The 55,700-nt window shown below is 64.8% G+C and carries 53 protein-coding genes, 1 tRNA gene and 1 riboswitch (2 of these 55 cut by a window edge); of the genes, 21 read left to right on the top strand and 33 right to left on the bottom strand.

Features of this window, described 5'->3' with window-relative positions; translation table 11 throughout:
• The 4 genes from mnmG to AB7535_RS36120 all read left to right on the top strand — a co-directional run.
• A protein-coding gene (mnmG, locus tag AB7535_RS36135) for a tRNA uridine-5-carboxymethylaminomethyl(34) synthesis enzyme MnmG (RefSeq protein ID WP_354113557.1) crosses the window boundary here: on the top strand, positions 1–1,186 show its 3' portion. Its footprint begins 695 nt before the window's first position; the window shows 1,186 of its 1,881 coding nt (coding positions 696–1,881); its start codon lies beyond the left edge, outside the window; it ends in the stop codon at positions 1,184–1,186.
• Between the two features lie 9 nt (positions 1,187–1,195).
• Positions 1,196–1,966 (top strand): 16S rRNA (guanine(527)-N(7))-methyltransferase RsmG, encoded by a 771-nt coding sequence (gene rsmG, locus AB7535_RS36130; protein WP_354113556.1) that lies wholly within the window; start codon positions 1,196–1,198, stop codon positions 1,964–1,966.
• A gap of 30 nt (positions 1,967–1,996) precedes the next feature.
• Entirely contained in the window at positions 1,997–2,851 is an 855-nt protein-coding gene (locus AB7535_RS36125) for a ParA family protein (protein ID WP_354113555.1), read from the top strand.
• Positions 2,852–2,988: 137 nt separating this feature from the next.
• The gene (locus AB7535_RS36120; RefSeq protein WP_028150177.1) at positions 2,989–3,876 is read left to right on the top strand and encodes a ParB/RepB/Spo0J family partition protein; all 888 of its coding nucleotides are present in this window, start codon (positions 2,989–2,991) and stop codon (positions 3,874–3,876) included.
• A gap of 272 nt (positions 3,877–4,148) precedes the next feature.
• Here the strand turns inward: AB7535_RS36120 and holA are convergent, their stop codons facing one another.
• The 3 genes from holA to leuS all read right to left on the bottom strand — a co-directional run bounded on the left by holA (position 4,149) and on the right by leuS (position 8,450).
• Complete coding sequence (holA, locus tag AB7535_RS36115) at positions 4,149–5,177, bottom strand: DNA polymerase III subunit delta (protein ID WP_071908756.1); 1,029 nt, start codon at positions 5,175–5,177, stop codon at positions 4,149–4,151.
• Positions 5,178–5,287: 110 nt separating this feature from the next.
• Entirely contained in the window at positions 5,288–5,839 is a 552-nt protein-coding gene (gene lptE, locus AB7535_RS36110) for an LPS assembly lipoprotein LptE (protein ID WP_028150179.1), read from the bottom strand.
• On the bottom strand, positions 5,826–8,450 hold the full coding sequence (gene leuS, locus AB7535_RS36105; RefSeq protein WP_354113554.1) for a leucine--tRNA ligase: 2,625 nt from the start codon (positions 8,448–8,450) through the stop codon (positions 5,826–5,828). The genes lptE and leuS overlap by 14 nt, the downstream gene beginning before the upstream one ends.
• A 259-nt stretch (positions 8,451–8,709) precedes the next feature.
• On the opposite strand from leuS, the gene AB7535_RS36100 reads away from it, so the two are divergent.
• The gene (locus AB7535_RS36100) at positions 8,710–9,687 is read left to right on the top strand and encodes a GGDEF domain-containing protein (RefSeq protein ID WP_439037522.1); all 978 of its coding nucleotides are present in this window, start codon (positions 8,710–8,712) and stop codon (positions 9,685–9,687) included.
• Here the strand turns inward: AB7535_RS36100 and AB7535_RS36095 are convergent.
• Positions 9,684–11,387: a diguanylate cyclase domain-containing protein gene (locus AB7535_RS36095; RefSeq protein ID WP_354113552.1), complete on the bottom strand. Its 1,704-nt coding sequence runs from the start codon at positions 11,385–11,387 to the stop codon at positions 9,684–9,686. The two genes, AB7535_RS36100 and AB7535_RS36095, sit on opposite strands and share 4 nt — an antisense overlap.
• 109 nt (positions 11,388–11,496) lie before the next feature.
• Here AB7535_RS36095 and AB7535_RS36090 point away from each other — a divergent pair, with 109 nt between their 5' ends.
• Complete coding sequence (locus AB7535_RS36090; protein WP_028150183.1) at positions 11,497–12,186, top strand: YggS family pyridoxal phosphate-dependent enzyme; 690 nt, start codon at positions 11,497–11,499, stop codon at positions 12,184–12,186.
• 30 nt (positions 12,187–12,216) lie between these two features.
• Here AB7535_RS36090 and AB7535_RS36085 read toward each other — a convergent pair whose 3' ends face one another.
• Both AB7535_RS36085 and AB7535_RS36080 read right to left on the bottom strand, forming a co-directional pair.
• Positions 12,217–13,002, bottom strand: coding sequence for a 2-keto-4-pentenoate hydratase (locus AB7535_RS36085; protein WP_354113551.1), 786 nt, complete (start codon positions 13,000–13,002; stop codon positions 12,217–12,219).
• Between the two features lie 6 nt (positions 13,003–13,008).
• Positions 13,009–13,578: a L,D-transpeptidase family protein gene (locus AB7535_RS36080; protein WP_354113550.1), complete on the bottom strand. Its 570-nt coding sequence runs from the start codon at positions 13,576–13,578 to the stop codon at positions 13,009–13,011.
• Between the two features lie 204 nt (positions 13,579–13,782).
• Between AB7535_RS36080 and AB7535_RS36075 the strand changes: the two genes are divergently transcribed.
• Positions 13,783–14,469: a response regulator transcription factor gene (locus AB7535_RS36075; RefSeq protein WP_007598630.1), complete on the top strand. Its 687-nt coding sequence runs from the start codon at positions 13,783–13,785 to the stop codon at positions 14,467–14,469.
• A 59-nt stretch (positions 14,470–14,528) separates the two neighbouring features.
• A complete protein-coding gene (locus AB7535_RS36070) occupies positions 14,529–14,975 on the top strand; it encodes a cyclic nucleotide-binding domain-containing protein (protein ID WP_439037521.1) in 447 nt (148 codons plus the stop codon).
• Positions 14,976–14,989: 14 nt separating this feature from the next.
• Here AB7535_RS36070 and xth read toward each other — a convergent pair whose 3' ends face one another.
• From xth to AB7535_RS36005, 13 genes are all read right to left on the bottom strand, one after another.
• Complete coding sequence (xth, locus tag AB7535_RS36065) at positions 14,990–15,805, bottom strand: exodeoxyribonuclease III (RefSeq protein WP_014490778.1); 816 nt, start codon at positions 15,803–15,805, stop codon at positions 14,990–14,992.
• 201 nt (positions 15,806–16,006) lie between these two features.
• A complete protein-coding gene (locus AB7535_RS36060; RefSeq protein WP_028150187.1) occupies positions 16,007–16,750 on the bottom strand; it encodes an outer membrane lipoprotein carrier protein LolA in 744 nt (247 codons plus the stop codon).
• Positions 16,751–16,900: 150 nt separating this feature from the next.
• Positions 16,901–19,381, bottom strand: a complete 2,481-nt coding sequence (locus AB7535_RS36055; RefSeq protein WP_354113549.1) for a DNA translocase FtsK — start codon at positions 19,379–19,381, stop codon at positions 16,901–16,903.
• A gap of 9 nt (positions 19,382–19,390) precedes the next feature.
• Positions 19,391–20,605, bottom strand: coding sequence for an aminotransferase class I/II-fold pyridoxal phosphate-dependent enzyme (locus AB7535_RS36050; protein WP_063980292.1), 1,215 nt, complete (start codon positions 20,603–20,605; stop codon positions 19,391–19,393).
• A gap of 361 nt (positions 20,606–20,966) precedes the next feature.
• Positions 20,967–21,371 carry a GFA family protein gene (locus AB7535_RS36045; RefSeq protein ID WP_063980293.1) on the bottom strand — a complete coding sequence of 135 codons (405 nt, stop codon included), beginning with the start codon at positions 21,369–21,371 and terminating at the stop codon, positions 20,967–20,969.
• A 137-nt stretch (positions 21,372–21,508) separates the two neighbouring features.
• Positions 21,509–23,107, bottom strand: coding sequence for a caspase family protein (locus tag AB7535_RS36040; RefSeq protein WP_439037520.1), 1,599 nt, complete (start codon positions 23,105–23,107; stop codon positions 21,509–21,511).
• Positions 23,108–23,324: 217 nt separating this feature from the next.
• Positions 23,325–24,773: an ammonium transporter gene (locus AB7535_RS36035; RefSeq protein WP_208083835.1), complete on the bottom strand. Its 1,449-nt coding sequence runs from the start codon at positions 24,771–24,773 to the stop codon at positions 23,325–23,327.
• Between the two features lie 37 nt (positions 24,774–24,810).
• Positions 24,811–25,149, bottom strand: a complete 339-nt coding sequence (locus AB7535_RS36030; RefSeq protein ID WP_008142813.1) for a P-II family nitrogen regulator — start codon at positions 25,147–25,149, stop codon at positions 24,811–24,813.
• 392 nt (positions 25,150–25,541) lie between these two features.
• Positions 25,542–26,144, bottom strand: coding sequence for an ATP-dependent Clp protease proteolytic subunit (locus AB7535_RS36025; protein WP_038932646.1), 603 nt, complete (start codon positions 26,142–26,144; stop codon positions 25,542–25,544).
• A gap of 42 nt (positions 26,145–26,186) precedes the next feature.
• On the bottom strand, positions 26,187–26,543 hold the full coding sequence (locus AB7535_RS36020) for an SRPBCC family protein (protein WP_354113547.1): 357 nt from the start codon (positions 26,541–26,543) through the stop codon (positions 26,187–26,189).
• A 12-nt stretch (positions 26,544–26,555) separates the two neighbouring features.
• Positions 26,556–26,870, bottom strand: a complete 315-nt coding sequence (locus AB7535_RS36015) for an ArsR/SmtB family transcription factor (RefSeq protein ID WP_014490770.1) — start codon at positions 26,868–26,870, stop codon at positions 26,556–26,558.
• A gap of 42 nt (positions 26,871–26,912) precedes the next feature.
• Positions 26,913–28,214: an ammonium transporter gene (locus AB7535_RS36010; protein WP_354113546.1), complete on the bottom strand. Its 1,302-nt coding sequence runs from the start codon at positions 28,212–28,214 to the stop codon at positions 26,913–26,915.
• Between the two features lie 133 nt (positions 28,215–28,347).
• On the bottom strand, positions 28,348–28,686 hold the full coding sequence (locus tag AB7535_RS36005; RefSeq protein ID WP_008142802.1) for a P-II family nitrogen regulator: 339 nt from the start codon (positions 28,684–28,686) through the stop codon (positions 28,348–28,350).
• 239 nt (positions 28,687–28,925) lie between these two features.
• On the opposite strand from AB7535_RS36005, the gene AB7535_RS36000 reads away from it, so the two are divergent.
• Positions 28,926–29,834, top strand: a complete 909-nt coding sequence (locus tag AB7535_RS36000) for a DUF4339 domain-containing protein (protein ID WP_354113545.1) — start codon at positions 28,926–28,928, stop codon at positions 29,832–29,834.
• 37 nt (positions 29,835–29,871) lie between these two features.
• Here the strand turns inward: AB7535_RS36000 and tesB are convergent, their stop codons facing one another.
• Entirely contained in the window at positions 29,872–30,735 is an 864-nt protein-coding gene (gene tesB, locus AB7535_RS35995) for an acyl-CoA thioesterase II (protein ID WP_085403106.1), read from the bottom strand.
• A 216-nt stretch (positions 30,736–30,951) separates the two neighbouring features.
• On the opposite strand from tesB, the gene AB7535_RS35990 reads away from it, so the two are divergent.
• Positions 30,952–32,172 carry a ubiquinone biosynthesis hydroxylase gene (locus tag AB7535_RS35990; RefSeq protein ID WP_354077131.1) on the top strand — a complete coding sequence of 407 codons (1,221 nt, stop codon included), beginning with the start codon at positions 30,952–30,954 and terminating at the stop codon, positions 32,170–32,172.
• A 112-nt stretch (positions 32,173–32,284) separates the two neighbouring features.
• Here the strand turns inward: AB7535_RS35990 and AB7535_RS35985 are convergent, their stop codons facing one another.
• Complete coding sequence (locus AB7535_RS35985; RefSeq protein ID WP_011083431.1) at positions 32,285–32,482, bottom strand: Trm112 family protein; 198 nt, start codon at positions 32,480–32,482, stop codon at positions 32,285–32,287.
• A gap of 122 nt (positions 32,483–32,604) precedes the next feature.
• On the bottom strand, positions 32,605–33,135 hold the full coding sequence (locus AB7535_RS35980) for a TetR/AcrR family transcriptional regulator (protein WP_354113544.1): 531 nt from the start codon (positions 33,133–33,135) through the stop codon (positions 32,605–32,607).
• A gap of 107 nt (positions 33,136–33,242) precedes the next feature.
• On the opposite strand from AB7535_RS35980, the gene AB7535_RS35975 reads away from it, so the two are divergent.
• The 3 genes from AB7535_RS35975 (at position 33,243) to AB7535_RS35965 (ending at position 34,730) form a co-directional block, all read left to right on the top strand.
• On the top strand, positions 33,243–33,593 hold the full coding sequence (locus AB7535_RS35975; protein ID WP_354113543.1) for a hypothetical protein: 351 nt from the start codon (positions 33,243–33,245) through the stop codon (positions 33,591–33,593).
• A gap of 220 nt (positions 33,594–33,813) precedes the next feature.
• Positions 33,814–34,092 (top strand): PepSY domain-containing protein, encoded by a 279-nt coding sequence (locus AB7535_RS35970; RefSeq protein WP_135213946.1) that lies wholly within the window; start codon positions 33,814–33,816, stop codon positions 34,090–34,092.
• A gap of 44 nt (positions 34,093–34,136) precedes the next feature.
• The gene (locus AB7535_RS35965; RefSeq protein WP_085403061.1) at positions 34,137–34,730 is read left to right on the top strand and encodes a cytochrome b/b6 domain-containing protein; all 594 of its coding nucleotides are present in this window, start codon (positions 34,137–34,139) and stop codon (positions 34,728–34,730) included.
• A 168-nt stretch (positions 34,731–34,898) separates the two neighbouring features.
• Here the strand turns inward: AB7535_RS35965 and AB7535_RS35960 are convergent, their stop codons facing one another.
• Positions 34,899–35,576 carry an LON peptidase substrate-binding domain-containing protein gene (locus tag AB7535_RS35960; RefSeq protein WP_085403060.1) on the bottom strand — a complete coding sequence of 226 codons (678 nt, stop codon included), beginning with the start codon at positions 35,574–35,576 and terminating at the stop codon, positions 34,899–34,901.
• Positions 35,577–35,659: 83 nt separating this feature from the next.
• Positions 35,660–36,583 carry a thioredoxin gene (trxA, locus tag AB7535_RS35955; protein ID WP_063980302.1) on the bottom strand — a complete coding sequence of 308 codons (924 nt, stop codon included), beginning with the start codon at positions 36,581–36,583 and terminating at the stop codon, positions 35,660–35,662.
• A gap of 275 nt (positions 36,584–36,858) precedes the next feature.
• On the opposite strand from trxA, the gene AB7535_RS35950 reads away from it, so the two are divergent.
• The 4 genes from AB7535_RS35950 (at position 36,859) to AB7535_RS35935 (ending at position 40,448) form a co-directional block, all read left to right on the top strand.
• Positions 36,859–36,933 (top strand) — tRNA-Gly (locus AB7535_RS35950).
• Positions 36,934–37,009: 76 nt separating this feature from the next.
• Positions 37,010–37,996 (top strand): NAD-dependent epimerase/dehydratase family protein, encoded by a 987-nt coding sequence (locus tag AB7535_RS35945; protein ID WP_439037519.1) that lies wholly within the window; start codon positions 37,010–37,012, stop codon positions 37,994–37,996.
• Between the two features lie 381 nt (positions 37,997–38,377).
• Positions 38,378–39,652: a PQQ-dependent sugar dehydrogenase gene (locus tag AB7535_RS35940; protein ID WP_354113541.1), complete on the top strand. Its 1,275-nt coding sequence runs from the start codon at positions 38,378–38,380 to the stop codon at positions 39,650–39,652.
• Between the two features lie 202 nt (positions 39,653–39,854).
• Positions 39,855–40,448, top strand: a complete 594-nt coding sequence (locus AB7535_RS35935; protein ID WP_085403054.1) for a c-type cytochrome — start codon at positions 39,855–39,857, stop codon at positions 40,446–40,448.
• A gap of 209 nt (positions 40,449–40,657) precedes the next feature.
• Here AB7535_RS35935 and panE read toward each other — a convergent pair whose 3' ends face one another.
• The 4 genes from panE to AB7535_RS35915 form a co-directional block, all read right to left on the bottom strand.
• Positions 40,658–41,581: a 2-dehydropantoate 2-reductase gene (gene panE, locus AB7535_RS35930; RefSeq protein ID WP_166104984.1), complete on the bottom strand. Its 924-nt coding sequence runs from the start codon at positions 41,579–41,581 to the stop codon at positions 40,658–40,660.
• Positions 41,582–41,704: 123 nt separating this feature from the next.
• The gene (locus AB7535_RS35925) at positions 41,705–42,313 is read right to left on the bottom strand and encodes a 2-hydroxychromene-2-carboxylate isomerase (protein ID WP_354113540.1); all 609 of its coding nucleotides are present in this window, start codon (positions 42,311–42,313) and stop codon (positions 41,705–41,707) included.
• Between the two features lie 107 nt (positions 42,314–42,420).
• Positions 42,421–43,770 (bottom strand): MATE family efflux transporter, encoded by a 1,350-nt coding sequence (locus AB7535_RS35920; protein WP_354113539.1) that lies wholly within the window; start codon positions 43,768–43,770, stop codon positions 42,421–42,423.
• An 89-nt stretch (positions 43,771–43,859) separates the two neighbouring features.
• Positions 43,860–44,441, bottom strand: coding sequence for a DUF2239 family protein (locus AB7535_RS35915; RefSeq protein WP_085403046.1), 582 nt, complete (start codon positions 44,439–44,441; stop codon positions 43,860–43,862).
• 165 nt (positions 44,442–44,606) lie between these two features.
• Here AB7535_RS35915 and AB7535_RS35910 point away from each other — a divergent pair, with 165 nt between their 5' ends.
• On the top strand, positions 44,607–45,272 hold the full coding sequence (locus tag AB7535_RS35910; protein ID WP_354113538.1) for a glutathione S-transferase family protein: 666 nt from the start codon (positions 44,607–44,609) through the stop codon (positions 45,270–45,272).
• Between the two features lie 32 nt (positions 45,273–45,304).
• On the opposite strand, the gene AB7535_RS35905 is transcribed toward AB7535_RS35910, so the two are convergent.
• Positions 45,305–46,600 (bottom strand): MFS transporter, encoded by a 1,296-nt coding sequence (locus AB7535_RS35905; protein ID WP_063980311.1) that lies wholly within the window; start codon positions 46,598–46,600, stop codon positions 45,305–45,307.
• Between the two features lie 97 nt (positions 46,601–46,697).
• Positions 46,698–48,449, bottom strand: a complete 1,752-nt coding sequence (gene ggt, locus AB7535_RS35900; RefSeq protein WP_354113536.1) for a gamma-glutamyltransferase — start codon at positions 48,447–48,449, stop codon at positions 46,698–46,700.
• A 100-nt stretch (positions 48,450–48,549) separates the two neighbouring features.
• On the opposite strand from ggt, the gene AB7535_RS35895 reads away from it, so the two are divergent.
• Entirely contained in the window at positions 48,550–49,935 is a 1,386-nt protein-coding gene (locus AB7535_RS35895; RefSeq protein ID WP_135213935.1) for an MFS transporter, read from the top strand.
• Between the two features lie 101 nt (positions 49,936–50,036).
• On the opposite strand, the gene purH is transcribed toward AB7535_RS35895, so the two are convergent.
• The 3 genes from purH to AB7535_RS35880 all read right to left on the bottom strand — a co-directional run bounded on the left by purH (position 50,037) and on the right by AB7535_RS35880 (position 55,016).
• On the bottom strand, positions 50,037–51,629 hold the full coding sequence (purH, locus tag AB7535_RS35890) for a bifunctional phosphoribosylaminoimidazolecarboxamide formyltransferase/IMP cyclohydrolase (protein ID WP_135213934.1): 1,593 nt from the start codon (positions 51,627–51,629) through the stop codon (positions 50,037–50,039).
• A 25-nt stretch (positions 51,630–51,654) separates the two neighbouring features.
• A riboswitch (ZMP/ZTP riboswitch) is annotated at positions 51,655–51,736 on the bottom strand.
• Positions 51,737–51,795: 59 nt separating this feature from the next.
• On the bottom strand, positions 51,796–53,514 hold the full coding sequence (locus AB7535_RS35885) for a heparinase II/III family protein (protein WP_354113575.1): 1,719 nt from the start codon (positions 53,512–53,514) through the stop codon (positions 51,796–51,798).
• A 155-nt stretch (positions 53,515–53,669) separates the two neighbouring features.
• Positions 53,670–55,016, bottom strand: coding sequence for an RsmB/NOP family class I SAM-dependent RNA methyltransferase (locus AB7535_RS35880; protein WP_354113535.1), 1,347 nt, complete (start codon positions 55,014–55,016; stop codon positions 53,670–53,672).
• Positions 55,017–55,203: 187 nt separating this feature from the next.
• On the opposite strand from AB7535_RS35880, the gene AB7535_RS35875 reads away from it, so the two are divergent.
• Positions 55,204–55,401: a DUF1674 domain-containing protein gene (locus AB7535_RS35875; RefSeq protein ID WP_028151091.1), complete on the top strand. Its 198-nt coding sequence runs from the start codon at positions 55,204–55,206 to the stop codon at positions 55,399–55,401.
• A gap of 56 nt (positions 55,402–55,457) precedes the next feature.
• Positions 55,458–55,700, top strand: partial view of a thermonuclease family protein gene (locus tag AB7535_RS35870; RefSeq protein WP_354113534.1) — the 5' portion only. Its footprint extends 345 nt past the window's final position; only the first 243 of its 588 coding nucleotides appear in the window; its start codon is at positions 55,458–55,460; its stop codon lies beyond the right edge, outside the window.

Raw genomic sequence — 55,700 nt, 5'->3', positions numbered from 1 at the left:
AGAGCGGATCACGACCCCGCAGATCCAGTGCGGGATCACCCGAACGACTTCCGCGACCCATGAGGTGATCCGTGCGAATGTCCATCGCTCGCCGATGTACTCGGGCCAGATCAAGAGCTCCGGACCACGCTATTGTCCCTCGATCGAGGACAAGATCGTCCGCTTTGGCGACCGCGACGGCCATCAGATATTCCTGGAGCCCGAGGGGCTCGACGATAGCACCGTCTATCCCAATGGCATCTCGACCTCGCTGCCGGAGGAGGTCCAGCTCGCGATCCTCGCCAGCATTCCTGGCCTGGAGCAGGTGAAGATGGTCCGTCCGGGCTATGCCATCGAGTACGACCACATCGATCCCCGCGAGCTCGATCCGACCCTCCAGACCAAGCGTCTGCGTGGTCTCTTCCTGGCTGGGCAGATCAACGGCACCACCGGATACGAGGAAGCTGCCGGGCAGGGTATCGTGGCCGGCCTGAACGCGGCTTTGGCCGCGAGCGGCGCCGCGCTAACCGTGTTCGACCGCGCCGATGGCTATCTTGGTGTGATGATCGACGACCTCGTCACCCGTGGGATCAGCGAACCCTATCGGATGTTCACCTCCCGCGCCGAGTACCGGCTGACCCTGCGCGCCGACAATGCCGATCAGCGTCTCACCGAGAAGGGGATTGAGCTCGGATGCGTCGGGAGCGCCCGGACGCAGCATCACCGCGCCAAGATGGGCGCTCTGAATGCGGCCAGGGCGCTGTCGAAGTCCCTGACCATCACGCCGAACGAGGCGATCAAGCACGGCCTGTCCCTGAACCGGGACGGCCAGCGCCGTTCGGCGTTCGAGTTGATGGCCTATCCGGACATCGGCTGGAGCCAGGTCCGGGCCATCTGGCCGGAGCTGTCGGCGATCGACCCGGTCATTGCCACCCATCTGGAGATCGACGCGAAGTATGACGTCTATCTCGAGCGCCAGAGCGCGGACGTCGAAGCTTTCAGGCGAGACGAGGGGATGGTGCTGTCGGACGTCGATTACCAGCAAGTCCCCGGTCTTTCCAATGAGGTGCGGGCCAAGCTGGAGAAGGCGCGGCCGTTCACCGTCGGCCAGGCTGGCCGGATCGACGGCATGACGCCGGCGGCTCTCGGTATCCTCGCGGCCTACCTCCGGCGCGAGGCACGGAAGACCTCAAAGGCGATCGCATAGGCGTTTCACGTGAAACAGCGCGGGCCGGGCGGCAGATCGTCATCAGGGAAAACAGCGGCAGGTGAGGGCGGCGGTGGTCGAGCCGAGCCGACGCCGGTCAAACCGAAGATCGACAAGGCCAGCGCCAACGATCGGTCGCTGGACTCCACCATCGCGGCGGACAAGCTCGCGGCACTCAAGCTCGCCCCCGTTTCACGTGAAACCGAAGACCGGCTCGATCGCTACATCGCGCTGCTCCGCGAGTGGCAGGCCAAGACCAATCTGGTCGCGCCCTCGACCCTGCCGCAGCTCTGGACCCGGCACATCGCCGATTCGCTCCAGCTCGTCGATCTCGCCCCTTCGGCCAAACGCTGGGCCGACCTCGGCAGCGGCGGCGGCTTCCCCGGAATCGTCCTCGCCTGTGCCATGGCCGGGACGCCTGGCGCCAGCGTCCACCTCGTCGAGCGAATCGCCAAGAAGGCGGCCTTTCTGCGCGAAGCAGTTCGCGTCACCGCATCTCCGGGGCTCGTACATCTCGCGGAGATCGGGGATAATGTGGATAGAATCACCGGCCCCGTGGATTGCGTCACCGCGCGTGCGCTGGCTCCGCTACATCAACTCATCGGCTTTGCGGAGCCGCTGATGCGCCAGGGTGCAAAAGCGCTGTTTCCGAAGGGTCAAGATGTAGAGGCTGAATTGACCGAAGCCGCTAAATATTGGAATATTCAGCCGCAGCTTCACCAAAGCCGTACCGGCGACGGTTGGATCGTCGAGCTGACGTCCGTCGAGCGGCGCCGCTGAGGCGTTCAGGGGTCGAGTGGGGAATTTGCGATGAGCGAGATTGACGAACCGCAGCAGCAGCAGACCGGCGAAGTCCCGCAGGGCCACCCGCGCATCCTGGCGCTGGCGAATCAGAAGGGCGGCGTGGGAAAAACAACCACGGCGATCAATCTTGGCACAGCACTCGCTGCGATCGGCGAGCGCGTCCTGATCGTCGATCTCGATCCGCAGGGCAACGCCTCGACCGGCCTCGGCATCGATCGCCGCAACCGCTCCTGCTCGACCTATGACGTGCTGATCGGCGAAGCCGCTCTGCGCGAGGCGGTGGTCTCGACCGCGGTGCCGCGGCTGCATATCGCACCCTCGACCATGGATCTCTCCGGCCTCGAGCTCGAGCTCGGCACCACGCCCGGCCGCGCGTTCAAGCTGCGCGACGCCATCGGCGCGCTCAACAACAACGTCTCGCCGGACGCCGATTACACCTATGTGCTGATCGACTGCCCGCCCTCGCTCAACCTGCTCACGGTGAATGCGATGGCGGCCTCCGATGCGATCCTGGTGCCGCTCCAGTGCGAGTTCTTCGCGCTCGAGGGTCTGTCGCAATTGCTGCAGACGGTGGAGCAGGTGCGCTCGACGCTCAATCCGAACCTGTCGATCCACGGCATCGTGCTGACCATGTTCGACTCGCGCAACAACCTCTCGAACCAGGTCGTCGCCGACGTCCGTCAGTTCATGGGCGAGAAGGTCTACAAGACCATGATCCCGCGCAACGTGCGCATCTCGGAAGCGCCGTCCTACGGCAAGCCGGTCCTGGTCTACGATCTCAAATGCGTCGGCAGCGAAGCTTACTTGCGGCTCGCCACCGAAGTGATCCAGCGCGAGCGCGAGCTGCGCACCACGCATTGACGCTGCCGTAGGGTGGGCAAAGGCGTCTTCGCCGTGCCCACCATCTTCTGCACACAACTGGTGGGCACGCTTCGCTTCGCCCACCCTACGATAATTCAGTTCTGGAGTGTTGCACCGTGAATCCAAGGGAGCTGGCGATGGCCGACGAAGCGCGTTCGCGACTGGGCCGGGGTCTTGCGAGTCTGATCGGTGATGTCGGCGGCGAGGCTCAGCATGTCGATCGTCCGCGCGCGCAGCGCAAGGTGCCGATCGAATTCATCAAGCCCAATCCGCGCAACCCGCGCCGCGCCTTTTCGGAAACGGAGCTCAAGGAGCTCTCTGATTCGATCAGGCAGCACGGCGTGATCCAGCCGATCGTCGTGCGTCCGGTGAAGGGCGCGCAGGATCGCTTCGAGATCATCGCCGGCGAGCGGCGCTGGCGCGCGTCGCAGATGGCCGGCCTGCACGAAGTGCCGATCGTGCCGGTCGACATCAGCGACAGCGATGCGCTGGAGTTCGCGATCGTCGAGAACGTGCAGCGCGAAGACCTCAACCCGATGGAAGAGGCGCTCGGCTATCACGCGCTCGCCAACGAGTTCAAACGCAGCCAGGACGACATCGCAAAGGTTGTCGGCAAGAGCCGCAGCCACATCGCCAACATGATGCGGCTGACGAAACTGCCGGCCGAAGTGCAGGCCTTGATCACGAGCGGCGAGCTGACCGCCGGCCACGCCCGCGCGCTGATCGGTGTGCCCGATCCGCTCGCCTCAGCCAGGCGCATCGTCGCGGAAGGCCTCAACGTCCGCCAGGCCGAGGCGCTCGCGCATGAAGAGGGTGTGCCGGAGCGCAAGCCGCAGAAGGCGCGCAGCACCGGGGGGAAGGAAAAAGACCCCGACACAATCGATCTCGAAAAGCGCGTCAGCGATGCGCTTGGCCTCAAGGTCACGGTCAATCACCGCGACCCCGGCGGCTCCGTCCAGATCAACTACCGCAACCTCGATCAGCTCGACGAGGTGATGAAGCGGCTCGCGAAGGGCGCGCTGTAGACGTCATCGTCATTCCTACTCTCTCACCCTCACCCTGAGGAGCCGCGAAGCGGCGTCTCGAAGGGCGAGGGCCCGGGCCTTCATCCTTCGAGACGCGTGCGAGGGTGCGCTCCTCAGGATGAGGAGTTGGCGTTTCGCTCCGTCATTGCGAGCGCATCTGTTTCCACATCGTCATTGCGAGCGTAGCGAAGCAATCCAGAGTCTTTCCGCGGAGGGATTCTGGATTGCTTCGTCGCTTGCGCTCCTCGCAACGACGTGTTGAGAGCGGAGGCTTACCCCCGTCGCTTCGCATTCGCGGCGATGGCCATCAACGTGCGCTGGGCGATGGCGGCGGCTAGCGTCGATTGCTTGCGGGTGTCGAGCGCGGCGGTCGCGAGCTGCTCGATGATTGCGGCGAGCCGCGCCACGCTGAAATTGCGCAGCGCCGTTTCCACCGCGGGCTTTCGCGAAAAATGCAGGCGCGGATAGCCGCCCTCGAGCACGGCGGAGGCAGGCTGGCCGTCGGCGATCGCGAGCGCAGATTTGTGCAGCCACGCAGCCTGGCGCTGCGCGGCGGAGATGATCACGCCGGGATAGGTGCCGGCGATCATGGCCTTTGCAAATTCGGTCTCGACGATGTCGGGCCGGCCGGCGAAGGCGCCGTCGACGATGGGGTCGAGTTTCAGCTCGGACGCATCGGCAACGACGGACATCACGTCATCCAGCGTGATCTCGCCTTTGCCATGCGCATAGAGCGTCAGCTTGCGCAGCTCATTGCGCGAGGCCTGGCGGTCGCCGCCGAGGAATGACATCAGCGCCGCGCGGGCATCCTGCGCGATGCGCAGATTGGCGATGCGGAGCTCGTCGTCCATCAGCTTGGCAAGGTCGCGCTCGGTGTCGGGATAGCACCCGATCGCCACGGCCGTCTTGGCGCGCTCGCAGGCTTTGCGCAGCGGCGATTCCGGGCGCAGCTCGCCGGCCTCGATCACGATCCGGCAATCCTTCACGCCCATCTCCGCCAGCGTATCGATGCCGCTGGCGAAGCTGCGCGAGCCGGCGCGGACGCGGATGGCGCGGCGGCCGCCGAACAACGGCACCGTCATGGCTTCATCGACGAGCCGCGACGGCTCGGCGGAGAGTTCGTCGCCGTCGAGCTTGACGAGGGAGAAGGGATCGTTGGGGTCGTCGACGGCCGAGGCAATCAGTGCATCGGCGCGCTCGCGCACGAGGCCGGCATCGGGACCGTAGAGCAGGATGATCGGTCGGCCTCCGTCGGGACGGGCGAGGAAGGCGTCGATCTCTTTTCCGCGCAGCGCGACCATCGGGCCCAACTGTCATTCCGGGGCGCGCAAAGTGCGAACCCGGAAATCTCGATCAATAATTTCTGGATTCCGGATCCGCCCGGCGGGCGCTCCGGAATGACGGGGATGACTTAAGTGCCGGCGATGAAGAACGAGGCGAGGCGAGTGTTGATGTTCTCGGCGATCTCGTTGGCGGCACGATCCTCGGCATCGCGAAGGGCCCGGTTGCGGGCAAAGCGCTGGTAGGAGCCGGGCATGTCATAGGACACGCGCGCGAACGTCGTGCCGGTCATGACCGACTTGCCGCTGACGACCTCGATCAAATTGTACTGGGCGTCGATGCCGTAGTTTTCACTGTTCGGCAGGCCGGTATTGGGATCGACGATCAGCGACGTTTTGCTGCTCGCGAAGCGAATCTCCAGGCGATGGGTCGGCGGCATGCCCGTGGCCGTGCCGTAGAGCTTGAAGGCCAGGGCGTTGCGGACCTCGACGCCGACACGGGCCTCGCGGGAGGCATTGGCCTTGTTGATCGGCGGAAGGTCGACCCCCATCAGCTTCTCGCGCAGGCCGGGGGTGCCGTCACCACGCTCGGCATACATCGGCTGGAAGCAGCCAGCCGTCAGCGCCGCCAATGCGGCGACCGCCAGCAAGCGGGCAGCGATCCGGATCCTAGCCGACAACATTCACGATCCTCTTGGGGACGATGATCACCTTGCGGACGGGCTTGCCGTCCAGGGCCAGTTTTACCGCATCGAGGGCCAAAACGGCAGCCTCGATTTCCGGATTCTGGGCCACTGTTGCAACTGTGACCTCACCCCGCTTCTTGCCATTGACCTGGACCACCAGAGTCACGGCGTCTTCAACCAGCAAATCGCGTTCGATTTGGGGCCAATCGGCCTCGGAAACCAGCCCGCTATGGCCTAGAACCTGCCAACACTCCTCGGCCAGATGCGGCATCATCGGGGAGAACAGCTGAACCAGGATCTGGCTGGCCTCCCGGACCGCCCAGGCGAGGTCAGGTGTGGGCTGGCCGGGGCGCTGGAGCACCTCCGAAAACGCATTGGCGAATTCGCGGATATGGGCAAGGCAGACATTGAAGTGCAGCCGCTCGATGCCGGTGGTGACCTTGTCCAGCGCGCCATGAGCGGCCTTGCGCAAGGCGGTCGCATCCGGGCCGAACGAGCCCGGACGATCTGCCGGCGCGGCCTGGCCGAGCTCCACTGCATCGTTCACCAGCCGCCACAGCCGTTGCACGAAGCGCGAGGCGCCCTGGACGCGCTCGTCGCTCCAGATCACGTCGCGGTCGGGCGGGGAGTCCGACAGCATGAACCAGCGGGCGACATCGGCGCCGTAGGTCTCGATGATGTCGTCGGGGTCGACCGTGTTCTTCTTCGACTTCGACATCTTCTCGATCGGACCGATCTGGATGTCTTCGCCTGACGTGAGCAGCGTCGCGCGCCGGCCGTTGCCGCCGACCTCGATCTTCACCTCGGCCGGCTGCACATAGGTGCCGTCGGCCTTCTGGTAGGTCTCGTGCACCACCATGCCCTGCGTGAACATGCCGGCGAACGGCTCGTCCAGCGCAATGTGCCCGGTCGCCTTCATCGCGCGGGTGAAGAAGCGGCTGTAGAGCAGATGCAGGATCGCGTGCTCGACGCCGCCGATATACTGGTCGACCGGCAGCATCCGGTTGGCGACGGCTGGCGTGGTCGGCGCGTTCTCGTTCCAGGGATCGGTGAACCGCGCAAAATACCAGGACGAATCCACGAAGGTGTCCATGGTGTCGGTTTCGCGCTGGGCCTTGCCGCCGCATTTGGGGCAGGTGACGTGCTTCCAGGTCGGGTGATGGTCGAGCGCGTTGCCCGGTCTGTCGAAGGTCGCGTCATCAGGCAGCGTCACCGGCAGGTCGGCGTCCGGCACCGGCACCACATCGCATTTGGGGCAATGGATGACGGGAATCGGGCAGCCCCAATAGCGCTGCCGTGAAATACCCCAGTCGCGCAGGCGGAAATTAACCTGGCGCTCGCCGACCGGCGCATTGCCGCGCAGCTCGCCTTCCAGCCGCTTTGCGACCTCGTCCTTGGCCTGCTCGATGGTCATGCCGTCGAGGAAGCGCGAATTGATCATGCGGCCATCACCGTCATAGGCGGTGTCGGTGATGACGAACGTCTTCGGATCCTGTCCCTCGGGGCACACCACCGGCGTATTGCCGAGATTGTACTTGTTGACGAAGTCGAGGTCGCGCTGGTCGTGCGCGGGGCAGCCGAAGATCGCGCCCGTGCCGTATTCCATCAGCACGAAGTTCGCGACATAGACCGGCAGCTTCCAGCTCGGATCGAACGGGTGGACCGCGCGGATGCCGGTGTCAAAACCCTGCTTTTCCGCGGTGTCGATGATCTCTTGCGCGGTGCCGATCTTCTTGATGTCGGCGATGAACTGGGCAAGCTTCGGGTTCTTCGCGGCTGCTGCTTGAGCCAGCGGATGATCCGACGAAATCGCCATGAATTTGGCGCCGAACAGGGTGTCCGGGCGCGTCGTAAAGATCTTCAGCTCGCTCTCGCCGGCGGGCGTCGTCGCCTTATCCAGTGCGAAGCGGACCAGCAGGCCCTCGGAGCGGCCGATCCAGTTGCGCTGCATCAGCCGCACCTTGTCGGGCCAGCGGTCGAGCCCATCCAGCGCGGACAGCAGTTCCTGCGAGTACTTCGTGATCTTGAAGACCCACTGGCTCATTTCCCGTTGTTCGACAACGGCACCCGAGCGCCAGCCGCGGCCGTCGATCACCTGCTCGTTGGCGAGCACGGTCATGTCGACCGGATCCCAGTTGAGCTTGCGCTTCTCACGCTCGGCGAGGCCGGCGGCGAGCATGTCCAAAAACATCTTCTGCTGATGCTTGTAGTAGCTGGGGTCGCAGGTCGCGAATTCGCGCGACCAGTCAAGCGACAGCCCGATCGAGCGGAGCTGTTTCTTCATCGCGGCGATGTTGTCGTAGGTCCAGGCCTTCGGCGCGACCTTGCGCTCGATGGCGGCGTTCTCGGCCGGCAGGCCGAAGGCGTCCCAGCCCATCGGGTGCAGGACGTTGAACCCCTTGGCGCGCATGAAGCGGGCCAGCACGTCGCCGAGCGTGTAATTGCGGACATGGCCGATATGGATGCGCCCGGACGGGTAGGGGAACATCTCCAGCACGTAGTATTTCGGCCGCGAGTTGTCGTTCTTGGAGACGAAGATCGCCTGCTGGTCCCAGGCGGCTTGCCAGCGCGGTTCGGCGTCGCGGGCGTTGTAGCGTTCGGAGGTCATGGAATCGTTGGGTTTTCGTGGATTCGGCCGTCTAAAGACGGCGGACTAGGCCATAGAAGTCCTTAGGGGGTCAATGGGTTGCCGCTGGCGGCGGCCCCCCCGCAAGGCTGCTCCGCTAAAGTACGGACGGCCCATTGGGATCGGATTAAGGGGTCGGTGCGAGGTTGGCCGCCGACAGCACCCCGCCAGGCGATAATCAGGCTTCGACGATCTCGATTACGACTATGCCGCGTCCATCGCCGGACGGGCGGTGCGGAGCATGGCCGAGCAGCGGATTCCGCCGACGCCGACCAATTTTGCCGTCTGGTTCCACTATTTCGCAGGCAGCCATGACGACCTGCGCAATGCCATCGATCTCCTGATCGACCACAATCGTCCCTTCGACGCCCGGACCAACCAGGATCTGTTCGAGACCTATGTCGCGCCCCGGGCGGGCGCCGTCGCCTCCGAGACGTCCGATCGGCTGCATGCCCTCATGAGGGCGGCGAAAGAGTTTCTGGCGACGGCCATGGCCGACAATCGTTCCCAGATGCAGGCGATCAGCGAGGTCGCTGATCAGGGCAGGGCTGGGGTCGATCCGAAGGCGCTGGTCGCCCAGCTCATGAATGAGCTGGCCCGGGCCGCCACGAGGGCGACCCGGCTCGAGGCCGGCTTTGCGGAAAAGACCCGCGAGCTCGACGTGATCCGCGACTCGCTCTCCAAGTCCGAAGAGCGCGCCCGGACCGATACGCTGACGGGGCTGGCAAACCGGCGGGCGCTCGATGAATTCCTGCGCAAGGCACAGACGACCGCGGATTGGGGCGAGCCGCTTGGCGTGCTGATGCTCGACATCGACCACTTCAAGACCTTCAACGACAATTTCGGCCACGGTGTCGGCGACCAGGTGCTGCGCCTGATTGCGAAAGTGCTGCGCGAAAAAGTTCGCGAGCAGGATCTGTCGGCCCGCTATGGCGGCGAGGAGCTGATTGCCGTGCTGCCGGATGCCGATCTCGCCGCTTGCGCCGAGATCGCCGAGCGCATCAGGCGCGCGATCGCCGAATGCACGATCACGCGCCGCTCGACCGGGGAGACCCTGCCCGGCATCAGCGTGTCGATCGGCGTGGCGCAGTACCGGACCGGCGAGACGATCACCGATCTGATCGAGCGCTGCGACCGCGCGCTCTATCTCGCCAAGGGCGGCGGCCGCAATCGCGTGGTGACAGAAGTCGAGCTCGATCGCGCCGCGGCTGCGGGCTAGGCGCTCGCCGCGAGCATCATGGCGGCCGCGCCGTTCTCGATCACCTGGATGCCGTGCTCCATGACATTGTTGCGGCCGCGGTGTTTTGCGGCGTAGAGCGCGGCGTCGGCAGCTTCGATGAGATCGCCGGGGCGCAGCGTCTCGTTCGGCTTCGTTGCGGCAACGCCGATCGAGACGGTGACGATCATGTGGGCGGAGGTGATGTGCGGCAGGCACAGCTTCAGCACGGCCGCGCGCACCTGCTCGCCGATCTCGACGGCGCGGTTCACATCGGTGTTCGGCAGCAGCAGGCAGAACTCCTCGCCGCCATAGCGGGCCGCAAAGCCCATCGTGTCGGCGGCGATGCCGGACAAGGATTCGCCGAGCCGGGTCAGGCAGGAATCGCCTTCGAGATGGCCATAGGTGTCGTTGAACAGCTTGAAGTGATCGACGTCGATCATCAGCAGCGCAAGCTCGCTGTCATATTGCTGCGCGCGCATCCATTCGAAGTCGAGCCGGCTCTGGAAGCCGCGGCGATTGGCCAGCCCCGACAGCATGTCGATCGAGGCCATCACGGTCAGGCGGTCGTTGCTCGCGATCAGCTCGCGCTCGCGCTGGCTGAGCTGCGCGGCCATCGCGTTGAAGGCGCGGGCCAGCGGCACGAACTCGGCCGGCAGCCGGTTGCGCGCGGCGCGGGCCGAGAGGTCGCCTTCGCCGAGGCGTTTGGCCATGTCGGCCAGCATCTCGATCGGCTTGATCACGAGCTTCTCGGCGGCGATCAGCGCGCCGAGCAGGACGAACAGGACGACGAACGCGAGCTGGAGATAGGCTGTGCGGATGTCGCGGCTGACCGCCGCGGACACCTTGTCCTCGTCGATGCTGGCAATCAGGCGGGCGTTGGTGCCGGCGATGCGGATATAGCTCACCGCGCGGCGGGAGCCGTCAGGGGCGAGGAAAGAGAGTGAGCCCTCGTCCTGGTCCGAACGCAGCGCCTTGTCGGCGATCGCCGACATCAGCGGCATGTTGTCGAGCGGACGGCCGATCGCGCTGTGCTGATCAGCCGGCGCGGCGAGCACGGTGCCGGCGCTGTCGACCAGCACGGCAGTGATCCCGGCGCGGCCGCCGAGATTGCTCATGACCTTCGACATCCAGTCGAGGTTGACGGTGGCGAGCACGACGGCATCCGCCACACCGCTGAAGGCCGACACCGGATAAACCGCCATGACGGTCGGCGACGGCACGGGCCGCGACAGGATGAAGTCGCTCAGCACGAAGCGGCCGGTTTCCTGCGCCTGCTGGAAGTATGGCCGGTCGCTGAGGTCGAGGCCGACATACATGTTGTTGGTGGCGCACTGGATGCGTCCGTCCTGGCCGGCGATCAACAGCGTGCGGATCCAGGGAAGGTTCGACGGCAGGCTCGCGCGCAGCACGTCGCAGCTCTTGCTGATGCCGCCGGCGGAGGCGCGGATGAAGGCTTCGGATTTCAGGATGGTTTCGACCGACGAGATCACTTCGCGCTGCGCATCGGCGCTGTGTCTTGCAATGGTGGTGAATTCGGTCGCGGCCTGCGCGATCTGCCGCGCGCGCGTGTCCTCGAGCGAACGGATGCGCTCGAACATCAAGGGCGTCACCAGAATCACCGCGAGCAACGCAAGCCGTGCCCGGATTCCGAGAACCTGCTTGAGTTTCACTCGTTTGCGGTTGAAACTGACGTTTGCCATCTTCGCTGCCCACCCCATCGGCCAAGGTAAAGCGAAGGGTTCAAAAACTCTTTCTTGAACTCGGTAAAATTAGAACTAGCTCCGCAACAATCCAGTCCGAACCGACGTCATGACCGAAACCAACGCCGCGCCGGTAACCGGCCATTCACCAAACGCGCTCGCCGCGGTCGAAGCCGAAATTGTCCGCGCCTGCAAGGAAGCGCGGCGCGATCGCGCCTCCGTAACGCTGATCGCGGTGTCCAAGACGTTCGCCGCGGATGCAATTATCCCGGTCATCGACGCCGGACAGCGCGTATTCGGCGAAAATCGGGTGCAGGAGGCCAAAGGCAAGTGGCCGGCGTTAACGTCCGCCTATTCCGGCATCGCGCTGCATCTGATCGGGCCGCTGCAGTCCAACAAGGCGAAGGAGGCGGTGGCGCTGTTCGATGCCATCCATTCGGTCGACCGCCCGAGCATTTGCCAGGCGTTAGCCAAGGAAATCGAATCCCAGAACAGGCACCCGGAGCTGTTCGTCCAGATCAACATCGGCGAGGAGCCGCAGAAGGCCGGCATCGCTCCCGGCGAGGCCGATGCCTTCATCGCGAGCTGCCGCGACAGCTATGGGCTGACGATCTCCGGCCTGATGTGCATCCCGCCGGTCGACGAGCCGCCGGCGGCGCATTTCGCGCTGACCGCCAAGATCGCAGCGCGCAATGGATTGAAGAATCTCTCGATGGGCATGAGCGCGGACTTCGCCACCGCAATCATGCTCGGCGCCACCCATGTGCGCGTCGGGAGCGCGATCTTCGGGCACCGGTGACGCCGGCAGCGCTCGCAACGACGGCGGTGGTTACGCAAACCCCACCGACACCTGCCCCAGCACACCAAAATCCACCGCGAAATGATCGCCGGCCTGGATCGGCAGCGGCGGATGGCACGTGCCTGTCGTCACCGCCTCCCCTGCCCGCAAGGTGATGCCGAGCCCGCGCAGCTCGTTGGCAAGCCAGGCCAGGGCAACGCGGGGATCGCCGAGCACGTTCTTGCCGTGGCCGAGATAGCGCTGGCCGCGCAGCGTGATCTGCGGCCGCTCCTCGACGAGATCCATGGCGCGCCAGTTCGCAGTCGTCGCTGCGCCCAGCACAAACAGATGTGCGCAGGCATTGTCGGCGATGAGCTGCGCCTCGCCGGCGCTGGCGAAATCGCCAAAGCGCGAATCGGGAATCTCGATCGCGGGATGCAAGGTGTCGACGGCGGCGAGCACGTCGTCGACACTGTACGGCGTCGCGCGCGGCGGCAGATCGCGGCCCATGACGAAGGCGAACTCCGGCTCGCCGACGCGCATCTCGTTGCCCTTCATCGACGCGGTGCCGCCGTCGGCGATCACGGTGTCGCTCATGATGCGGCCGGCCAGCGGGCCCGCGACATTGATGTGCTTCTGTCCGGCCTCGCTTGTCGCCGCGATCTTCCAACCGAACAGCTTTCCAAGCGATTGGTTTTCGAGGACGGCCTGGATGGCATAGCCATCAGCGCGGCTCTGCGGCCGCAACCGCGGCTCCAGCGCGTCAAACTTGGTGCCGTCGCGCCAATGTTTGACCAGGACCTGCGATGCGGCGGCGATCTGATCCTTGTCGAGCATGTGCCCTCACCCGATGATGATTCTTGTTCTTGGTCCCAGTCGCCGCAGCAATTGCAGCATCGCCGCTTTGGTCATCGAGACGCAGCCTGCGGTCGGCCCGAAATTGTCGCGCGCCAGATGCAAAAACACCGCACTGCCGCGGCCGGCGATGCGCGGTCTGGTGTTGTGGTCGATTTCGATGATGAAGTCATAGAGATGGTCGGTCCGCTTGAGACGGTCACCGCCCTGCTCCGGTCCGAGCCGGATCGCCTGATTGTAGTGGCGATCTCCGGCGTCCTCGCACCAGGCGTCCGTGTCGCCGATGGTCCGGGCCGGAAGAAAGGTCCGCGGACGGCTGTGACGGTCGCCCCGCCACCACAATTGCCTGGGACGGAAGCTGCCCCGCGGGGTGCCGCCATCGCCCTCGCGCTTGTTTGCCAGGATTCCGCCCCGCCCCAGCGCCACCGGGATCGTCAGCGCGCCGGCCGTCAGCCAGCCCCGGCGCGGATTCCCGGCAGCAGGTCTAACGCGGATCGCTCGAAGCGGTCCGGAGCTTCGATTCTTTGGGTAACTAGCTGAATCCGCTTTGTTTTTCATGTGAACGTGCGTTGTCGAATTCATTACAGGACATTCATCAAAACGGCCTGAGATTTTGAGTTAGAGTGCTTCTGGCTTGTGAATCGGTAACAGCCCACTACTTCAACACGAACAACAATAATAACGGCGACCCCCCTAACTTTCCCTCGCGGCTGGGTGCAGCATGCATGCGCGCCGAGCCGGACTCCAAAAGGATGACCCCCTATGGCCAATGCCCGCAAGATCCTCATCGTGGATGACGATACCGATCTGCGCGATACGTTGGTGGAGCAATTATCGCTGCACGAAGAATTTGAGGCCTCCGCCGTCGATACCGGGGCCAAGGGCGCGAGCGCCGCGAAGGCCAATGCCCCCGATCTCGTCCTGATGGATGTCGGCCTGCCCGACACCGATGGCCGCGAGGTGGTTCGTTCCTTGCGCAAGGGCGGCTTCAAGGCCCCGATCATCATGCTCACCGGGCATGACACCGATTCCGACACGATTTTGGGGCTGGAATCCGGCGCCAACGACTACGTCGCAAAACCCTTCCGTTTCGCCGTGCTGCTGGCCCGCATCCGCGCCCAGCTCCGCCAGCACGAGGCGAGCGAGGACGCGGTGTTCTCGGTCGGCCCCTACTCCTTCCGCCCGGGCTCGAAGATGCTGACCGCGGCCAATGCCCGCAAGGTCCGGCTCACCGAGAAGGAAACCGCCATCCTCCGCTTCCTCTACCGGGCCGGCCAGATGCCGGTCTCGCGCGAGACCCTGCTCCAGGAGGTCTGGGGCTATAATTCCGGCGTCACCACCCACACGCTGGAAACCCACATCTACCGCCTCCGCCAGAAGATCGAGAAGGACGCCGCCAATCCGGAGATCCTGGTCACGGAAGCCGGTGGCTACAAGCTGGTGCCGTGATACGCTTTAGGGGCGTGCGAATCGTTTTAGATCGCATGCCCTTTGAGCCCCGGACCTGAATGTCAATCGACGACGACGTAGCGCTTCTCGAGCGTGTCCCGACACTGCGCTTGTTGGGAGACGCGTCGTTGCGCATGCTGGCGATCGGCTCCGAGCAGCGTAATTTCGTTCGCGGCGACGTCCTGTTCAATCTCGGCGACGAAGCCGATGCCGGATACGTGGTTCAACGCGGCGCCTTTCGGGTCGACGACGGCGCCGGCGCGGAGATGATCGCAGGTCCCGGCGCGCTGATCGGCGAGCTCGCGCTGGTGGTGCCGATGAAGCGGCCGTCGAGCGCGGTCGCGCTGGTGCACGCCTCCGTCATCCGCGTCGCGCGCAGCTTGTTTCAACGCGTGCTCGAGAGTGACCCCGCGGCTGCGGTGCGCCTGCGTGACGAATTCGCGGTCCGCTCCAGCCAGATCGCGAGCGATATCCTGATGGCGGGCGCGAAGCTGACGTCGTCGTAGCCCGGACGGCGCCGTCAAACCTCCAGCGTCACCGTCACCGGCACGTGGTCCGACGGGCGCTCCCAGCTCCGCGCGTCGCGCAGGATCTTGAAATCGCTGACCGCGTCCTTCAATGCGCGCGAGACCCAGATGTGGTCGAGCCTGCGGCCGCGATCACCGACGGTCCAGTCGGCGGAGCGATAGCTCCACCACGTATAGACCTTCTCCGACATCGGAAAACGCTCGCGCGCGACGTCGACCCACTCACCGGCTGCCAGCGCGGCTTGCAGCTTCTCGGTCTCCACAGGTGTATGCGAAACCACTTTCAGAAGCTGCTTGTGCGACCAGACATCGTTCTCGTGCGGCGCGACGTTGAGATCGCCGACCAGGATGTGGCGATCCTCCCCGCGCGGATGCAGCGGCTCGCAGGCCTTCATTTCGTCGAGGAAGCGAAGCTTGTGGTCGAATTTCTCGTTCAGCGCGGGATCGGGAATGTCGCCGCCGGCGGGCACGTAGAAGTTATGCAGCACCAGCGGCTTTGCGATGCTGGCCTTCTCGCCGAACGAGACCGAGATGTGGCGCGAATCCACCTTGTCGCAGAAGGTGCGGATGTCTTTCGATTCGAACGGAATCTTCGAGACGATGGCGACGCCGTGATAGCCCTTCTGCCCGTTCAGCGCGACATGCTCATAGCCGAGCCGCTTGAAGCGCTTCAGCGGAAAGGCATCGTCGATGCACTTGGTCTCCTGGAGGCACAGCACGTCCGGCCGCGCGCTCTTGAGAAACTTCGCGACCAGGTCGATGCGCAGCCGCACCGAGTTGATGTTCCAGGTTGTCAGGGAAAGACGCATGAGGGATGCGTCTTAGCAAGCTCTCGTAGGGCGGGCAAAGGCGCAAAGCGCCGTGCCCACGTCTTTTCGGGGATGGGTGCAAGGTTCGTAGCAAGCCCTCGTAGGGTGGGCAAAGCGAAGCGTGCCCACCATGCCTGCCGCAAGGAGAGATGGTGGGCACGGCGCTAATGCGCCTTTGCCCACCCTACGGCAGTAGAGCTTTCAACCCGGCGATGGGCCGTAATTGGTGAAATCGATCTTGAACATGGCAGGATCGAGCTTCTTGCCCGCATCGAGATTGTAGACCGCGATCGTGGTGTCGTAGCCCTGCGGGTCGGTGACGGTCCACTGCTTCAACTGGCCGTCCTTGGCGCCGAACATCAGCAGGAGGCGGCTGGTGCCGACCAGCGCCTGCTTCTCCTCGATGGTGACGCTGACGAAGACGTCGTCGGCCGAGACGTTGACGACGTTGGTGTCCTTCATCAGGTCGATGCGATCGGACAGCAGGAAGCGCAGCGGCGTCTGCGACAGCGGATAGACGTCCTGGGTCGCGAGCTTGCGGTCGCGCACCACCAGCGAGGATCCGTCGGCGACGATGTCGATCGGGCTCGGCGCGTCATATTCGAAGCGCACCTTGCCGGGCTTCTGGATGTAGAAGTCGCCCTGCGTCTTGCTGCCGTCGGGGCCGACCTGGACGAAATTTCCAACCAGCGTCGACAGCGAGGACAGATAGGCGCTGACCTTGGCCGCCTGCGCCTTCTGGTTGGCGTCGAAGGTCTGGAAGATGCTGGTCGGCACGTTGCGGCGCGGATCCGGGATGACCGGGTTCGGCGGCGTCTGGGTCGCGCCGGTGACAGCGGGGCCTCCGCCATCGCGGCCCTTCGGCGCGGGCTTCGGCACAGGCACGGTCTGCGCGAACGACGCCGCGGTCACCATCGCGGCGGTGACGAGAAGCACACCGGCCATACGCGCGCTTCGCGCAGCGATGGTGGCAGCGAATCGAATGTCCGGATGTCTGATCAACGCGTCGTCCTGTGTGGCTGGGCGCCCTTTTAGCGTGATTTCGCTACTGCAGATATCGATTTTGCGTGAAATTATGTTCAGAGGCGGCTCGCCTCACATGTGGCTGTCTTCTTCCTCGACCAGAATCTCGCGCTTTCCGGCGTGGTTGGCGGGTCCGACGATGCCTTCCAGTTCCATGCGCTCCATCAAGGACGCGGCACGGTTATAGCCGATCTGGAGCCGGCGCTGGATGTAGCTGGTCGAGGCCTTGCGGTCGCGTTTGACGATGGCCACGGCCTGTTGGAAGAGATCGCCGCCGCCATCCGCGCCCATGCCGCTGGCGTCGAACACGGCGCCACCGTCCTCGTCCTCGGTCGGCTCTTCGGCCGTGACGGCCTCGAGGTATTCGGGCTGGCCCTGCGTCTTGAGGTGCCGCACCACCTTCTCGACTTCCTCGTCCGATGCGAAAGGTCCGTGCACGCGGCTGATGCGGCCGCCGCCCGCCATGTAGAGCATGTCACCCTGCCCGAGCAGCTGCTCGGCGCCCATCTCGCCCAGGATGGTGCGGCTGTCGATCTTGGACGTCACCTGGAAGGCGATGCGGGTCGGGAAGTTCGCCTTGATGGTGCCGGTGATGACGTCGACCGACGGGCGTTGCGTCGCGAGGATCACATGCAGGCCGGCGGCGCGCGCCATCTGCGCGAGACGCTGCACCGCGCCTTCGATGTCCTTGCCGGCGACCATCATCAGGTCGGCCATTTCGTCGACGATGATGACGATGTAGGGCAGCGGGTCGAGCGAGAGCTTCTCTTCCTCGTAGATCGCCTTGCCGGTTTCCTTGTCGAAGCCGGTGTGCACAGTGCGCGTCGGTTCCTCGCCCTTGGCTTTCAATTCGAGCAGGCGCGTATTGTAGCCGTCGATGTTGCGCACACCGAGCTTGGCCATGTTCTTGTAGCGCTCTTCCATCTCGCGCACGGCCCATTTCAGCGCGACCACCGCCTTCTTCGGGTCGGTCACAACAGGCGTGAGCAGATGGGGAATGCCGTCATAGACGGAGAGTTCGAGCATCTTCGGATCGACCATGATCAGGCGGCACTGGTCCGGGCGCAGCCGGTAGACCAGGCTGAGGATCATGGTGTTGATGGCGACCGACTTGCCGGACCCGGTGGTGCCGGCGATCAGCATGTGCGGCGTGCGCGCGAGGTCGATGATCACGGGGTCGCCGCCGATGGTCTTGCCGAGGCAGAGCGGCAGCTTCGCAACCGAATCGACAGTCTCCTTGGCGACCAGCAGCTCGCGCAGATAGACCTTTTCGCGATGCGCATTCGGTAGCTCGATGCCGATGGCGTTACGGCCGGGTACGACGGCGACGCGTGCCGACAGCGCGCTCATCGAACGGGCGATATCGTCGGCGAGACCGATCACGCGCGATGACTTGATGCCGGGCGCCGGCTCCAGCTCGTACAGTGTGACCACGGGACCCGGATTGGCTTTCACGATCTCGCCGCGCACGCCGAAATCCTGCAGCACGCCTTCGAGCGAACGCGAATTGGCTTCCAGCTCAGCCTTGCTGAGCGGCTGGCGATCGCCCGCCTTGGGCGCGGCCAGCACGGACACGGACGGAAGCTCGAACTTGTCGGAGGATTTCTTGGAAGCGGCCTTTGGTGCAGCCTTCTTGCGCGGGGCGCGCGCGGCCGGCTCCTCCTCTTCCTCCTCCTCGTCTTCCTCTTCTTCGTGCTCGTCCTCGTCAATTTCGTCTTCGGACTGCGGCGAGATCGACGGCGCGGCGCGGCCGGCGCCGAGATTCGGCTCCTGGCGGCTGAACGCAACGGCTTTGGTCTTCGGTCCGCTCGAGACCAGCGAGCGGTAAGCGGTGCCGAGCAGCCAGATCAGCCGCGCCTTCGTGCTCATCAATGCGTGGAACAGCCACCCCAGCGACACCGAGCCGCGATCGCTCTCCTCGTCTTCGTCGAGCGGCTTGTCGTCGTCCTCGATCTCGGCGAACTCGTCGTCATGCGCGCGCGCGCCGAGGCCGCAAGCGATCAGGAAGGTGGCGCCGATCGCGGCGAACAGGATCGTGCCCAGCACCATGCGATAGATCGTGCCCGCCGGTCCGAAAATCACCGCGGGCGCGCGCACCAGCGCATCGCCGACCACGCCGCCGAGGCCGGTCGGCAGCGGCCAGGCGCCGCCATGCGGCCAGCAGCTGGCAAAGCCCGCAGCGATCACGGTGCAGAGAATCCAGGAACCGAGCCGCAGCGCCTCGCGGTCGAACGGGCGATGGGTCATCATGCGCCAACCCCAGACCGCGACCGTCAGGACCAGCATGATCGCGCCGAGCCCGAGGATCTGCATCGCAAGGTCGGCGCCGATCGCGCCGGCATAGCCGAGAATGTTGCGGATCGGCCGTGAGGTCGCGTGGCTGAGGCTTGGATCCTGCACCGACCAGGTCATCAGCGCGGCCGAGGCGACGCCGGACAATGCAATCAGGCCGAAACCGGTGAGCTCGCGCATACGCCGCGCCAGCCCCTCGCGGATCGACGGTGGCAGATGGCCGACCAGTGGAATGACACGTTCGATTGCCGACATGCTCATGGGCCCCGCCTAACCCAGAGTCTCGACCAGGCGGTGCAGCGCCTGCGCCGTGGTCTCGCCATCCTGCACCAGCGCAAGGCGAATGAAACCTGCGCCCGGATTGAAGCCGTCGGGCTGGAGCCGCGCCAGATAGCTGCCGGGCACCACGCGTACGCCTGCTTCCTTGAAGAGCCTGAGCGTGATCGACACGTCGTCGCCGAGCGCGGACGTGTTGAGCCAGACGCAGAAGCCGGCGTCAGGCCGGCGATAGCCGTAACGATCGCCGATGATCTGGTCGGCGAGATCGAACTTGATCCGGTAGAGCCTGCGGTTCTCCTCGACATGCGCCTCGTCGCCATAGGCAACGGTCGCGACATGCTGGAGCGGCACCGGCACCTGCGGCGCTGCGATGTTGCGCAGCTCGAGGAACATGCCGATGAATCGCTTGTCGCCGGCGGCGAAACCGACGCGCAGGCCCGGCAGGTTGGAGCGCTTCGACAGCGACTGGAACGCAACCACGCGGGTGAAATCAGGGCCGGCGCATTCGAGCGCGCTGCCCGGGGCCTCGCGGGTGTAGATCTCGGAATAGCACTCGTCGCTGAGGATCACGAAGCCGTAGCGGTCGGCGAGCTGCTTCAACCGCCTGAAATAGTCGGGCTTGGCGACCGAGCCCTGCGGATTGGCGGGCGAGGCCAGATAGAACGCCACCGTGCGCGCCAGCGTCGCTTCGTCGATGGCATCGAGATCGGGCAGAAAGCCGTTTTCCACGGTGGTCGGCAGGTAGACCGGCTCGCAGGCCGCGGCGCGGGCGCCGGCGCCATAGACCGGATAGAACGGGTTCGGCATCAGGATGGCGGGCTTGCCGGGGCGCGGGCCGACATAGCGCGCGGCCGCGATCGCGGCGAGGAACAGCCCCTCTCGGCTGCCATTGAGGACGAGAATCTCGTTCTCGGGGTCGAGCGGCCGCGGCAGCTTGAAGCGCGACGACAGCCAGGCGCCCGCTGCCGTGCGAAACGGGTCGGTGCCCTTGTTCGCGGGGTAACGGCCGAAATCGGCGATGTGCTTGGCCAGCACCGGGCCGACGAAGTCAGGCACGGGATGCTGGGGCTCGCCGACTGCAAGCGTAATCAAGGGCTTACCCGGTTGATGGGGTGCCAGCAGCTCGTTCAGCCGGACGAAGGGCGAGCGTTCGCTATCGGAGCTTCCACTGTCCTGCGGCGCACGGGATGAAGCGGTTATAGCCATTCTGGACGCCAGCACTCTTGGAACAGCCGGTCGCACCAAGGCGCCGGCGGGAAGCGGTTCACTTCACCATAGATAGGGCGAGGTTAAGACGCGATTAACCATCGGCTTTCCGCGCCATCAAGAGTCATTTCCGTGACCTGGATTTGAGGTCCGGCCCGTCCGGAGCGGGAATAATGAGGCCGGATACAGCGGACGCATGGCGGGCCCGGGTCCCGTCATGGCCGGGCCTGTCCCGGCCATCCCCGGCCCATTCTACCGTACCCAAGAACGTTCATGCCCGGGCCTTCGCCTCGCCGAAGCGGGCTTCGGCCGCGCAGGCGGGGCAAGCCCGGGCATGACGAGTTTCCGGATATGGGCGCGCCTAGTGCCCCGGCAGCTTCTCGAATGTCTTCATGCCCACCGGGATCGCGTGGAACTCCTGCATGTCGCAGGTGTAGATCGCCATCTGCGGATGGAACTGCGCGGGCTCGTCTAAGGTGCCGACCTTCAGGATCGCCGCCGGCAGGCCCGGAACCTTGGTCACCAGATGGGTGCCGCATTCGGCGCAGAATTCGCGCGTGACGGCGCGTTCGAGGTCCTTGCGCGTGAATTGCTTGGGCTGCCCGGTGATGTAGCTGAAGCCGGCCGCCGGCATCGCGATGAAGGTGTTGGGCGCGCCGCCCGAGATATACTGGCACTCGCGGCAATGACACTGGGCCTGCATCATTGGATCGCCTTCGGCCACGTAGCGCACTTCGCCGCAATAACATCCGCCTTCCAAACGCATGACGACCTCCCGATTTGTTTTTCGTTGTGGTCGATGTTTCTGCGCCGGCAATCTGAAATGGCAATCTATTTCTTTTGCGCAACGGTCAAAAAGAACATGGCGTTCTCGATGGGAAGGCTGCGGAGAATGCCTTACGCCTATCGCTTGGCGATGCCGCAGCCGTTGAAAGCTCGACTTCTCCAGCATCCGCTGCTCATGCATTCCGCTTCCTGCCGCACGCAGAAGGTTGAGCCACAATTGGGCTGGCCGCCAAAACTGACGCAAGCCACCACGCAATTTCTGCGCATCGTGGAGCAGCTCATCCCGTTGCCGCCCGGCGCGGCCTGTCCGCCGTCGCGCCGATCGGAAGGCGCAGCAGCCGCATTGTCATTGCGCTTTGCGGCGCGCTTCGGGTCGGGCTGCCTCCGCTCGGATTCTCCGCTTGGCGCTGATACCTTTGAAAAGTCGTAGCGACACGGCCAATAGGTTTCCGTGCGGACCCCAGCCCCTTTGGAAGCCTTCAGTTCGAGCACGATCTTGTATCGATAGGACGAGCCCGCGGCGCGATTCAGCGGATCCTTGTCGCCAATGATACCGTTGACGGAGATAGTGCTGTTGCCGTCCGCTTCGATCTTGCCGTCATAACTCACAGAGCCGGGCTTGCCCTCGTCCCCGAGCACCGTGTGCAGCACTCCTTCCTTGATGCGAAAGACATATTGGCGATGGGCTTCCGGAAAAGGCGGTTTGCTCTCGCAGCTTTCGTTGGCGATCCAGGTTCCGTCGAAAGTCGTCGGGCGCTTTGCGCTGTCGATGGATTTCGACAGCAGCTCGATGCGGTATTTCGCCAGGTCTGCAAAGGCGCAGGACGGGAAGCGAAGCAGATGATCCTTGAAGGCCGTGATGGTCCCGAGCGCGTCCGCACCGCGCCAATGGTCGGCGGCCTCTGCGCAAGGGTCAGTCCGAGGTGAAGATGGTGTCAGCGCCGCGGGTTCGGCTTTGCCATTGAGGTAAAACTCGCCGAAGAACGACAACGACAGCTCCGGGACCTGTGATCCCTTGGTGCGCTTGTAGACGCCGGCGCCGATGGTCTGGAACACTGTATTGATGTTGTCCTTGTCGCTGATGTGCTCCAGGAACGAGCTGGTATAGGGACTGTTGCGGCCGTTGCCGTCGTCGGCCGTGCGACCGGCCTGGGTCGCATAGGAGATGATGGTGCCCTCCGGGCTCTCCATCTTGGCCAGCCCGCGGCTGACGGTTACGCCGCGCCCCTGCCCGATGTTTCGCCGGAGCTCGTCCGCGAAGGGATTGTCGCGGCAGGCGTCGAGCACGAGGATGCGCAGGTTCTTGGCCTGCTGCAAATCCGCCAGGATCTCGTCGGCGCGCACCAGGCGCCGCAGATCAACCTCGTCGCGCACGACGGCATCGACGGGCACCAGATAGTTGACGCCTGCGAATTGCAGCGCGTGTCCGCTGTAATAGAACAGGGCGACGTCGGCGCCGCGGGCCTCGCGCGCAAAGCGAAGAACGGTGTCCTGCATGGCGGCCTGATCGAGATCGGTCGCGACCAGGGGCTCGAATCCCGATCGCTTCAGCGCCGCGCCGATGTCGGCCGCATCATTGGTCGGATTGGCGAGCGTGGGAACGTTCCGGTAGGCGCCGTTGCCAATCACCAGCGCAACGCGCTTGTCGGCCTTGGCGTCGAGGGCAGACAGGGCAAGCGACAGCAAACACAAAGCCACGAAACGCAACAGGCTCATGAGACCGTGCTCCGGACGGGAGCATGATATTCACCAGTTTCGGGACAATGCAATTTGGGCTTGGTGCAGGCGTGGCCGCTGCGACGATGCGGCGCGCCAAAAAGAAAGGGGCTCCAGCTTGCGCTGGAGCCCCTCAACGGTCGGGACATTGCCGGGTATGTGCCCCAAACCGTAGTTGTGGGCACGGCCCCCGCGGAGGCCGCGCCCGGGAGAAGAGTTACATGTTGTAGGCGCGCTCGGTGTGCTCGGTGATGTCGAGGCCTTCACGCTCGGTCTCGACATTGGCGCGGAGGCCAACGATCACATCGACGACCTTGTAGAGGATCGCCGAACCGATGCCCGACCACACCAGCGTGGTGCTGACGCCCCAGAGCTGGGAGATCATCTGCGCCGCGAAGTCGTAATCGGCAACCTTCGGCGGGATCGCGGTGTAGTCGATGATGCCCGCACCACCCAGCGCCGGATTGACGAGGATGCCGGTGCCGAGGGCGCCGACGATGCCGCCGACGCAGTGCACGCCGAACACATCGAGGCTGTCATCGTAGCCGAGCGCGTTCTTCACGACGGTGCAGAAGAACAGGCAGACCACGCCGACCACGAGGCCGAGGACGATCGCACCCATCACGCCGGCGAAGCCGGCGGCAGGCGTGACGGCCACGAGGCCCGCGACAGCGCCGGAGATGACGCCGAGCACCGACGGGTGACCCTTCACGATCCACTCCGCGAACATCCACGACAGCGCGGCGGCTGCGGTGGCGACGAAGGAGTTGGTCATGGCGAGGGCAGCGCCGCCGTTGGCTTCGAGGTTGGAGCCGGCGTTGAAGCCGAACCAGCCGACCCAGAGCAGCGAGGCGCCGATCATCGACATGGTCAGCGAGTGCGGAGCCATCAGCTCCTTGCCGTAGCCGACGCGCTTGCCGATCAGCAGAGCGCCGACGAGACCTGCGATGCCGGCGTTGATGTGCACCACGGTGCCGCCAGCGAAGTCGATCGCGCCCTTCTTGAAGATCCAGCCGGCGTCGGCGTTGATCTCGTCGAGCTTGGCCTGCGCCGCGGTCTTCGCAGCCGCATCAGTGGCAGCAGCGAGTGCCTTGGCAGCGTCTTGGATCATGTCCGGGCCGGGCCAGTACCAGACCATGTGCGCGATCGGGAAGTAGATCAGCGTGACCCAGAGCGGGATGAAGAGCGCGATTGCCGCGAACTTCATGCGCTCGGCGAAGGCGCCGACGATGAGGGCGGGCGTGATCGCCGCGAAGGTCATCTGGAAGCACATATAGATGAGCTCCGAGATGTTGGCGTCGACCGAGAAGGTCGCGGCCTTCGAGTCGGTGGTGACGCCCATCATGAAGGCCTTGGAGAAGCCGCCGATGAAGTCGGAACCGCCGGTGAAGGTGAGGCTGTAGCCGTATACGGCCCAGATCACGGTGACGACGCAGACGGTGTAGAACACCTGCATCAGCACGGAGAGCATGTTCTTGGAACGGACGAGACCGCCGTAGAACAGCGCGAGGCCGGGGATCGTCATCAACAGCACGAGCACTGTCGATGTCAGCATCCAGGCGTTGTCTCCCTTGTTGACCGTTGGCTCGGCATAGGCCGCGGTCGCAGCGAACATGCCGACTGCGAGAGCCGCCAATCCCGCGCCATAGGGACGCTTAAACGTCATTTTATTCACTCCTGATTGGTAAAGGTTGAGCGCGAAATCAAAGGGCCGCGGCATCGGCCTCGCCGGTGCGGATGCGAACCGCATGGTCGAGGTTGATGACGAAGATCTTGCCGTCGCCGATCTGCCCGGTTTTCGCGGCGGACGTGATGGCGTCGATGGTCTTGTCGACCTGGTCGGAGGCGACAGCGACCTCGATCTTGATCTTGGGCAGGAAGCTCACGGCGTATTCAGCACCGCGATAGATTTCCGTATGGCCTTTCTGGCGGCCATATCCCTTGACTTCCGTCACCGTGAGACCGTGAACGCCGATGGCGGTCAGGGCGTCACGGACTTCTTCCAGCTTGAATGGCTTGATAATCGCCATAACAATTTTCATGGGTCCTATCCCCGCTTGGCCCGGTCCGGACGTGGCCGGGCGTTTCTCGACTGGTTCGCCACGAGGGAGAAGTTCACTACGCGGGCACAGCCAGCACCCTTAGAATCAAATGCCGTGCCAGATCGGGCGCGTTGCCTAACGGACTATGAAAACGGGTGTTTTCGCGTTTGACGCGTGCTGCGCTGCAGTGCGCTATTACGTCGCGCTCAAAACGTGGTCACGCCTGATCAAAAAGCGGGCACGACAGGCTGCCGACACAATTGCTGCTCACGTGTCGGGCAGCACGAAGGTATTTAATTACAGAAGGGGACTGACAAAGGACCCCGCCGCCCTGCGAAATATCGAACCGGCCCTCGGCCTGCTCACGGGATGCGCGCAACCGGCCTGAACCGTCAGGCGGCCTCGCGCTCCGCAAAGACCCGGTCGATCAATCCCCATTCGACCCCCTGCTGCGCGGTCATGAAGTGGTCGCGGTCCAGGGTCCGTTCCACCTCCGCCTCGGTGCGCCCGCAATGCTGCGCGTAGAGCCGGGTGATGCGCCGCTTCGTCTCCTGCATTTCGTTGGCATGGATCAGGATGTCGGACGCCTGGCCCTGGAAGCCGCCGAGCGGCTGATGCACGTGAAGGCTCGCATTAGGCAGCGCGGCGCGGTGACCTGGCTCGCCGGCCATCAGCAGGAACGAGCCCATCGAGCGCGCCGTGCCCATGCACAGCGTATGAACCGGCGCCTTGATGAACTGCATGGTGTCGTACATGGCGAGACCAGAGGTGACCACGCCGCCATAGGAGTTGATGTAGAGATTGATCGGCCTGTTCGGATTCTCCGCCTCCAGGAACAACAATTGCGCGCAGACCAGTCCGGACATCGCATCATTGACCTCGCCGTTGAGGAAGATGATGCGCTCGCGCAGAAGCCGCGAATAGATGTCGAAGGATCGCTCGCCGCGGGCGGATTGTTCGACGACCATAGGGACGAGCTGAAGCATGTCGCGCATTGGCGACCTCCATGTTTGCAGGTGATGAAGTCTTGTTGGTGTTTAAGCCGCCGCGCGCATCAGGCAGCAATTGCTGTTGGCCGGCTGCGGCAGCTTTGTTCGCTCTTCGCAGGCTTGCTGAATGATGCGGAAGCGGGTGCCGCCGTCCTCGTTCGGCTCGATCCGGAAGATGACGTGGCTCTCGCGAAACGGCGGCTCTGAATCGCGAAGCCGGTAGTGCACCTCTTCGCCTGCGATCGTTGATTCAGGCTCGGCGCCTGCAAGGTCGCAATCCGGCAACCAGCGCTCGCGCAAGGCCGGAATGGTCACGGCGCGCCAGACCTTTGCCGGCGGCGCATCGAAATCATATTCAAGTACCAGGGCTTCGTCGGGACGATCAGGCTTCGCGGCGTCGCTCATTGATCCCAGTCCTTATTGATCCATGTCCTTGAGGAGATCGGCGAGTGCTTCCATGCGCTTCGGCCAGTAGGCACGGTAGCGCGCAAGCCATGTGCCGATGGCGACGATTCCGTCCGGGTCGACTTCGTAGTTCACGAAGCGGCCCTGCCGCTGTTCGCGCACGAGGCCTGCCGCGCGCAGCACCGAAAGATGCTGCGACATCGCCGGCTGGCTGATCTCCAGACCGTCGCGCAAAGCGCTGGCATTCAGGCTTCCGCCAGCAAGCTTCTCAAAGACCTTTCGGCGCGTCGGGTCGGCCAGTGCCTTGAAGATGTCGGCTTCGATCATGCCGACACATAAGCATTTACTTATGTGTTGCGCAAGCCCCGATTACTGAAGCGCTTCTCCGTGCTGCGAAATATCCAGCCCCTCGAGCTCGTGCTCACGGGATACGCGCAAGGGCACGAACAGGGAGACCAGCTTGAGCAGGACAAAACTCACGCCGGCCGCCCAGACGAAGGTGACGGCGACCCCGTAGAGCTGGATCAGCAATTGCTGCGGATGGCCCTCGAGCAGGCCGGCAGTGCCGCCGATCGCGCTGGTCGCAAACACACCGGCCAGCAGCGTGCCGGTCAGGCCGCCGATGCCGTGGACGCCGAACACGTCGAGGGAATCGTCATAGTTGAAGCGGTGCTTGAGCCAGGTGCAGGCCCAGTAGCAGACCGCGCCGGCGACAATGCCGATGACGATGCCATGCCAGGGCGCGACGAAGCCCGAAGCCGGCGTGATCGTGCCGAGCCCGGCGACCGCGCCGGAGATCATGCCGAGCACCGACGGCTTGCGACGGGTCGACCATTCGATCGCGCCCCAGGTCAGCGCGCCGGAGCAGGCCGCAAGATGCGTCGCGATGATCGCCAGCACCGCGCGCGAATTGGCCGCGCCTGCCGAGCCGCCGTTGAAGCCGAACCAGCCGACCCACAACAGGCCGGTGCCCATCACCGCGAGCGACAGATCGAACGGCGACAGATTTTCCGTGCCGTAGCCGTGGCGGCGGCCCATCACCTTGGCGGCGACGAGGCCGGCGGTGCCGGCCGACAGATGCACGACGAGGCCGCCGGCGAAATCCAGCACGCCCATGCTGGCGAGGAAGCCGCCGCCCCACACCCAATGCGCCAGCGGAATGTAGACGAAGATGAACCAGGCGACCGAGAACACCAGATAGGCGGAGAATCGCATCCGGTCGGCGACCGAGCCCGCGACCAGCGCCACCGTGATGATGGCAAAGGTCATCTGGTACAGCATGAACAGCGCTTCCGGGATCGTCTTCGCCGCCGGGTTGACGCTGTCCATCGTCATGCCCGCGAGGAACCAGCGGTCGAGCGTTCCGATCCACGGCCCGTCGCCGACGAAGCAGAGCGAATAGCCGAACGCCACCCAGAGGATCGAGATCATCGTCACCGCGGCGAGGCTCTGCGCCATGGTGGCGAGCACGTTCTTCTTGCGCACCATGCCGGAATAGAACAGCGCCAAGCCGGGGATCGTCATCATCAGCACCAGCGCGGTGGCGACGATCATCCAGGCGGTGTCGGCGGTGTTGATCTCGGAGCCCGCGGCGTATGCGGGCGCCGCAACGAACGTCACAAATCCAAGCGGCGCAGCCATAGCAGCTGCGCGGCGCAACAATCCCGCCATGTCATTCCCCCCGGCATCAATTGGCGTCGCACGCTGTGGCGTCGTTGCCCGGTGCGATCGAAGAAGGATCAAAGCGTTTTCGAGCGAAGTGGATACCGGTTCGCGTGAAGAAAACGCGTCAAAACAAAAAGCCTTAAAGCGCGTCGCTGTCGGTTTCGCCGGTGCGGATGCGCAGCGCGTGGTCGATCGGCGTGACGAAGATCTTGCCGTCGCCGATCTGCCCGGTGCGCGCCGTCGCGGTGATCACGGCGACCGCCTTGTCGGCGACGTCGGAGGCGACAGCGATCTCGATCCGCAGCTTCGGCAGGAAGTTCACGACATATTCCGCGCCGCGATAGATCTCGGTGTGACCCTTCTGGCGGCCGTAGCCTTTCACCTCGGTCACGGTCATGCCGTGGACGCCGATCGCGGTCAGCGCCTGGCGGACTTCATCGAGCTTGAAGGGTTTGATGATCGCGACGACGAGTTTCATGGTCAGGCCTATTCCCCGGGGATGCGCCACGCCGTATGTCCCCGGCGCAGCGTCAATCTGGCATCTTTCCGGGCAAATGGCATAAAAAACTTGCAGACTGAAGCGGAAAAACGTTTGGCCATGTGAACCGCCGCCTCTGTACAGGGCATCCGTTCATCCTTCACAATGCGTTTTTGGCATGGATGCGGTGAACCGAAGCGTCCCGGCCGGTACAAAAGTATGTTTGAGGGGGACGCTTCATGGCGAGTTGGTTCTACGCATCCGAGGGCAAGCAACAGGGGCCCTATCCGGAAGGGCAATTCCGCGACCTGGTCGCGCAGGGAGTTGTGCGCCCGGATACGCTGGTGTGGTCCGAGGGCATGGCCGGCTGGCAGAAGGCCGCCGAAATCCCCGGCCTGATCGGCGGCGGCGGTGCGCCCCCGATGATGCCGGCCGGCGGTCCGCCGATGATGGGCTCCGGTGGTTACGCTGGCGCCGGCTACGCTGGTGGCGGCGGCAGCGGAGGAGCGCTGGCGGTCGATTTCGGCATCCTCGAGTTCACCTGGCGCAGCATCGTGATGCTGATCGGCATGTGCCTCATCATTCCGGTGCCATGGGTGTTCGTCTGGTACACGAAATGGATCGTGTCCTGCGTCAAGGTGCCCGGCCGGCCCAATCTCAGCTTCACCGGCAATGCGATGACGCTGGTGCCCTGGTTCTTCGGCTTCATCGTTCTGGCGATCGCGATCGGCGTCATCGGCAGTGCGCTGCTCAGCAATCTGCTGTTCATCGCGCAGATCGTGCTCTACTGGCTGCTGATCAAATGGATGGTCGCGAACCTCGCCTCCAACGGGCAGCCGCTCGGGCTCAGCTTCTCCGGCTCAGCTTGGGCCTATATCGGCTGGAATCTGTTGTTCGCGATCTCGATCATCACGATCATCGGCTGGGCCTGGGTCGCCGCGGCGCAGATGCGCTGGTTCTGCCGCAGCATCGAAGGCACGCGCCGTGAGATCGTCTTCAAGGGCAGCGGTCTCGGCATTCTCTGGCGCGGCATCGTCGCCGCGATCCTGTCCAGCCTCATCATCCCGATCCCGTGGGTGTATCGCTGGATCATGAACTGGTTTGCATCGCAGACCGAGCTCGCCCCGCGCGGGTCGCTCGGAGCTTGATCGCAAATCCCAGGCGCGACGAACTCGCGCCTGGGCTCTAGGACTTGCGCTCGCGCACAGAACCTTCCTGCGCGACGGAGGCCACCAGCGTGCCGTCGGGCTTGAAGATCGAGCCGCGCGTCAAGCCGCGGCCGCCGCGTGCGTTCGGCGAATCCTGCGCGTAGAGCAGCCATTCGTCGGCGCGGAACGGGCGGTGAAACCACATCGCGTGGTCGAGGCTCGCCGGCATCATGCGCTTGTCGAACAGCGTGCGGCCGTAGCGCGCCATGATCGCGTCGAGCAGCGAAAAATCCGAGGCATAGGCGAGCGCGCACATGTGCAGCGCCGGATCGTCCGGCAGCTTCGCCGCGGTCCTGATCCAGACGTGAATGCGGCCATCCTCGATCTTCTGGCCGAAATAACGGCTGAGCTCGACCGGGCGCAGCTCGATCGGACGATCGGACTCGTAGTAGCGGCGGATGAACTCCGGCATCTCCTTGAACATCGGCTGCTTCGCCACCTCCTCCGCCGTGAGCTTTTCCGGGGGCGGCACGTCGGGCATCTTGTCCTGATGATCGAACGCGCTCTCCTCGTCGGTGTGGAACGAAACCATGATCGAGAAGATCGCGTTGCCGTGCTGGATCGCGGTGACGCGGCGGGTCGAATAGCTCTTGCCGTCGCGCAGGCGCTCGACCTGGTAGATGATCGGGATCTGCGGATCGCCCGGCAGGATGAAATAGCAATGCAGCGAATGCGGCAGCCGGCCCTCGACCGTGCGGCAGGCCGCAACCATCGCCTGCCCGATCACCTGGCCGCCGAACACCCGCTGCCAGCCCGTCTTCGGGCTCTTGCCGCGGAACAGATTCACCTCGAGCTGTTCGAGGTCGAGAATCGAGATCAGGTCGATCAGGCTTTTGGACATGATGGCGCTTTCGAAGGATCTCGTCATTCCCGGGCATCGTGACAGCGATGCCCCCGGAACGACGAGCCGATAACCTCTGGATTCCGGGTTCGCGCCTGTGCGCGTTCCGGAATGACGGAATGAGGCAGTTCCGCCCTTGTTTCACCGCACTGTTTCGCCCACCTCAAGTCTGCTAGCAAGGCCTGGAAAAGCCGAAGTGTGAGCTGGGAATTTGGTATGCCGGTACAGGGTAGCATTGTCATTGGTGGCGGCGCGTTTGCCGGCCTCGCGCTGGCCCTGGCGTTGCGCCAGGGGCTCGGGCCCGAGATTCCCGTCATCGTCGCCGACCCCGCGCTCGCGACCCGTCCGAGCCGCGACCCGCGCGCGACCGCGATCGTGGCCGCCTGCCGCCGCCTGTTCGAGGCCATCGGCGCCTGGGACGACGTCAGGGGCGAGGCGCAGCCGATCCTCGACATGGTCGTCACCGATTCAAAGCTGGAAGACGCCACCCGTCCGGTTTTTCTGAACTTTGCCGGCGATGTCGCGCCGGGCGAACCGTTTGCGCATATGGTCGAGAACCGCCGTTTGATCGACGCGCTGGTGGTGCGGGCCGAGGCCGAGGGCATCGATCTCCGCGCCACGACGGTCGCGTCCTATGACGCGCGCCCGGAAGGCGTCGACGTGACGCTTGGCGACGGCAGCGTGATTGCGGCAAGCCTGCTGGTCGCCGCCGATGGCGCGCGGTCGAAACTGCGCGAGCGCGCCGGCATCGTCACCCATGGCTGGGAGTACGATCAATCGGGCATCGTCGTCACCGTTGGCCATGAGCGCGATCACGACGGCCGCGCCGAGGAGCACTTCCTGCCCGCGGGTCCCTTCGCGATTCTGCCGCTCTCCGGCAAACGATCCTCGCTGGTGTGGACCGAGCGCCGCAGCGAAGCCGCGCGCATCATCGCGTTGAGCGACGAGGAGTTCCACGGCGAGCTCGAGCGCCGGTTCGGCCTGCATCTCGGCGAGGTCAAGGCGCTCGACAAGCCGCGCGCGTTCCCGCTGTCCTATTTCGTGGCGCGCTCCTTCATCGCCGAGCGTCTCGCGCTGGTCGGCGATTCCGCGCATGTCATCCATCCGATCGCGGGCCAGGGCCTCAACATGGGGCTGAAGGATGTCGCAGCACTGGCCGAAGTCGTGGTCGATGCCGCGCGGCTCGGCATGGATCTCGGCGGCGTCGACGTGCTCGAACGTTATCAGCGCTGGCGCCGCTTCGACACCATGGCGATGGGCCTTGCCACCAACTCGCTGAACTTCCTGTTCTCCAACCAGTCGACGCTGCTGCGCACGGTGCGCGACATCGGCCTCGGCCTCGTCGACCGCGCCCCGCCGCTGAAGAATCTCTTCATCCGCCAGGCCGCCGGTTTGACCGGTGAGATCCCGCGGTTGCTGAAGGGTGAGGCGTTGTAGGAGTTCGCGCTGCGTCTTCGTAGCCCGGATGGAGCGCAGCGCAATCCGGGGCCGCCGTATCGTCAGCGCGAAGTCCCGGATTTCGCTGCGCTCCATCCGGGCTACAAGAACCTCAATCGATCTTGCGCGCCTCTTCCGGCAGCATGATCGGGATGCCGTCCCGGATCGGGTAGGCCAGCTTGGCGCTGCGCGAGATCAGCTCCTGCTTTGCGGAATCGAACTCCAGCGGACCCTTGGTCAGCGGGCAGACCAGGATCTCCAGCAATTTGGGATCGACGCTGGTTTCGGGGCGTTCGGTGGGCGCGTTCATTGGAGTCTCCGAAGATCGCTTGCCTCTAGCACAGAAAATCGCGGCCGCCCATTGCGCCACCAGAGCGTATTCGAGCGAAGTGGGTACCGGTTCGCATAAAGAAAACGCGTCAAAACAAGAATCTAGGCAGAGACCATCCGCATGATCTCGTCGAGCAGGCCCTGGAGCCGTGCCGCCGGCACCGGCGTGCCCGACAAGGCAAAGCCCAGGAATGTCCAGTACAGGATCTGCGCGCGCGCCTGCGCCTTCGCCGGCTCAAGCCCCCGCATCGCAAGCAGCGTCTCGATATAGTCGATCCTGCGGCGGTCGATCGCGCGGACCGCGCCTTGCGCGGCCGCATCGAACGCCGCCCAGCTGCGCACGGCGCGCTCGAGGTCGAGCCGGGCGCCAAAGGATCTCCGCAGCAGCGCCTTCAGCGGCTCGTCGCCAGCGGCCTCGACGTCGGCGATGATCTGTTCGGCCGCGATCTCGCGCCAGCGCTGCAGGACATCGGCGTGGAACGCGCCGAGATCGGCGAAATGCCAATAGAAGCTGCCGCGCGAGACGCCCATGGCCCTTGCGAGCGGATCGGCTTTCAGGGCCGTGAAGCCGTTCTTGGCCAGCGCCTTCAGGCCCTGTTTGATCCAGTCGTCGGCGGAGAGTTGTTCGGTCATGACCGGTTCCGGAAAAGTGGCCATACACTAGTGTATTGACAGGCGGCGAGCCAGCGCCTATCTCACCATACATAACTGTATGGACGAAGCTTCAGGGAGCTGTTCCGATGCGTGATCTCTTGCTCCAGTGCTCCGGCGTCGTGGCCATTGCCGTGGCGCTCATCCATGGCGTTCTCGGCGAGACCAAGGTCTTTGCCCGCGCCCGCATCGAGCCGGAACGGCTCCGCACCCTGATTCGCCTGGTCTGGCAGGCCTCGACCGTCGCCTGGATCGGTGGTGGTGTGCTCCTGGTCGCGGCGCCCTGGATGGAATCGGAACCGGCGCGCCGCTGGATCGTCGTCACCATGGCCTGTGTTTTCGGTTTCTCGGCTGCCGCCAACGCGTGGGCCACGCGCGGCCGGCACTTCGGCTGGATGGCGCTCAGCGCCGTCGTCGCCATGGCGGTTGCCGGCTACTGAGGTGCCGCGCACAGAACGCCGGCCGTCAAACCGTGAGGCGTAAGGCCGCAGCGGCCGTTCAAATGCCTGCTGCCTACGGAGCCGACTGATCTTTTTCGGATCGTTAGAATAACTCTAAAGCCATCTGCGTCCAAACCGGATTGACTTCATCATCTCCTTTGCTTCCCTCGGTCCCGCTTCGCGGCTCCGCGCAGCGCCCACGACAGAGGAGGAGACGTTCGTGAAGGTCATTCGTGTAGTTGCCATTGCACTGACGATCGGAATTGGCATGGGATCGGCGGCCATGGCCGACGGGTTCAAGGACTGCACCAAGCTCGACAAGGCGTCGTGGAAGCCGGCCGCCGAAGCCGAAGCCAAGGCCAAGGCGCTGGGTTACGAAGTGCGGCGCTCCAAGATCGAAGGCTCGTGCTATGAGGTCTACGGCGTCAAGGAAGGCAAGCTCTACGAGCTGTTCTACAGCCCGGAAGATCTTAGCCTGAAGAAGACGGTTGCCAAGTAAGGTTTCAAGCAAGGTCTTGAGCAAGGCTTGAGGATAGTCACGGCTTGATCGATGAAGCGGTGCCAGAAACGCGCGGGGCGTCCGACGGGACCCCCGCGGATCGAACGGCTTCGCGGACGGTTGCAGTCTGGGACCTCCCGCTACGCCTCTGGCACTGGGCCCTTGCGGTCAGCATCTTGGCCGCGTGGTTCACGCCCACCGTCTACGATACCCTTCACCGCATCGTCGGCTATACGGTGCTCGGGCTTCTCGCCTTCCGCCTGGTCTGGGGTTTTTGGGGAAGCCGCTATTCGCGCTTCCGCATGGTCGGCGTCCGGCTTCGGGTCGCGCCACACTATCTCTGGAATCTACGCCGCGGCATGACTGGCCGCTATATCGGCCTCAATCCAGCCGGCACCTTGATGCTGGTAGCGCTGCTGCTGGCGATCGCCATCTCGGCCATCACGGGGGCGATGTCGGTGACCGTCACCTTCTTCGGCCTGTGGTGGGTCGAGGATACCCACGCGATAGCATCCGACGCCGTCATCGTGCTGGCCGTGGTACACGTGCTGGGCGTCGTGCTGATGGGACTTCTCCAGCGCGAGAACCTGATCCGCGCGATGTTCACCGGACGCAAGCGCATCCGCCATCATCAATAGGGTTTTTGAGGCGGCGCTCTCTCCTCGTCATGGCCGGGCTTGTCCCGGCCATCCACGTTCTTTTGTGCCTCTCAGACGTGGATGCCCGGGTCATCGGCGAGCGAAGCGACGCCGTCCTTCGGACGGCTATGCCCGGGCATGACGGAGCGTGACGCGGCAGCGCGCCCCTCACTGCAACGGCGGATCGCCGCTGGTGCGCTTCTTGGCGAGATCCATCTCGGTCACCGCGATCAGGATTTCGGCGCGGGTCTTCAAATCCGGCGCCTCCAGCATGGCCTGCTTTTCCGCGGGGCCATAGGGCGACATCATCGCCAGCGCGTTGACGAGCGCTTCGTTGGGCGCGCTCTCGACGCCTTCCCAGTCGACCTTGAGATTGTTGGCCTTCAGGAAATCCGCCAGCACGGTCAGCAGCGCCTCGCGATCGACCTCGTCCTCGCCCATGCGCGCGGTGAAGTCGTCGAGGAAGGTGAAGAAGTCCACCTTGCACTGGCGGTAGGCGGTCAGCACTTCGAGCTCCTTGACCACCTTGAAGCGCGAGACGCCGGTGAGCTCGAGGAGGTAGCGGCCGTCGCCGGATTCGGCGAGCTGGGTGATGCGGCCGACGCAGCCGACGCGGAACAGCGCCGGCCTGTCGGAATTCTTCGGCGAGTGCGCGACGTCGGGCTGGATCATGCCGATCAGGCGATGGCCGTCGCGCAAGGAATCGTCGACCATCGAAAGGTAGCGCGGCTCGAAGATGTTGAGCGGCATCTGGCCGCGCGGCAGCAAAAGCGCGCCCGGCAGCGGAAATACCGGAACGATCTCCGGCAGGTCGGCGGGGCCGCGATATTCGATGTTGATCGGCATCTGGACCCCGCTAGACTCGCTAGAGCATGATCCGGAAAAGTGTGAAGCGGCTTTCCGACAAGATCATGCTCCAACAATAACCCTTACGAAAACAGGATCGTCGACAAGCGCTTTCGTCCCTCGACGGTAGCATCATCCGTGCCACCCCAGGCCTCGAAGAATTGCACGAGCTGCTTGCGGGCGCCGTCGTCGTTCCACTTGCGGTCGCGCTTGATGATCGCCAGCAACTGCTCGGTGGCCGCCGCCCGGTTGCCTTGCGCATTCAGCGCGGTCGCAAGGTCGAAGCGAGCCTGGTGATCGAGCGGGTTTGCGGCGACTTTCTGTTCCAGCTCGGCCACCGGCCCCAGCTGCTCCGCCTGCTCGGCGAGATCGATCGCGGTCTGCACGGCCTTCACGGCAGGGTCGTTGCGCTTGGATTCCGGCACCATCGCCAGCGTCTGCTTGGCCTGCTCCATCGCGCCCGAGACGGCATAGCATTTCGCGAGTCCGGCAAGGGCCGCGATGTTGGTCGAATCGTGCTGCAGCACCTCGGCATAGATCTGCGCCGCGGCGGCGGCGTCCCCCTCGGCGAGCACCGCCTCGGCCTCTTGCAGGATCTCGGCGATATTGGGCTCGCCCGGCGCCGTCACGCCCTTGGTCACCTTTTCAATGAAGGCGTTGACCTGGCTCTCCGGCACTGCGCCCATGAAGCCGTCGGCCGGCTGGCCGTTGACGAAGGCGATCACGGCCGGGATCGACTGGATGCCCATCTGGCCCGGGATCGCCGGATGCTGGTCGATGTTCATCTTGACCAGCTTGACCTTGCCCTTGGCCGCCTTGACCGCCTTTTCCAGCACGGGCGTGAGCTGCTTGCAGGGGCCGCACCATTCCGCCCAGAAGTCGATCAGCACCGGCTGGCGCTTCGATTCCTCGATGACGTCCTTCACGAAGGTCTGGGTGGTGGTGTCCTTGATCAGATCGGCCGCGGCCGCGCCCGCCGCTCCGTTACCCTGGTCGATGATCGTCACGGGATCCCCTCGTCTGATGTCTGGAATGGCGGCTCTTTAGCACGTCGCCAAGTCATATGCTTCGTTGTCGGCTCCTAGATTGGGCCGAATGGGCCGAATTTCAATCCATCAGGGCCGATTCGCCGGTTCCGGGGCGCTTTCGGGCGATTTGGCCGCATTCGGGGTCCATATGGGCCCTTCAATTGCGAATCTATGCTGCCGGTAGCTGTTGCATTCGCCGCCCGCTTTTGGCATACGACAGCCGTTGCCGGCGCGTCACGCGACCGACACAGGATGCGGGTGTAGCTCAGTGGTAGAGCACGACCTTGCCAAGGTCGGGGTCGAGGGTTCGAGCCCCTTCGCCCGCTCCAATTTTTCCCAAAGCATCCAGCCAAACCGGGTCGGGCCGTGGTTTTCCACGCCGCTGGCGGCTGTATTGGGTCTCAAATGACAATTCTGGTCACGGGCAGCGCGGGCCACCTTGGGGAGGCCGTTCTCCGTATGCTCCGGGGACGCAGTTTCCCCGCGCGCGGGATCGATCTGAAGCCATCGCCCTTCACCGATGCCGTGGGCTCGATCGTCGATTCCGACTTCGTGCGGCGGCAGATGGAGGGCGTCAGCGCCGTCATTCACACGGCAACGCTGCACAAGCCGCATGTGGCGACCCACGGCAAGCAGGATTTCGTCGGCACCAACGTCACCGGCACGCTCAATCTGCTCGAGGCGGCCGTAGCCGCCGGCGTGCGCAGCTTCGTCTTCACCAGCACCACCAGCGCATTCGGCTCGCAGCTTCGACCCGAGGCCGGACAGGCCGCGGTGTGGGTCACCGAGGATCTGGCGCCGGTGCCGAAGAACGTCTACGGCACGACCAAGCTGATGGCCGAGACTCTGTGCGAGCTGTTCTTTCGCGAGCGCGGCCTGCCTGTCGTGATCTTGAGGACCTCGCGCTTCTTCCCTGAGGACGATGACGATCCCGCGATGCGCTCGGCTTACCCGCCGGACAACGCACAGGCCAACGAGCTGCTCTATAGACGGCTGGATATAGCGGACGCGGTGAGCGCCCATCTGCTCGCCGTCGAGCGCGCGCCGAAGATCGGTTTTGCCCGTTACATCATCTCCGCCACGAGCCCGTTCGAGCCCCGTCATCTCGCGGCGCTCGCGCGCGACGCGGCCGATGTCGTGCGCGAGCTCTACACGGATTGCGCGCAGCTCTATGCGGCGCGCGGATGGCGGCTATTCCCCGAGATCGACCGCGTCTATGTCAACGACCGTGCGCGGCACGAACTAGGCTGGCGGCCCGAATTCGACTTCGCGCATGTCCTGAGCAGCCTGCGCGATGGCCGCGATTTTCGCAGCACGCTGGCGCGCGAGATCGGGTCGAAAGGCTATCACGACACGGTATTCGACGACGGACCCTATCCCGTCGCCTCGTAATCGCCGTCTTTGCCGTTTTGCTCGACGCATCAAATGTCTGCCCGGCATCACCGGGAGCAGACCGGGCTGAGCCGTTCTACTGTGCATGGGGTTGTTTTCGCAATTTTGTGCGACCGCCCCTCCCGCTGCCTGCAAATCAGTCACGCGCCATTTTTTGATTCCGCGTTGCAGCGAGACCGTGATCGTCGCCGTGCAAATCTTCGTGGCATTCAGTCTCAATTTCTATTGAGTCTGACTGCAGTGCTCCCGACGCGCTTCTCACCGTCCGCAGATGTGCTAACCTTTTTGCGTCTGTCGTCCTGACAGAGTTCGAACTTCGCCTCTCGACTAGCAAAACAAAATAACGTGCAGCCCTGACGGCTGCCTTAGGGGAGTGACGCGATGAAATTCCATCGATCCGTCTTTCAATCCGTCTTGGCGCTTGCGGCCGTGGCCCTTCTTGCGGGGACATGCGCCGGCAATGCGCAGGACAAGAGCAAACCGCTGAAGAAATACGAATCCGGCACCAAGGAGTTCTGGACCCATCCGCCGGATGACTGGTTCCTCGGCGACGAGACCGAGGCGCAGAAGGGCCTCGCACCGCCGTCGGGCCCGCCGACCGGCGCGTCGGAGGCCGAGCTCGCCGCGATGATGAAGAAGATCAAGCTGCCGGCCGGCTTCAAGATCGAAGTCTATGCGCCCGGCGTTCTCGCCGCGCGGCAGATGGCCTGGGGTGACAAGGGCACGCTGTTCGTTGGCTCGTTCGGCCTCGGCAACGTCTATGCCATCAAGGACAACAACGGAAAGAAAGAGGTCAAGACCATCCTCAAAGGGCTGAACATGCCCACCGGTCTCGCCTTCAGGGATGGCGCGCTCTACGTCATCGCGGTCGACAAGCTGATCCGTTACGATAACGCCGAAGCCAATCTCGACAAGCTCGGCGACGGCAAGGTCGTCTATGATGACATGCCCTCCTATGCCGCGCATGGCTGGAAGTACATCGCGGTCGACAAGGAAGGCTGGTTCTACCTGCCGTTCGGACCGCCGTTCAACGTCGGCGTGCCCCCGACCAGCGTCTCGCAGATCCGGCGCGTCGATCCCAAGACCGGCAACGCCGAAATCTATGCGCTCGGCGTTCGCAACTCGGTCGGCGGCGACGTCGATCCGCGCACCGGCAAATACTGGTTCACCGAGAACGCGCGCGACTGGATCAGCGACGATCTGCCCTCAGACAAGCTGAACATGATCTCGAAGATCGGCGAGCATTTCGGCTATCCCTACTGCCACCAGGGCGACCTGTTGGATACGAAGTTCGCGATGGGTCACAAGTGCTCCGAGTTCACGCCGCCCGTGCTGAATCTCGGCGCGCATGTCGCTCCGCTCGGTATGAAATTCTATACCGGCGATCAATTCCCCGCCGAGTACAAGAATAACATCCTGATCGCCGAGCATGGCTCCTGGAATCGTCACAAGTACCAGGGCGGCAATATCACGCGCGTGATCGTCGGCCCCGACGGCAAGAACGCCAAGAAGGAGGTGTTCGCCTCCGGTTGGATCGAGGGTGACCAGGGCTATCTCGGCCGTCCCAACGACATCATCCTCGCCAAGGACGGCTCGATCCTAGTCGCCGACGACTGGGCCGGCGCGATCTATCGCATCAGCTACAGCAAGAAGTAGCGTAAGACGACACGAGGCTGCGACCGGATGACGGTCGCAGCCTCTTTTGTTTGTGACAGGCTTGCAGCGGAACGCGTTCGTCATGCCCGGACTTGATCCGGGCATCCATCAAACGAGAAACCTCTTTGCAAACGGGATGGATTGCCGGGCCTACGCCAAGCAGGCGGGTCAAGCCCGGCAATGACAGTCGGAGAAATCAGCCATGCGAGCCGTTCGGTTTGGAATTCTGTCTGTGACGCTATCGCTCGCAGCACTTGCATTCGTCCGAGCTCAGGCCGCCGATAATGCCGCGATCCAGGAGAAGGCCGCCGTCTGCTCCGGCTGTCACGGCGAGAACGGCATCTCGCAGACGGAGAACATCCCCTCGCTGGCCGGCCAGCCCGATCAATTCATCCAGTGGCAGCTCGTGTTCTTCCGCGCCGGCTCGCGCAAGAACGACCAGATGCAGCCGATCGCCGAGGAGATCACCAACGAAGACATCCGCAATTTCGGCGCCTATTTCGCGCAAATGACGCCGCCGAAGGCCGCGGAAGACGCGGATCCGGACCTGTCGAAAAAAGGCGCGCAAGTTGCCGTCGGCCGCCGCTGCGCCTCGTGCCATACGGATAGCTTTGCCGGCACCAAGGCCGTCGCGCGGCTCGCGGGCCAGCGCGAGGAATACCTCGTGAAGGCGCTGCACGACTACAAGAGCAGCCAGCGCGTCGGCGGCGGTGGCGCTGCGATGGCCGATGTCGCCTATCACATGAGCGATGAGGAAATCACCGCCGTCTCGCACTATCTCGCGTATTTCAAGTAACGCGGAGTCGTTGCGGCAAACGCCGCTGTCGTCCCGGGGCGCGACGAAGTCGCGAGCTACGATGCGCAATTGCGCATCTGAGGACCCATAGCCACAGGATCAAGTTTGGCGAAGACTCGTGGTGACCAGCTCGCGTCATAACCACTCCCTGTGGTTATGGGTCCCGGGCTCGCGCTCTGCGCGCCCCGGGACGACAGCGAAGTTTGGAGCTACCCCGCCCGCTGCCTCTCATACGCCTTCAGATGCGTATACGCGATGCGCAGCTTCGGCACCGGCACCTTGGCGGCGTCGGCGCGCGCGATGAGGTCGCCGATGACGTGATCGGCCTCGACCGGCAGGCCCGCCTTGATGTCGCGGAACATGGATGCCGTCATCGGCGATCCCTCGGTGGTGAGGTTGCCCTTCACGCGCTCGAAGAACGGGCCGCCCGGCGTGTAGCCCGACGCGGTGGCGATCGCGCTGGTCTCGTCCAGCATGCCGAGCAAAAAGTCCCGGCCGCCGGGGGCCGCGAGGATGTTGCCGACGGAGGTGCGCATCAGGCTGGTGCTTGCGGCGAGCGAAGACAGGAACACCCACTTCTCCCACATGTCCTGCATGATGTTCTGGCTGGCGGCGGCGCCATTGATGCCGCTCTTGAAGGCCTCGTCGATCGCCTTGACCCGGTCCGAGAGCTTGCCGTCGCGCTCGCCGTAACTGAGCGACTGCATCGGCTGGAGCTGCACCACTTCGCGCTTCTCGTTCAGGGTTGCCGCGATGGCGCAGAGGCCGCCGAGCACGCGCTCCTTGCCGAATTTTTCGTCGAGCGTGTCGAGATGCTTCATGCCGTTGAGCATGGGGATGATCGCCGTATCAGGCCCGACGGCGGCCGCGAACGATTTGATGGCGTCGTCGAGGTCGAACGCCTTGCAGCTCAAGAGCACGACGTCGAACTTTTCCTTGAGCGCGTCGGCTTGAACGGTCGGCGGATTCTTCAGCGTCACGTCGCCGTTCGGGCTCTTGATGACGAGGCCCGCGCTAGCGAGCTCGCTGGCGCGGCGCGGCCGGACCAGGAAGGTGACGTCGCGGCCGGCCTGTAACAGCCTGCCACCAAAATAGCCGCCGATGGCGCCGGCGCCGACCACGAGGATACGCATGAGAGAACTCCGTCTTTATTCTTGGCTTTGTACTAGGCTTTATTTTTGGCGGATGGCGAATAGGAAGTAGCGAATAGCAGGCGCGATTTCCACTCGCTATTCGCTACGCGCCATTCGCGCGCTTCACTTTCCCGACACCATCTCCTCGACCTCGCGCAGCTGCTCCTTGCCGAAGAACATCTCGTTACCGACGAAGAAGGTGGGCGAGCCGAACGCACCGCGGGCAACGGCGTCCTCGGTGTTCTTGATCAGCTTGCCCTTGACCTCTGGCTCCTGGGCACGCGCGAACAGTTTTTGGGCATCGAGGCCGGAGGACGCCAGCGCCTTCGCCGCGACTTCCGGGTCGTCCATCTTCTTCGGCTCGCGCCACATGTGGTGGAAGGCGGCCTCGACATATTTTTCGAACACGCCCTCGGCCTGTGCCGCGATTGCGGTACGCATCAGGTTCAGCGTGTTGACTGGGAAGAACGGATTCATGACATAGGGCGGGACCTTGAAGCGCTTGACGAAGCGCTCGGTCTCGACCGCCTGGAATTCGCGCTTGTTCTTGATGCCGGCGAGCGTCTCGGCCGGCGACTTGTTGTTGGTTGACTTGAAGATGCCGCCGAGCAGGATCGGCACGTACTCGAATTTGACGCCGATGCGCTGCTCGATCGCCGGGATCGCGAGATGACTGAGATAGGCGTTCGGGCTGCCGAAATCGAACAGGAATTGCGGGGCTGTGCGGGTCAAAATCGTTCTCCCTGACCTGGCTTTTAATCTGGCATTTCATCCATTGTGGCGCAGCGCGCGCCACGGGTCCACCGTTTAATGATGGTCATAATATCTTGATGATCCGGTCAGATCAGACGCCGGATCGCGCGCCTGCGCCACACCGCGAGGTAATAGCCCATCTGCAAAACGAACATGGCGCAGAACACGATCGGATAGGCAGCCCACACACCCTCAAGGCCGATCGTGCGACTCAGGATCACCGCCGCCGGCAGCTCGATCGCGACAATGGCGAAGATCGACAGCAGCATTGGCGTCAAGGCGACGCCGGCCGCGCGCATGGCTCCGGAAAACACGGTGGCCAAGCCGAACGGCACCGAGCTCCACAGCGCGATGTGAAGCAGTCCCCCGGCGAGGTCGAGCACGGCACTGTCGGTGATGAAGAGGCCGAGCACGGCCCGCGGCGCCAGATAGATCAGCCCCACCAGCCCGCCGGTCAGGACGATGTTGAACATGAGGCCGGTGCGCACGATGCCATCGAGCAGCGTCCTGTTGCCGCCGCCGATGGCCTGTGCGCCGAGGATCGAGACCGCGATCGAAATCGACATTGCCGTGAACTGCGTGTAGCCCATCACCTGGTTGACCGCGCCATACGCGGCGGTGGCGTCCGATCCAAAGCCGTTGACGAGCCCGAGTAGCACGAGCTCTGCGATCGCCATCACCACCATGCCGACCGCGCTCGGCAGTCCGATGCCGAGGATCTTTCCGAGCACGGCACGATTGAGCCGCAGATGACGCAGCAGCGCGGCATCCGGTGCCAGTGCATGCTTCGTCCGCAGCAGATAGAGGGCCAGCGCGAGCAGCGTCAGCGCGTTGGCAATCGCTGCCGCCCAGGCTGGGCTGGTGATTCCGGCGGCAGGCAAGCCGAACGCGCCGCGGATCAGTATCGGCGTCAGGATCAGTCCGATGGTGGTCGACAAGGCCAGCGCCAGCAGCGGCGTCACGGCGTCACCGACGCCGCGGATCATCGCCGTCATCAGCAGGAAGACGAAGCCGAGCGGCACGGTGAGCAGCATGATGCGCGCATAGGCACTGGCCTGGTCGAGGATGTCCGCTGGCGTCGCGAGCATCGTCATTAGTTGCCGGCTGAACAAGCCGCCGACCAATGCAACCGAAAGCGAGAGCAGCAGGCCGATCGCAAGCGTCGTGCCGACGACGATCCTGATCCTGCCATGCTCGCCCGCGCCAAAGGCCTGGCCGATCAGCACGGTGGCGCCGGTGCTCAGGCCCATGACGAAGGCGAACAGGAAGAACATCACCGGGAAGAAAGCCGACACCGCGGCGAGCGCGTCGACGCCGATCATCTGGCCGAGATAGACGTTGCTGACGGTCCCGAACAGCGATTGCAGCGCGTTGCTCAGCACCAGCGGCGCGAGGAAGCGGAGGAATGTCGTCCAGAGCGGCTTTGGCGCGGACATGGATAGGCCTTTCATCGGGGCGTGCGAAGCCGTTGCCGCGCGATGCGCGCGCGGCTCGGCCGTCGATGGGGTGAGAGAAAGTGCTGCGCCTAAGCGCGGTCGCTGTAGGCGAGCTTGACGATGTGGTCGCGGACGTCGACCGGCCAGTCGGCGATCAGTCCGGTGAAGCGCCGCCGGTCGTCCGCGAACAGGGCGCGCGACGCTTCTTCGAACTGCGGCAGATTACCCGCCATGGTCGACATGAAGTGATAGGCCGCATCGCGCGCCTGTCGCTCGCGGTCCTTGTCGCCGCTTACGCGTCTTGCCTCGTCGACGAGCTTTCGCAGCGCGACCGAGGCGCCGCCCGGCTGGGCTCCGAGCCACTCCCAGTGCCGCGGCAGCAGCGTCACCTCGCGCGCGACCACGCCGAGCTTCGGCCGGCCGCGCCCGCGGGGCTCGCTCGGTGGCGCGGTCTCCTCGACCGGGGGCGGGACAAGCTTCGCCACCCGCGCCAGCACCTCGCGATCCCCGCCGCGCAGATCGAAGTCGATCGGTCGGCCGGTGCTGTCCTCGAAGATGATGATGGGCTCGTCCGGCGGTGGCGTGATCCGTTTGACGACCAGCGCGACCTCTCCCGCTGGCCCGGACGCCAGGCGGCGATGACCCTGGAACGCCGTGAAAGTCCGTTGCATTGAAATCATTGCCATATTGATGACGTTGGCCCTTTAATATCCGGGTAAATTGCGGGCGTCAATATACCCGGGTGAAATTATCCGTCTGGATGGCTCGACATTGCGTTCCCGGGCTGGCACGAACGGCGCGGCCGACCGACCACGCCTAGCCTGGGGACCTCAACGATGCTGACCGTTCACCACCTCAACAATTCCCGCTCGCAGCGGGTGCTGTGGCTGCTCGAGGAGTTGGGCGTGCCCTACGAGATCGTGCGCTATCAGCGCCAGCCGGACATGCGCGCGCCGAAGGAGCTGCGCGCCATCCATCCGCTCGGCAAGTCGCCCGTCATCACCGACAACGGCAACACCATCGCCGAGTCAGGCGCGATCATCGAATATCTCATCGCCACCTACGGCAACAGCCGGCTGATTCCGCCGCCGAACACGCCGGAGCGGCTGCGCTTCACTTATTGGCTGCACTATGCGGAGGGCTCGGCGATGCAGCCGTTGCTGCTCAAGCTGCTGTTCACGCTGATGCCGAAGCGCGCACCCGCGCTGCTTCGCCCGCTGGTGCGCAAGGTCTCGAACCAGGCGCTCACCGCGCTGGTCAATCCGCAGCTCAAGCAGCACATGGATTATTGGGAAGGCGAGCTCGGCAAGAGCGAGTGGTTCGCCGGCAGCGAGTTCACCGCCGCCGATATCCAGATGAGCTTCCCGCTCGAAGCCGCGCAAGCGCGTGGCGGGCTCGAGCTCGGCCATCCCAAGGCGATGGCATTCCTGGAACGCATCCATGCGCGCCCGGCGTATGCCAGAGCGCTGGAAAAAGGCGGGCCGTACCAGGTGGGGCGGTAAATTACTTCACCGCCCCGGGTGACAACGCCGGACTAGTCCGCGTGCAGCACGCGCCCGCGCGTCTCCGGCAGCGCGAAGGCGGCAATGAAGAACAGCACGTAAGCCACCACCGCGAACATCGCGATCGCATTTGCGAGCGACGTCGTCGCCGAGAGCGCGCCGACCAGGAACGGAAACAGCGCGCCGATGCCGCGGCCGAAATTGTAGCAGAAGCCCTGGCCGGAGCCGCGTAACCGCGTCGGATAGAGCTCGGTCAGGAACGCGCCGATCCCCGAGAAATAGCCCGAGGCGAAGAAGCCCAGGGGGAAGCCGAGCACCCACAGGATCTCGTTGGTGAGCGGCAGCTGCGTGTAGAGCAGCACGACGGCCATGGCGCCGATCGAGAAGATCAGGAACAGATTGCGCCTGCCGATGCGATCCGCGAGCCAGGCCCCGACAAGATAGCCGATGAAAGAGCCGATGATCAGCGTCGAGAGATAACCGGTCGAACCGACGATCGACAGGTGCCGCTCCTTGGTCAGGAACTGCGGCACCCAGAAGGTGACGGCGTAGTAGCCGCCCTGGCAGCCGGTCGCCATCAGCGAGGCCAGGATCGTGGTCTTCAGGATCGGGCCGGAGAAGATTTCCCAGAGCGCAGGACGATCGCCGCTCGCGGCCTGTTTTGCGCGGGCCTCGGCCGCGATCTCCGGCTCGGTGACGGAGCGGCGGATGTAGAACACCAGCAGCGCCGGCAGTGCGCCGATCACGAACATCCAGCGCCACGCCGTCTCCGGCGGCAAAGCCGAGAACAGGATCGCCTGCGACAGCACGGCGAGACCCCAGCCGACCGCCCAGCCCGACTGCACCGAGCCGACCGCGCGTCCGCGATATTGCGGCCGGATCGCCTCGCCCATCAGCACGGCGCCCGCCGCCCATTCGCCGCCGAAGCCGAGGCCGAGCACGGCGCGTGCGATCAGGAGCTGGTCGAAATTCTGCACGACCGCGCAGACCAGCGAGAAGAACGAGAACCAGATGATGGTGATCTGGAGCGTCCTGACACGTCCGATATGATCAGAGAGATAGCCGCCGAGCCAGCCGCCGATCGCGGAGGCCAGCAGCGTCACGGTGCCGGCGAGTCCGGCCGAGGCCGCATCGACCTTCCACAGCGCGATGATGGTGCCGATCACCAGCGGATAGATCATGAAGTCCATGCCGTCGAGCGCCCAGCCCGCAGCGCAGGCCCAGAACGTCCGCCGCTCCGGCGCGTTCATGTCGCGATAGAAGGCGAGAAGGCTGGTGTCTTCGATCTCCGCGCGCTCAATGCGCTGGGTCGGATCGGCTGTGCTCATGTGCGTTTCCCCGGCGGTCCCTTAAAGCTGCGCGGTGGTAGCACGCACGGCAGCCCGCGCAAGCAGGCGCGCGCTGCCGTGCCATGCAACGGCGAGACTACTGTCCCGCGGCTTCCGCGCCGCGGGTACGCGGATCGGGCGCGCCGAGTGGCCCGTTCGGCGTCACCAGAATCGAATTGGCCGAGGTCTGTCCCATCGGCTCGACGATGAGGTGATCCATCGCCTTCAGCTCGAACAGCACATCGCCGGGAAAGCCGCTCTCGACGCGCACCTCGTCCGGCAGCCATTGGTGATGCAGCCGCGGCGCAGCGACGGCGGCGGCCACATCCATCTTGTAGTCGAGCACGTTGACGATGACCTGGAGCACGGTCGAGATGATGCGGCTGCCGCCGGGCGAGCCCGTCACCAGCACCGGCTTGCCGTCCTTGAGCACGATGGTCGGGGACATCGAGGACAACGGCCGCTTGCCGGGTCCGGGCAGATTGGGCTCGAAACCGACGAGGCCGTAGGCGTTGGAAGCGCCGACCGCGGCGGTGAAATCGTCGAGCTCGTTGTTGAGCAGCACGCCGGTTCCGTCGGCAACGAGGCCGACGCCGTAGCTGAAATTCAGCGTGGTGGTGTTGCTGACGGCATTGCCGCCGCCATCGACGACGGAAAAGTGCGTGGTGTTGGTGCCCTCGCGCGGCGCGGGAGGGGCGGAGACGAACTGTTTCGACGGCGTGGCGCGCTCCGCGGAGATGCCGGCGCGTAGCTTGGCGGCGTAGTCCTTTGCAGTGAGCGTGTCGATCGGCGCATTGACGAAGGCGGGATCGCCGAGATAGCGCGCGCGATCCGCATAGGCGCGCTTCATGGCTTCGATCAGCAGATGCAGCGAAGCGGGCGACCCCTGTTTCAGATCGGCCAGCTGAAAGCCCTCGAGGATGTTGAGCGTCTCCACCAGGACCACGCCGCCGGAGGACGGCAGCGGCATCGAGACAATGTCGTAGCCGCGATAGGTGCCGCGCACCGGAGCACGGATCACGGCCTGATAGGATTTCAGATCGGCCGGCGTCATGATGCCGCCGGCGTCAGTCACGGCCTTGGCGAGCTTGTCCGCGACCGGCCCCTCATAGAAGCCGCGCGGACCCTGTGCGGCGACGGCCGCCAGCGTTTCGGCGAGATCGCTTTGCAGCAGCCTGTCGCCTTCGCCGAGCGGCGTGCCGTCGGGACGCGAGAAGATCCTGGCCGACGACGGCCAGCGCGCGAGCCGCCGGTGCCAACCCGGCAGCGTGTCGGCAATGTCGTCGGTGACGACAAAACCGTCGCGGGCGAGCGCAATCGCGGGCGCGAGCAGCTGTGCCAGCGTGAACCGGCCCGAGCCGTATTTTTCCAAAGCCAGCGCAAGACCTGCAACGGTGCCGGGCACGCCGACGCCGAGCGCGGAATCCCGCGACTTCGCCGCATCGGGCTTGCCGTCAGCGCCGAGGAAGATCTGCGAGGTGGTCGCAGCCGGCGCGGTCTCGCGATAGTCGATCGTGATGTCCTCGTTGCGCTCGGCCGAATGGATCACCATGAATCCGCCGCCGCCGATGTTGCCGGCGCGCGGATACGTCACGGCCATCGCAAAGCCGGTGGCGACCGCGGCATCGACCGCGTTGCCGCCGCGGCGCAGGATGTCGGCGCCGACTTGCGCCGATATCTTTTCCTGCGCCACCACCATGCCGTGCTCGGACGGAACGGCGTGCACCGCGTCGAGCGCGGGTGGGACATAGGCTCGCCGCGCATCCTGTGCGGTGGCAGACGAAAAACCAAACGCCAGAGTGGCAATGAAGGCGAAAAATGTCCGCCGTGTCGGATATGACGACATCATCAAGCTTCCGTCGCGGCCTCAGGCCAGTTCCCACGCGTCGCTTCAATGCTATACGCTTTGCCCCAACAGAGGCAAAACTGTTCGTGATGGGGACTGGAATATGACGACGATCGCCTCGGATGCGCGCTTGGCCGGCGCGCAGCGGACCTATCCGCCGCGCGCCGCCGTTATCAGCTGGATCTTCTTCGATTGGGCCGCGCAGCCTTATTTCACGCTGATCACGACCTTTGTTTTCGCACCCTATTTCGCCACCAGCATTGCGCCAGATGCCGCCACCGGCCAGTCGTTGTGGGGCTTTGCGATGGCAGCCGCGGGCCTCGCGATCGCGCTGATGTCGCCGGTGCTCGGCGCCATTGCCGATGCCTCGGGCCGCAGGAAGCCGTGGATCGCGGGATTCGGCACACTGCTGGTGCTGGCGGCCTGCACGCTGTGGATCGGCAAGCCCGGCGATCCCACCATCATTGCGCCGCTGCTCACCGCGGTCGCGCTCGCCAGCGTCGGCGCGGAATTCGCCACCGTCTTCAACAACGCGATGATGCCGACCCTGGTGCCGCCTGAGCGGATCGGCCGGCTCTCCGGCACCGGCTGGGCCACGGGTTACATCGGCGGCATCGTCAGCCTCGTCATCGTGCTCGGCTTCCTCGCCGCCAATCCCGAGACCGGCCGCACGCTGCTCGGCTTCAAGCCGCTGTTCGGGCTCGATCCGGTCAGCCATCAGGGCGATCGCATCGTGGGACCGCTGACCGGGCTGTGGTTCATCATCTTCGTGACACCGTTATTCCTGTTCACGCCGGATTATCCGGCGAAGCACCCGGTGTGCGAGGCGCTGCGCGTGGGATTGTCGGATCTCAAGCAATCGATTAAGGGCCTGCCGCAGCGGAAATCGCTCGCGGCATTCCTGCTCGCCAACATGATCTACACCGACGGCCTGGTGTCGCTGTTCGCGTTCGGCGGCATCTATGCCGCCGGCACCTTCGGCTGGCACACGATCCAGATCGGCACCTTCGGCATCATGCTCGCGATTGCCGGCGCCCTTGGCGCATGGCTCGGCGGCAAGCTCGACGATGGTCTCGGGCCGAAGCGCGTCATCGCCGGCAGCCTGCTTGTTCTGTTGCTGGCGGTGGCGGCGATTCTTCTGGTCGACAAGGACAGCGTCCTGTTCGTCAAGGTCGCGCCGCCTCTTCCGGGCGCGCCCTTGTTCTCGAGCGCTGCCGAGCGCGCTTATCTCGTTTTGGGTTGTCTCATCGGCGCTGCAGGCGGCCCGCTTCAGGCCGCCTCGCGCACTCTGCTGATCCGTCTCGCGCCGAAGGATCGCATCGCGCAGTATTTCGGCCTGTTCGCGCTGACGGGGAAGGTAACGTCCTTCATCGGCCCGCTGCTGATCGGCATGATCACCGCGGTGACGGCGAGCCAGAAGGCCGGCATGGCCGTGCTGGTGGTGTTCTTCGTCGCGGGGCTGGGGTTGTTGATGCGGGTACGGGATTAGTGGCGTAGCCCGGATGGAGCGAAGCGCAATCCGGGGCCGCTGTTGCTGAGACGTGAAACCCGGATTTCGCTGCGCTCCATCCGGGCTACGCTCGCGGTGAGTTAGTGCCTGAAGTGCCGCGTGCCCGTAAACACCATGGCGATGCCGTGCTCATCGGCGGCCTTGATCACCTCGTCGTCGCGCATGGAGCCGCCGGGCTGCACCACGGCGGTGGCGCCGGCCTCAATGCAGGCGAGCATGCCGTCGGCGAACGGGAAGAACGCATCCGACGCCACCACCGAGCCCTTGGTGAGCGGCTCTGCGAGCTTGAGCTCATTCGCCGCGTCCTGCGCCTTGCGCGCCGCGATCCGCGCTGAATCCACCCGGCTCATCTGGCCCGCGCCGATGCCGACGGTGGCGAGATCCTTGGCGTAGATGATGGTGTTGGACTTGACGTGCTTTGCCACGCGGAACGCGAATTTCAGATCGCGCATCTCGGCGTCATCAGGCGCACGTTTGGTCACGACCTTGAAGGTCATGTCGTCGACCACCGCGTTGTCGCGGCTTTGCACGAGGAGGCCGCCGGCGACCGTCTTGGCGGTGAGGCCAGGCGCGCGCGGATCGGGCAGGCTGCCGGCGAGCAGCAGGCGCAGATTCTTGCGCGCGCCGATGATGGCGATCGCCTCCTCGCTGGCGTCGGGCGCGATGATCACCTCGGTGAAGATCTTTGTGATCTCGCGCGCGGTGTCGGCGTCGAGCGCGCGGTTCATCGCGATGATGCCGCCGAACGCCGAGGTGGAATCGCATGCGAGCGCCTTGCGATAGGCGCTGACGAGATCGGAGCCTTCGGCCACGCCGCACGGATTGGCGTGCTTGACGATGACGCAGGCCGCGGTGCGCTTGGCGTCGAACTCGCCGATGCACTCGTAGGCCGCATCGGTGTCGTTGATGTTGTTGTAGGAGAGCTCCTTGCCCTGGAGCTGGCGCGCGGTCGAGACGCCCGGCCGCTTGTCGGGCGTCGCATAGAACGCGGCGGTCTGGTGCGGGTTCTCGCCATAGCGCAGCGACTGGATCAGTCTGCCGCCGAAGGCGCGGAAATCGGGCGCGTCGATTTCGAGCTGGCGGTTGAACCAGTTCGAGATCGCGGCGTCATACGCGCCGGTGCGCGCATAGGCCTTCGCGGCAAGCCGCCGGCGCAGTGTCAACGTCGTCGATCCGTTGTTGGCGGCAAGCTCGTCGAGCACGGCCTTGTAGTCCTCGGCCTCGACCACGACGGCGACGTCGTCATGGTTCTTCGCCGCGGCGCGGATCATCGCGGGGCCGCCGATGTCGATGTTCTCGATGCAATCCTCGAAGCCCGCGCCTTTGTCGACGGTCGCTTCGAACGGATACAGGTTGACGACCAGGAGATCGATCGGCGCGATGCCGTGCGCCTTCATCGCCTCCGCATGTTCCTTGTTGTCGCGGATCGCGAGCAGGCCGCCATGCACCTTCGGATGCAGCGTCTTGACGCGGCCGTCCATCATCTCGGGGAAGCCGGTGAGGTCGGAAACGTCCTTCACCTTGAGGCCGGCCGCGGCGATCGCCTTGGCGGTGCCGCCGGTCGAGACCAGCTCGACATCGTGCGCGGCAAGCGCCTTTGCGAACTCGATCAGGCCGGTCTTGTCGGAGACGGAGAGAAGAGCACGGGTGACGCGGCGGGGATGGTCAGTCATGAGCAAGATCCTCTGTCTTAAGGAGTGTCTATGCCCAGGCGCGCGGCGTCTCAGTCCCGCGCTTCCCGATGGTGCTCCATCCAAGGTCGCCAGTCGCGCGAGCGAGGGCTCGATAGCAGCTTTCGGCCGTTTTCACAACGATGAGATGGGGCCGAATCGTGCGCGTTTACAGCGGAAGTTCCGGCTCGCGCCGGGCGTTGCGGCGGGCATTGGTGACCGCAGGCGATGCAGTGGAGCGGACGAAGCTCCAGCGGATCGACGGCGCCTGCCGCGCGTCCTGCCGGATCACGATCTGCGCGGTGCGGCGCGGGCCGTCATTGCCGGCCAGGAACACGCTGTCCTCGAGGTCGACCTTGTCGTCCAGCGCCTCGAAGGTCCAGACGTCGCGGTTGGGCAGCACCAGCATGACGCCACGGGCATCCGACAGCCGGCTCGCCTTCACCGCCGGATGCAGATGGAAGCGCAGCGCGAAGTCGGCGTCGGCGCCCTTGAAGCGTCCGCCCTGCGGCGGCGACAGCGTGTCCTCGCCGTCGATGCGTGCGCCGTCATTGGCGACCATCAGCACGCGGCGATGGATCGCGCCGAATTTCGCGAGGTAGCCGTCATGCGAGGTCGTGAGCAGCGTGCCGTTCTGAACGATCTCGCGATAGCTCTCGACCTCGACGGGGCCGCTGGTGACGGGTGAGCCGTGCAGGAGGCGCTTCATCGCCGACATCTCGACGAATTGGCATGAGGACGTCTCATGATAGGTCAGCGTCGAATGCGCCGCGGTGCCGCGTGCGAACGGCCGCCAATTGTCGCGTCCCGTGGTCGGCATGCCGCAATTGGTGACGATGCGGCTGATGCCGGAAGACAATTCGAACGACAGGCAGCCGGCATGGGCGTCGTGGCTGACGCCGGCCGGCGGCGGGGGGCCGGTGTCGATGATCAGCGTGGTCTGGCCGGCGTCGAGGCGCTGGAAGCCGGTATGCGGCATATTCGCCATCGGCGCGCCGTGAGTGTCGTCATAGGCGAGCAGCGTGGCGAGCAGGTCCGAGGGCGTCGCGCTCATGCCGTTGAAGAGCGCGAAATTGCCGTCGCCGTGCCGGAAGAAGCGCAGCATCGGCATCATGCGGTCGATCGCGTTGAGCAGCGCCGGCGGCGGTGCGATGTTGCGCGCGGCAAAGGTCTGCCGCAGCGGCAACAGGTCGATCAAGAGCTCGATCAGCGCGCCCGGATTGCGGGAGATGTGGCCGCCGTCGGGCAGGATCTGCCGCTGCAGCTCGTCCGAGAGCTTTTTCGAGGCACTGCGGATCTGTCGCGCCTGGTTGGCAAGGCACAGCGCCGCGTAGCACAGCGCGATCAGCACCTGGAGCTTCGGCACCCCGTCGGGCATGTTGACCATGGTGTAGCGCAGGAGGCGGATCTCCCGCGTCAGCGCCCGCAGATAGCGGCGGTAGAATTTGTTGTCGGTGTCGTTGAGCACCAGCGGCGCCTGCGACAGCAGCGAGATTACGCGCCGCGCCAGCACGTCGGCACGCCGCGCGACGGCGCGGCGCTTGTTGGCGGGGTTGGCGATCCAATCCTCGACCAGCGCGCGCGCATTGGCGCGCGTCAGCGCGGTGTCGGCGGCGCGCAGATGGCGCAGCCAGCCGAAGCCGAGCAGCGCGACCTCCCAGTCTTCCGATGGCGGTTCGAGGTCGAAGATCGAGCGGCCGTGGCAATTGACGATCTTGCCGGCGAAGACGAAGCGGCCGGCATAGATCTCTGCGGCGCGGGTCGCGTCCGCGGTGCGCAGGTCATGCGGCGCGATGATCAGCCGGTCGGTACGGCCGGGCCAGACCCGCGATAGCGCAACGGAACCGCCGCTCGCGCGCGCGAGCATGTTCCGCGCGAAGCGGTTCATCACCAGCGTCGAGATACGTCTGCGTTGAGCGACCGACACGCCTTGCCTTGAAGGGGGAGAGGATTAACGACGAATCCTTCTTAATCCCAAAATCGGACGTCTGACACCATCTTGAAGCGTCGCGAATCAGCGCTGGCGCAAAAACCGGTGCAAAATCAGGATTTAACGAGCCGGGCTGCGTAGAAACCGTCGAGCCCGCCGAGCTTGGGATCGGCGTTCGGCAGGTGGCTGGGCAGCGTGCGCAGGTCGCCCTCCGTGGTGATGATCTCGCTGAGCCCCGAGACCTCGGAAGCTTCGATCGGCACGCGGCGCAGGCCGCCCTCCGTGGCCAGCAGCGCCGCGATCGCCTGCTCGCCCTCTTCGGGTTCGAGCGAACAGGTGCAGTAGACCAGCGTCCCGCCCGGCTTGAGCAGCGAGACGGATTTCTTCAGCAGCCGCTGCTGGAGCGCGGTCAGGGCGGCGACGTCGGATTCCTGCCGGAGCCAGGCAACGTCGGGATGGCGCCGGATCGTTCCGGTCGATGTGCAGGGCGCATCGATCAGGATGCCGTCAAAACCTTCGGCAGGGCCGGCCCATTCCACGGCATCGGCGACGACAGTCTCGGCCTGGAGCGACAGCCGCGTCAGATTCTCGCGCAGACGCGCCACCCGGGCGGGTGAGCGGTCGATCGCCGTGACATGCGCGCCGGCCTGTGCCAGTTGCGCGGTCTTGCCGCCCGGGGCGGCGCAGAGATCGGCAATGGACTTGCCTTTGATGTCGCCAAATAGCCGAGCTGGCAACGCGGCGGCGGCATCTTGCACCCACCATTGCCCCTCAGTGAAGCCGGGCAGCATGGTCACGGCGCCGTGCAGCACCGTGCGCACCGATCCGGTCGGCAGCACTTCACCGTGCAGCCGGTTCGCCCATTGCGCGGCGTCCGATTTCACGGTGAGGTCGAGCGAGGGCTCGTGGCCGAGCGCCAGCGCCATGTCTCTTGCGGTCGCCTCGCCGTATTGCGCGCTCCAGCGCGCGAGCAGCCAGGGCGGCAGGTCCAGCGATTGCGTGGCAACTTCATCCACCAGCGCCTTGCCCTCGCGCGCGCAGCGGCGCAGCACGGCATTGACGAGGCCGGCATAACGCGCGGCACGCCGGTCGGATTGGACGAGGCGGACGGAAAGATCGACCGCGGCGTGATCGGGCACGTCCATCCAGAGGATCTGGGCGGCGCCGATCAGGAGTGCGCTCTGCGCGCGCGGCGCTTCGGAGGGAATGCCCTTGTCGAGCAAGCGGGACAGCACATGGCCGAGCGTGCCGAGCCGACGCAGTACGGTCGCGACCAGGCGGCGCATCAGCGCGCGGTCGCGGTCGGCGAGCGTCTTCAATCCGGGATGGGCACCGCTGCCGTCGAGCTGATCGTCAAGCGTGCGGTGCTTGTGCAGCACGCCGTCGACGATGTCAGCGGCGATCCGCCGCGCCGCGAGACCAGGCACTTCGGACGGAGGAGCGAAACGTTGAGATGGCATGCGGCTTAAGGTTCTTGGCGAGCGGCAGTTCCGCCGCAATGGGCGCATGCCTTGAGAGACGTATCTCTGGCATGCGAATATGCCAAATGTAAGAATGGCCTCTCGCGTTTACAGCCCGCCATGACCATCTCAGCAATGCGTTATTGGACGTCGCACACCCCGTGATCCTGCGCTAGGAACCGCCGAGATGAGTGACCAGCCCCCCGTTCCCGATCGCAAGCCGCTCCCGCCTGCCGCCCAGCGCGCGCTGGCCGAGGCCGAAGCGCGCCGGCAGGCTGCTGCTGCCCACGCCGCGGCGGCGCCGAAGGAATTGCAGGGACCGAAGGGACCTGAGCCTACCCGCTACGGCGATTGGGAGCGCAAAGGTATTGCCTCGGACTTTTGAGGCTGTCTTTTGAGGCTATCTTGCCGGATCGCCCGACTCAGCCCTAGCGTGCGCGGATGCCGCGCTTCGATCCCAGCCATCCATACCGGCCCTCATACAGTGGTTCGCCGTTCGGCCGTCACTTCTCGGGGCTGTTGCCGTGGATGTTCGTGGTCGCAATCGTGGTGGCCGTCGTGCTTACGTTCCGGCACGGGATGAACTGGCCCTTCCCGCATGCGATCGACGGTCAATCGCGAGATGCCCAGATCATTTTGCAGCAGGCCAATCCGGACATCCGTCAGCCGGTCGACGTCATTCGC

It is taken from the genome of Bradyrhizobium sp. 956_D2_N1_4, assembly GCF_052076025.1.
GTDB lineage: Bacteria > Pseudomonadota > Alphaproteobacteria > Rhizobiales > Xanthobacteraceae > Bradyrhizobium > Bradyrhizobium barranii.
Note: the sequence above shows the minus strand (reverse complement) of the source record. Positions and strands in the feature narration are given on the sequence as shown.

Bases quoted from the DNA above. Each gene is read 5' to 3' on its own strand.
- AB7535_RS36125 (WP_354113555.1), top strand. From the start codon at position 1,997: ATGAGCGAGATTGACGAACCGCAGCAGCAGCAGACCGGCGAAGTCCCG.
- AB7535_RS36120 (WP_028150177.1), top strand. From the start codon at position 2,989: ATGGCCGACGAAGCGCGTTCGCGACTGGGCCGGGGTCTTGCGAGTCTG.
- holA (WP_071908756.1), bottom strand. From the start codon at position 5,177: ATGGTCGCGCTGCGCGGAAAAGAGATCGACGCCTTCCTCGCCCGTCCC.
- lptE (WP_028150179.1), bottom strand. From the start codon at position 5,839: ATGTTGTCGGCTAGGATCCGGATCGCTGCCCGCTTGCTGGCGGTCGCC.
- leuS (WP_354113554.1), bottom strand. From the start codon at position 8,450: ATGACCTCCGAACGCTACAACGCCCGCGACGCCGAACCGCGCTGGCAA.
- AB7535_RS36100 (WP_439037522.1), top strand. From the start codon at position 8,710: ATGGCCGAGCAGCGGATTCCGCCGACGCCGACCAATTTTGCCGTCTGG.
- AB7535_RS36095 (WP_354113552.1), bottom strand. From the start codon at position 11,387: ATGGCAAACGTCAGTTTCAACCGCAAACGAGTGAAACTCAAGCAGGTT.
- AB7535_RS36090 (WP_028150183.1), top strand. From the start codon at position 11,497: ATGACCGAAACCAACGCCGCGCCGGTAACCGGCCATTCACCAAACGCG.
- AB7535_RS36085 (WP_354113551.1), bottom strand. From the start codon at position 13,002: ATGCTCGACAAGGATCAGATCGCCGCCGCATCGCAGGTCCTGGTCAAA.
- AB7535_RS36080 (WP_354113550.1), bottom strand. From the start codon at position 13,578: ATGAAAAACAAAGCGGATTCAGCTAGTTACCCAAAGAATCGAAGCTCC.
- AB7535_RS36075 (WP_007598630.1), top strand. From the start codon at position 13,783: ATGGCCAATGCCCGCAAGATCCTCATCGTGGATGACGATACCGATCTG.
- AB7535_RS36070 (WP_439037521.1), top strand. From the start codon at position 14,529: ATGTCAATCGACGACGACGTAGCGCTTCTCGAGCGTGTCCCGACACTG.
- xth (WP_014490778.1), bottom strand. From the start codon at position 15,805: ATGCGTCTTTCCCTGACAACCTGGAACATCAACTCGGTGCGGCTGCGC.
- AB7535_RS36060 (WP_028150187.1), bottom strand. From the start codon at position 16,750: ATGGCCGGTGTGCTTCTCGTCACCGCCGCGATGGTGACCGCGGCGTCG.
- AB7535_RS36055 (WP_354113549.1), bottom strand. From the start codon at position 19,381: ATGAGCATGTCGGCAATCGAACGTGTCATTCCACTGGTCGGCCATCTG.
- AB7535_RS36050 (WP_063980292.1), bottom strand. From the start codon at position 20,605: ATGGCTATAACCGCTTCATCCCGTGCGCCGCAGGACAGTGGAAGCTCC.
- AB7535_RS36045 (WP_063980293.1), bottom strand. From the start codon at position 21,371: ATGCGTTTGGAAGGCGGATGTTATTGCGGCGAAGTGCGCTACGTGGCC.
- AB7535_RS36040 (WP_439037520.1), bottom strand. From the start codon at position 23,107: ATGAGCCTGTTGCGTTTCGTGGCTTTGTGTTTGCTGTCGCTTGCCCTG.
- AB7535_RS36035 (WP_208083835.1), bottom strand. From the start codon at position 24,773: ATGACGTTTAAGCGTCCCTATGGCGCGGGATTGGCGGCTCTCGCAGTC.
- AB7535_RS36030 (WP_008142813.1), bottom strand. From the start codon at position 25,149: ATGAAAATTGTTATGGCGATTATCAAGCCATTCAAGCTGGAAGAAGTC.
- AB7535_RS36025 (WP_038932646.1), bottom strand. From the start codon at position 26,144: ATGCGCGACATGCTTCAGCTCGTCCCTATGGTCGTCGAACAATCCGCC.
- AB7535_RS36020 (WP_354113547.1), bottom strand. From the start codon at position 26,543: ATGAGCGACGCCGCGAAGCCTGATCGTCCCGACGAAGCCCTGGTACTT.
- AB7535_RS36015 (WP_014490770.1), bottom strand. From the start codon at position 26,870: ATGATCGAAGCCGACATCTTCAAGGCACTGGCCGACCCGACGCGCCGA.
- AB7535_RS36010 (WP_354113546.1), bottom strand. From the start codon at position 28,214: ATGGCGGGATTGTTGCGCCGCGCAGCTGCTATGGCTGCGCCGCTTGGA.
- AB7535_RS36005 (WP_008142802.1), bottom strand. From the start codon at position 28,686: ATGAAACTCGTCGTCGCGATCATCAAACCCTTCAAGCTCGATGAAGTC.
- AB7535_RS36000 (WP_354113545.1), top strand. From the start codon at position 28,926: ATGGCGAGTTGGTTCTACGCATCCGAGGGCAAGCAACAGGGGCCCTAT.
- tesB (WP_085403106.1), bottom strand. From the start codon at position 30,735: ATGTCCAAAAGCCTGATCGACCTGATCTCGATTCTCGACCTCGAACAG.
- AB7535_RS35990 (WP_354077131.1), top strand. From the start codon at position 30,952: ATGCCGGTACAGGGTAGCATTGTCATTGGTGGCGGCGCGTTTGCCGGC.
- AB7535_RS35985 (WP_011083431.1), bottom strand. From the start codon at position 32,482: ATGAACGCGCCCACCGAACGCCCCGAAACCAGCGTCGATCCCAAATTG.
- AB7535_RS35980 (WP_354113544.1), bottom strand. From the start codon at position 33,135: ATGACCGAACAACTCTCCGCCGACGACTGGATCAAACAGGGCCTGAAG.
- AB7535_RS35975 (WP_354113543.1), top strand. From the start codon at position 33,243: ATGCGTGATCTCTTGCTCCAGTGCTCCGGCGTCGTGGCCATTGCCGTG.
- AB7535_RS35960 (WP_085403060.1), bottom strand. From the start codon at position 35,576: ATGCCGATCAACATCGAATATCGCGGCCCCGCCGACCTGCCGGAGATC.
- AB7535_RS35945 (WP_439037519.1), top strand. From the start codon at position 37,010: ATGACAATTCTGGTCACGGGCAGCGCGGGCCACCTTGGGGAGGCCGTT.
- AB7535_RS35940 (WP_354113541.1), top strand. From the start codon at position 38,378: ATGAAATTCCATCGATCCGTCTTTCAATCCGTCTTGGCGCTTGCGGCC.
- AB7535_RS35935 (WP_085403054.1), top strand. From the start codon at position 39,855: ATGCGAGCCGTTCGGTTTGGAATTCTGTCTGTGACGCTATCGCTCGCA.
- panE (WP_166104984.1), bottom strand. From the start codon at position 41,581: ATGCGTATCCTCGTGGTCGGCGCCGGCGCCATCGGCGGCTATTTTGGT.
- AB7535_RS35920 (WP_354113539.1), bottom strand. From the start codon at position 43,770: ATGTCCGCGCCAAAGCCGCTCTGGACGACATTCCTCCGCTTCCTCGCG.
- AB7535_RS35915 (WP_085403046.1), bottom strand. From the start codon at position 44,441: ATGCAACGGACTTTCACGGCGTTCCAGGGTCATCGCCGCCTGGCGTCC.
- AB7535_RS35910 (WP_354113538.1), top strand. From the start codon at position 44,607: ATGCTGACCGTTCACCACCTCAACAATTCCCGCTCGCAGCGGGTGCTG.
- AB7535_RS35905 (WP_063980311.1), bottom strand. From the start codon at position 46,600: ATGAGCACAGCCGATCCGACCCAGCGCATTGAGCGCGCGGAGATCGAA.
- ggt (WP_354113536.1), bottom strand. From the start codon at position 48,449: ATGATGTCGTCATATCCGACACGGCGGACATTTTTCGCCTTCATTGCC.
- AB7535_RS35895 (WP_135213935.1), top strand. From the start codon at position 48,550: ATGACGACGATCGCCTCGGATGCGCGCTTGGCCGGCGCGCAGCGGACC.
- purH (WP_135213934.1), bottom strand. From the start codon at position 51,629: ATGACTGACCATCCCCGCCGCGTCACCCGTGCTCTTCTCTCCGTCTCC.
- AB7535_RS35885 (WP_354113575.1), bottom strand. From the start codon at position 53,514: ATGAACCGCTTCGCGCGGAACATGCTCGCGCGCGCGAGCGGCGGTTCC.
- AB7535_RS35880 (WP_354113535.1), bottom strand. From the start codon at position 55,016: ATGCCATCTCAACGTTTCGCTCCTCCGTCCGAAGTGCCTGGTCTCGCG.
- AB7535_RS35875 (WP_028151091.1), top strand. From the start codon at position 55,204: ATGAGTGACCAGCCCCCCGTTCCCGATCGCAAGCCGCTCCCGCCTGCC.